At 70.3% G+C, this 55,588-nt stretch carries 53 protein-coding genes and 1 tRNA gene; 32 read left to right on the top strand and 22 right to left on the bottom strand.

Annotated elements, in window-relative coordinates; translation table 11 throughout:
• Positions 1-32: 32 nt before the first annotated feature.
• Both pcaB and ACTOQ2_RS05510 read right to left on the bottom strand, forming a co-directional pair.
• The gene (gene pcaB / locus ACTOQ2_RS05515) at positions 33-1,397 is read right to left on the bottom strand and encodes a 3-carboxy-cis,cis-muconate cycloisomerase (RefSeq protein ID WP_440098624.1); all 1,365 of its coding nucleotides are present in this window, start codon (positions 1,395-1,397) and stop codon (positions 33-35) included.
• 38 nt (positions 1,398-1,435) lie between these two features.
• Positions 1,436-2,617 carry a thiolase family protein gene (locus tag ACTOQ2_RS05510; protein WP_440098623.1) on the bottom strand — a complete coding sequence of 394 codons (1,182 nt, stop codon included), beginning with the start codon at positions 2,615-2,617 and terminating at the stop codon, positions 1,436-1,438.
• Positions 2,618-2,979: 362 nt separating this feature from the next.
• Between ACTOQ2_RS05510 and ACTOQ2_RS05505 the strand changes: the two genes are divergently transcribed.
• The 4 genes from ACTOQ2_RS05505 to ACTOQ2_RS05490 all read left to right on the top strand — a co-directional run bounded on the left by ACTOQ2_RS05505 (position 2,980) and on the right by ACTOQ2_RS05490 (position 8,901).
• Positions 2,980-4,440, top strand: a complete 1,461-nt coding sequence (locus ACTOQ2_RS05505; RefSeq protein ID WP_440098622.1) for a benzaldehyde dehydrogenase — start codon at positions 2,980-2,982, stop codon at positions 4,438-4,440.
• Between the two features lie 88 nt (positions 4,441-4,528).
• Positions 4,529-5,746 (top strand): CynX/NimT family MFS transporter, encoded by a 1,218-nt coding sequence (locus ACTOQ2_RS05500; RefSeq protein ID WP_440098620.1) that lies wholly within the window; start codon positions 4,529-4,531, stop codon positions 5,744-5,746.
• Positions 5,747-5,959: 213 nt separating this feature from the next.
• On the top strand, positions 5,960-7,696 hold the full coding sequence (gene alsS / locus ACTOQ2_RS05495) for an acetolactate synthase AlsS (protein ID WP_440098618.1): 1,737 nt from the start codon (positions 5,960-5,962) through the stop codon (positions 7,694-7,696).
• Between the two features lie 107 nt (positions 7,697-7,803).
• On the top strand, positions 7,804-8,901 hold the full coding sequence (locus ACTOQ2_RS05490; protein ID WP_440098617.1) for a glycerophosphodiester phosphodiesterase: 1,098 nt from the start codon (positions 7,804-7,806) through the stop codon (positions 8,899-8,901).
• Between the two features lie 83 nt (positions 8,902-8,984).
• On the opposite strand, the gene ACTOQ2_RS05485 is transcribed toward ACTOQ2_RS05490, so the two are convergent.
• The 7 genes from ACTOQ2_RS05485 to ACTOQ2_RS05455 all read right to left on the bottom strand — a co-directional run bounded on the left by ACTOQ2_RS05485 (position 8,985) and on the right by ACTOQ2_RS05455 (position 15,490).
• On the bottom strand, positions 8,985-10,679 hold the full coding sequence (locus ACTOQ2_RS05485) for an FAD-dependent monooxygenase (protein ID WP_440098616.1): 1,695 nt from the start codon (positions 10,677-10,679) through the stop codon (positions 8,985-8,987).
• Entirely contained in the window at positions 10,672-10,989 is a 318-nt protein-coding gene (locus ACTOQ2_RS05480) for a hypothetical protein (RefSeq protein WP_440072361.1), read from the bottom strand. The genes ACTOQ2_RS05485 and ACTOQ2_RS05480 overlap by 8 nt, the downstream gene beginning before the upstream one ends.
• 57 nt (positions 10,990-11,046) lie before the next feature.
• The gene (locus tag ACTOQ2_RS05475) at positions 11,047-11,796 is read right to left on the bottom strand and encodes an ABC transporter permease (RefSeq protein ID WP_440098615.1); all 750 of its coding nucleotides are present in this window, start codon (positions 11,794-11,796) and stop codon (positions 11,047-11,049) included.
• Positions 11,793-12,659 (bottom strand): ABC transporter ATP-binding protein, encoded by an 867-nt coding sequence (locus ACTOQ2_RS05470; RefSeq protein WP_440098614.1) that lies wholly within the window; start codon positions 12,657-12,659, stop codon positions 11,793-11,795. The genes ACTOQ2_RS05475 and ACTOQ2_RS05470 overlap by 4 nt, the downstream gene beginning before the upstream one ends.
• A gap of 1 nt (position 12,660) precedes the next feature.
• Positions 12,661-13,701 carry an ABC transporter substrate-binding protein gene (locus ACTOQ2_RS05465; RefSeq protein ID WP_440098612.1) on the bottom strand — a complete coding sequence of 347 codons (1,041 nt, stop codon included), beginning with the start codon at positions 13,699-13,701 and terminating at the stop codon, positions 12,661-12,663.
• A gap of 102 nt (positions 13,702-13,803) precedes the next feature.
• Positions 13,804-14,331 (bottom strand): cysteine dioxygenase, encoded by a 528-nt coding sequence (locus ACTOQ2_RS05460; protein WP_440081703.1) that lies wholly within the window; start codon positions 14,329-14,331, stop codon positions 13,804-13,806.
• A gap of 175 nt (positions 14,332-14,506) precedes the next feature.
• A complete protein-coding gene (locus tag ACTOQ2_RS05455; protein ID WP_440098611.1) occupies positions 14,507-15,490 on the bottom strand; it encodes an amidohydrolase in 984 nt (327 codons plus the stop codon).
• 213 nt (positions 15,491-15,703) lie between these two features.
• Between ACTOQ2_RS05455 and ACTOQ2_RS05450 the strand changes: the two genes are divergently transcribed.
• On the top strand, positions 15,704-16,693 hold the full coding sequence (locus ACTOQ2_RS05450; protein WP_440098610.1) for a LacI family DNA-binding transcriptional regulator: 990 nt from the start codon (positions 15,704-15,706) through the stop codon (positions 16,691-16,693).
• A gap of 1 nt (position 16,694) precedes the next feature.
• On the opposite strand, the gene ACTOQ2_RS05445 is transcribed toward ACTOQ2_RS05450, so the two are convergent.
• Together ACTOQ2_RS05445 and ACTOQ2_RS05440 are read right to left on the bottom strand one after the other, a co-directional pair.
• On the bottom strand, positions 16,695-18,197 hold the full coding sequence (locus ACTOQ2_RS05445; RefSeq protein ID WP_440098609.1) for an aromatic amino acid lyase: 1,503 nt from the start codon (positions 18,195-18,197) through the stop codon (positions 16,695-16,697).
• Positions 18,198-18,201: 4 nt separating this feature from the next.
• Entirely contained in the window at positions 18,202-18,582 is a 381-nt protein-coding gene (locus ACTOQ2_RS05440; protein ID WP_440072369.1) for a phage holin family protein, read from the bottom strand.
• Between the two features lie 635 nt (positions 18,583-19,217).
• Here ACTOQ2_RS05440 and ACTOQ2_RS05435 point away from each other — a divergent pair.
• From ACTOQ2_RS05435 to ACTOQ2_RS05420, 4 genes are all read left to right on the top strand, one after another.
• Positions 19,218-20,210, top strand: a complete 993-nt coding sequence (locus ACTOQ2_RS05435; RefSeq protein WP_440098681.1) for an NADP-dependent oxidoreductase — start codon at positions 19,218-19,220, stop codon at positions 20,208-20,210.
• 61 nt (positions 20,211-20,271) lie between these two features.
• The gene (locus ACTOQ2_RS05430) at positions 20,272-20,556 is read left to right on the top strand and encodes a hypothetical protein (RefSeq protein WP_440072370.1); all 285 of its coding nucleotides are present in this window, start codon (positions 20,272-20,274) and stop codon (positions 20,554-20,556) included.
• A gap of 86 nt (positions 20,557-20,642) precedes the next feature.
• Positions 20,643-21,038 carry an OsmC family protein gene (locus ACTOQ2_RS05425; RefSeq protein WP_362693323.1) on the top strand — a complete coding sequence of 132 codons (396 nt, stop codon included), beginning with the start codon at positions 20,643-20,645 and terminating at the stop codon, positions 21,036-21,038.
• Between the two features lie 515 nt (positions 21,039-21,553).
• Positions 21,554-21,627: transfer RNA gene (locus ACTOQ2_RS05420), tRNA-Lys, on the top strand.
• A gap of 130 nt (positions 21,628-21,757) precedes the next feature.
• Here the strand turns inward: ACTOQ2_RS05420 and ACTOQ2_RS05415 are convergent.
• The 3 genes from ACTOQ2_RS05415 to ACTOQ2_RS05405 all read right to left on the bottom strand — a co-directional run bounded on the left by ACTOQ2_RS05415 (position 21,758) and on the right by ACTOQ2_RS05405 (position 25,639).
• Positions 21,758-23,551 carry an SPFH domain-containing protein gene (locus ACTOQ2_RS05415; protein WP_440098608.1) on the bottom strand — a complete coding sequence of 598 codons (1,794 nt, stop codon included), beginning with the start codon at positions 23,549-23,551 and terminating at the stop codon, positions 21,758-21,760.
• Positions 23,551-24,978, bottom strand: coding sequence for a toll/interleukin-1 receptor domain-containing protein (locus ACTOQ2_RS05410; protein WP_440098607.1), 1,428 nt, complete (start codon positions 24,976-24,978; stop codon positions 23,551-23,553). Before ACTOQ2_RS05410 ends, ACTOQ2_RS05415 begins: the two co-directional genes overlap by 1 nt.
• A gap of 484 nt (positions 24,979-25,462) precedes the next feature.
• The gene (locus tag ACTOQ2_RS05405; protein ID WP_440098606.1) at positions 25,463-25,639 is read right to left on the bottom strand and encodes a hypothetical protein; all 177 of its coding nucleotides are present in this window, start codon (positions 25,637-25,639) and stop codon (positions 25,463-25,465) included.
• A 656-nt stretch (positions 25,640-26,295) separates the two neighbouring features.
• On the opposite strand from ACTOQ2_RS05405, the gene ACTOQ2_RS05400 reads away from it, so the two are divergent.
• Together ACTOQ2_RS05400 and ACTOQ2_RS05395 are read left to right on the top strand one after the other, a co-directional pair.
• On the top strand, positions 26,296-29,154 hold the full coding sequence (locus ACTOQ2_RS05400) for a PQQ-dependent sugar dehydrogenase (RefSeq protein ID WP_440098605.1): 2,859 nt from the start codon (positions 26,296-26,298) through the stop codon (positions 29,152-29,154).
• Positions 29,147-30,340, top strand: a complete 1,194-nt coding sequence (locus ACTOQ2_RS05395) for a ThuA domain-containing protein (RefSeq protein WP_440098604.1) — start codon at positions 29,147-29,149, stop codon at positions 30,338-30,340. Before ACTOQ2_RS05400 ends, ACTOQ2_RS05395 begins: the two co-directional genes overlap by 8 nt.
• A gap of 246 nt (positions 30,341-30,586) precedes the next feature.
• Here ACTOQ2_RS05395 and ACTOQ2_RS05390 read toward each other — a convergent pair whose 3' ends face one another.
• Positions 30,587-31,606: an ice-binding family protein gene (locus ACTOQ2_RS05390; RefSeq protein WP_440098603.1), complete on the bottom strand. Its 1,020-nt coding sequence runs from the start codon at positions 31,604-31,606 to the stop codon at positions 30,587-30,589.
• 549 nt (positions 31,607-32,155) lie between these two features.
• On the opposite strand from ACTOQ2_RS05390, the gene ACTOQ2_RS05385 reads away from it, so the two are divergent.
• Positions 32,156-35,290, top strand: coding sequence for a M14 family zinc carboxypeptidase (locus ACTOQ2_RS05385; RefSeq protein WP_440098602.1), 3,135 nt, complete (start codon positions 32,156-32,158; stop codon positions 35,288-35,290).
• A 249-nt stretch (positions 35,291-35,539) separates the two neighbouring features.
• Here ACTOQ2_RS05385 and ACTOQ2_RS05380 read toward each other — a convergent pair whose 3' ends face one another.
• Both ACTOQ2_RS05380 and ACTOQ2_RS05375 read right to left on the bottom strand, forming a co-directional pair.
• Positions 35,540-36,079: a GNAT family N-acetyltransferase gene (locus tag ACTOQ2_RS05380; protein WP_440098601.1), complete on the bottom strand. Its 540-nt coding sequence runs from the start codon at positions 36,077-36,079 to the stop codon at positions 35,540-35,542.
• On the bottom strand, positions 36,076-37,089 hold the full coding sequence (locus tag ACTOQ2_RS05375; RefSeq protein WP_440098600.1) for a hypothetical protein: 1,014 nt from the start codon (positions 37,087-37,089) through the stop codon (positions 36,076-36,078). Before ACTOQ2_RS05375 ends, ACTOQ2_RS05380 begins: the two co-directional genes overlap by 4 nt.
• Before the next feature lie 551 nt (positions 37,090-37,640).
• On the opposite strand from ACTOQ2_RS05375, the gene ACTOQ2_RS05370 reads away from it, so the two are divergent.
• The 10 genes from ACTOQ2_RS05370 (at position 37,641) to ACTOQ2_RS05325 (ending at position 44,247) form a co-directional block, all read left to right on the top strand.
• Entirely contained in the window at positions 37,641-37,985 is a 345-nt protein-coding gene (locus ACTOQ2_RS05370; RefSeq protein ID WP_440098599.1) for a hypothetical protein, read from the top strand.
• Between the two features lie 79 nt (positions 37,986-38,064).
• Positions 38,065-38,694, top strand: coding sequence for a hypothetical protein (locus ACTOQ2_RS05365; protein ID WP_440098597.1), 630 nt, complete (start codon positions 38,065-38,067; stop codon positions 38,692-38,694).
• A 46-nt stretch (positions 38,695-38,740) separates the two neighbouring features.
• Positions 38,741-39,940, top strand: a complete 1,200-nt coding sequence (locus ACTOQ2_RS05360) for a hypothetical protein (protein ID WP_440098596.1) — start codon at positions 38,741-38,743, stop codon at positions 39,938-39,940.
• Complete coding sequence (locus ACTOQ2_RS05355; RefSeq protein WP_440098595.1) at positions 39,933-40,208, top strand: acyl carrier protein; 276 nt, start codon at positions 39,933-39,935, stop codon at positions 40,206-40,208. The genes ACTOQ2_RS05360 and ACTOQ2_RS05355 overlap by 8 nt, the downstream gene beginning before the upstream one ends.
• Before the next feature lie 8 nt (positions 40,209-40,216).
• The gene (gene fabV, locus ACTOQ2_RS05350) at positions 40,217-41,425 is read left to right on the top strand and encodes an enoyl-[acyl-carrier-protein] reductase FabV (RefSeq protein WP_440098594.1); all 1,209 of its coding nucleotides are present in this window, start codon (positions 40,217-40,219) and stop codon (positions 41,423-41,425) included.
• An 18-nt stretch (positions 41,426-41,443) separates the two neighbouring features.
• Positions 41,444-41,980 carry a hypothetical protein gene (locus ACTOQ2_RS05345; RefSeq protein WP_440098593.1) on the top strand — a complete coding sequence of 179 codons (537 nt, stop codon included), beginning with the start codon at positions 41,444-41,446 and terminating at the stop codon, positions 41,978-41,980.
• 111 nt (positions 41,981-42,091) lie between these two features.
• The gene (locus ACTOQ2_RS05340) at positions 42,092-42,544 is read left to right on the top strand and encodes an NUDIX hydrolase (RefSeq protein WP_440098592.1); all 453 of its coding nucleotides are present in this window, start codon (positions 42,092-42,094) and stop codon (positions 42,542-42,544) included.
• A gap of 268 nt (positions 42,545-42,812) precedes the next feature.
• Positions 42,813-43,151: an ArsR/SmtB family transcription factor gene (locus ACTOQ2_RS05335; RefSeq protein WP_362508192.1), complete on the top strand. Its 339-nt coding sequence runs from the start codon at positions 42,813-42,815 to the stop codon at positions 43,149-43,151.
• Positions 43,148-43,624, top strand: coding sequence for an SRPBCC domain-containing protein (locus tag ACTOQ2_RS05330; protein ID WP_440098590.1), 477 nt, complete (start codon positions 43,148-43,150; stop codon positions 43,622-43,624). The genes ACTOQ2_RS05335 and ACTOQ2_RS05330 overlap by 4 nt, the downstream gene beginning before the upstream one ends.
• Positions 43,621-44,247, top strand: coding sequence for a dihydrofolate reductase family protein (locus ACTOQ2_RS05325; protein ID WP_440098589.1), 627 nt, complete (start codon positions 43,621-43,623; stop codon positions 44,245-44,247). Before ACTOQ2_RS05330 ends, ACTOQ2_RS05325 begins: the two co-directional genes overlap by 4 nt.
• Positions 44,248-44,310: 63 nt before the next feature.
• On the opposite strand, the gene ACTOQ2_RS05320 is transcribed toward ACTOQ2_RS05325, so the two are convergent.
• Positions 44,311-45,549 (bottom strand): MFS transporter, encoded by a 1,239-nt coding sequence (locus ACTOQ2_RS05320; RefSeq protein ID WP_440098588.1) that lies wholly within the window; start codon positions 45,547-45,549, stop codon positions 44,311-44,313.
• A gap of 94 nt (positions 45,550-45,643) precedes the next feature.
• Here ACTOQ2_RS05320 and ACTOQ2_RS05315 point away from each other — a divergent pair, with 94 nt between their 5' ends.
• The 7 genes from ACTOQ2_RS05315 (at position 45,644) to ACTOQ2_RS05285 (ending at position 50,929) form a co-directional block, all read left to right on the top strand.
• Positions 45,644-46,198 (top strand): CGNR zinc finger domain-containing protein, encoded by a 555-nt coding sequence (locus ACTOQ2_RS05315; protein WP_440098587.1) that lies wholly within the window; start codon positions 45,644-45,646, stop codon positions 46,196-46,198.
• A gap of 128 nt (positions 46,199-46,326) precedes the next feature.
• The gene (locus ACTOQ2_RS05310) at positions 46,327-47,238 is read left to right on the top strand and encodes an NADP-dependent oxidoreductase (protein WP_440098586.1); all 912 of its coding nucleotides are present in this window, start codon (positions 46,327-46,329) and stop codon (positions 47,236-47,238) included.
• A 120-nt stretch (positions 47,239-47,358) separates the two neighbouring features.
• The gene (locus ACTOQ2_RS05305; RefSeq protein ID WP_440098585.1) at positions 47,359-48,222 is read left to right on the top strand and encodes a lytic polysaccharide monooxygenase auxiliary activity family 9 protein; all 864 of its coding nucleotides are present in this window, start codon (positions 47,359-47,361) and stop codon (positions 48,220-48,222) included.
• Positions 48,223-48,311: 89 nt separating this feature from the next.
• Positions 48,312-49,085 carry a DUF305 domain-containing protein gene (locus ACTOQ2_RS05300; protein ID WP_440098583.1) on the top strand — a complete coding sequence of 258 codons (774 nt, stop codon included), beginning with the start codon at positions 48,312-48,314 and terminating at the stop codon, positions 49,083-49,085.
• 89 nt (positions 49,086-49,174) lie between these two features.
• Positions 49,175-50,011 carry a MetQ/NlpA family ABC transporter substrate-binding protein gene (locus tag ACTOQ2_RS05295; RefSeq protein WP_440098582.1) on the top strand — a complete coding sequence of 279 codons (837 nt, stop codon included), beginning with the start codon at positions 49,175-49,177 and terminating at the stop codon, positions 50,009-50,011.
• 268 nt (positions 50,012-50,279) lie between these two features.
• Positions 50,280-50,549: a DUF6458 family protein gene (locus tag ACTOQ2_RS05290; RefSeq protein WP_362697502.1), complete on the top strand. Its 270-nt coding sequence runs from the start codon at positions 50,280-50,282 to the stop codon at positions 50,547-50,549.
• Between the two features lie 128 nt (positions 50,550-50,677).
• Positions 50,678-50,929, top strand: coding sequence for a DUF4235 domain-containing protein (locus ACTOQ2_RS05285; RefSeq protein WP_440073964.1), 252 nt, complete (start codon positions 50,678-50,680; stop codon positions 50,927-50,929).
• 126 nt (positions 50,930-51,055) lie between these two features.
• Here ACTOQ2_RS05285 and ACTOQ2_RS05280 read toward each other — a convergent pair whose 3' ends face one another.
• Positions 51,056-52,276, bottom strand: coding sequence for a glycosyltransferase (locus ACTOQ2_RS05280; RefSeq protein WP_440098580.1), 1,221 nt, complete (start codon positions 52,274-52,276; stop codon positions 51,056-51,058).
• 145 nt (positions 52,277-52,421) lie between these two features.
• Here ACTOQ2_RS05280 and ACTOQ2_RS05275 point away from each other — a divergent pair, with 145 nt between their 5' ends.
• Both ACTOQ2_RS05275 and ACTOQ2_RS05270 read left to right on the top strand, forming a co-directional pair.
• Positions 52,422-52,667 carry a BON domain-containing protein gene (locus ACTOQ2_RS05275; protein WP_440098578.1) on the top strand — a complete coding sequence of 82 codons (246 nt, stop codon included), beginning with the start codon at positions 52,422-52,424 and terminating at the stop codon, positions 52,665-52,667.
• The gene (locus ACTOQ2_RS05270; RefSeq protein ID WP_362841263.1) at positions 52,664-53,377 is read left to right on the top strand and encodes a metallophosphoesterase family protein; all 714 of its coding nucleotides are present in this window, start codon (positions 52,664-52,666) and stop codon (positions 53,375-53,377) included. The genes ACTOQ2_RS05275 and ACTOQ2_RS05270 overlap by 4 nt, the downstream gene beginning before the upstream one ends.
• Positions 53,378-53,647: 270 nt before the next feature.
• On the opposite strand, the gene ACTOQ2_RS05265 is transcribed toward ACTOQ2_RS05270, so the two are convergent.
• Complete coding sequence (locus ACTOQ2_RS05265; protein ID WP_362697514.1) at positions 53,648-53,797, bottom strand: GPGG-motif small membrane protein; 150 nt, start codon at positions 53,795-53,797, stop codon at positions 53,648-53,650.
• Positions 53,798-53,822: 25 nt separating this feature from the next.
• Positions 53,823-54,338, bottom strand: a complete 516-nt coding sequence (locus tag ACTOQ2_RS05260) for a DUF6328 family protein (RefSeq protein ID WP_440098576.1) — start codon at positions 54,336-54,338, stop codon at positions 53,823-53,825.
• A gap of 61 nt (positions 54,339-54,399) precedes the next feature.
• On the opposite strand from ACTOQ2_RS05260, the gene ACTOQ2_RS05255 reads away from it, so the two are divergent.
• Positions 54,400-54,999: a nucleotidyltransferase family protein gene (locus ACTOQ2_RS05255; protein ID WP_344742816.1), complete on the top strand. Its 600-nt coding sequence runs from the start codon at positions 54,400-54,402 to the stop codon at positions 54,997-54,999.
• A gap of 136 nt (positions 55,000-55,135) precedes the next feature.
• Here ACTOQ2_RS05255 and ACTOQ2_RS05250 read toward each other — a convergent pair whose 3' ends face one another.
• Positions 55,136-55,507 (bottom strand): PRC-barrel domain containing protein, encoded by a 372-nt coding sequence (locus ACTOQ2_RS05250; RefSeq protein ID WP_440098575.1) that lies wholly within the window; start codon positions 55,505-55,507, stop codon positions 55,136-55,138.
• Positions 55,508-55,588 lie beyond the last annotated feature (81 nt).

Below are 55,588 nucleotides of genomic sequence, written 5' to 3'. Positions count from 1 at the left end.
TGGCGTTCGTCTCTCCTCGGTGTCCCGTCCGCTCATCCGCCGGCTCCCGTGAGGTTCTCGTGGGCGGCGAGCGCCCGGTCGACGAAGGCGGCGGCGGAGCCGAGGGCGCCCGCCGGGTCGAAGGCCGCGTCGATCTCCCCGGCGGTCAGGGAGACGCCGGGATCGGCGAGCAGGACCTCCCGCAGCTCCGCACCCTCCTCGGTGGCGCGGGCGCAGGCGGCGTCCACCAGCCGCCGGGCCTGCGGGGTGCCCCCGAGCCGTACGACGACCTGCTCGGCCATCAGCAGCCCGCGGGTCGCCCCGAGGTTGGCGCGCATCCGGGCGGGGTCGACGGTCAGGCCCTCCAGCACCTCGCGGAGCCAGGAGGCGGCGCTGCCGGTGAGCCGGAGCAGCTCGCCCAGCGTCTCCCACTCGGCCTGCCAGGGGCCCGCGGCGCGCTCGTGCTCCTGGACCATGCCGTCCAGGATCGAGGCGACCAGCCCGGGGACACGCTGGACGCAGGCGAGCACGGACATCGAGCCCACCGGGTTGCGCTTGTGCGGCATCGCGCTTGAGGTGCCCCGGCCGGGCCCGGTGGGCTCGGCGACCTCCGCCACCTCGGTCTGGGCCAGCAGCTTCACGTCGTTCGCCACCTTGCCGAGCGTCCCCGCCGCGGTGCCGAGCGCGCAGGCCAGCCGGGCCACCGGGGTCCGGTCGGTGTGCCAGGGGACGAGCGGCTCGGCCAGTCCCAGCCCGGCCGCCAGGAGCGGCGGCACCTCGTGGCCCCGCTCGCCGAGGACCGACAGGGTGCCCGCCGCCCCGCCGTACTGGACCGGCAGCGGCACCTCCGCCAGCCAGGACCGCGAGCGGTCCAGCGCGCTCAGCCAGCCCGCCGCCTTCAGCCCGAACGTGACGGGCACGGCGTGCTGCAGGACGGTGCGCCCGGCCATGACGGTGCCGCGATGGCCGGACGCCAGCCGCGCGCAGGCGTCCGCGCAGGCGGACAGGTCGGCCAGGATCGGTGTCAGCGCGCGGCGGGCGACCAGCATGGCGGCGGTGTCGTTGATGTCCTGGCTGGTGGCGCCGTAGTGGACGAACCGCCGCAGGCCGGGCTCGACCCGCTCCCGCAGGGCGGCGACCAGGGGGATGACGGGGTTGCCGGTCCGCGCGGCCCTGCCGCCCAGCTCGGCGACGTCGTAGAGCTCGGGGCGGCAGGCCCGCGCCAGCGCGGCGGGCACCTCGGCGGGGACCAGGCCGATCCCGGCCTGCGCGCCGGCCAGCGCGGCCTCGACGTCCAGCATGGCGGCCAGCCACGCGACGTCCGACACCTCCGCCGAGGCCTCGCCCCTGGCGAACATCCCGGAGAACAGGCCGGAGACCGGGCCGCCGTTCGCGGGAGCGGGAGCGGGAGAGGTCATGTCCACCTCCGGGTGGTTCGGACGCCGGTCATGGCCGCTCAGGAACCGATTCCCTCGAGGACGACGGCGAGTCCCTGGCCGACGCCGACGCAGATGGCGGCCAGGCCGTACCCGCCGCCCCGGCGGTGCAACTCGTGGGCGAGGGTGCCGAGGATACGCGCCCCCGAGGAGCCGAGGGGGTGGCCGAGCGCGATGGCGCCGCCGTTGACGTTGACGATCTCGGGATCGAGGTCGGGCCACTCGGCGAGGCACGCCAGCGACTGGGCGGCGAACGCCTCGTTGAGCTCGACCACGCTCAGGTCGGACCAGCCGACGCCCGCCCGCTTGAGGGCCGTACGGGCCGCGTCGACCGGCCCGATGCCGAACAGGTGCGGCTCGACGCCGATCACCGCGCGGGAGACGATCCTGGCCAGCGGGGCCCGTCCGGACCGGGCGGCCCCCGCCTCGTCGCCGACGAGCAGCGCGGCCGCGCCGTCGTTGAGCGGGGAGGCGTTTCCCGCGGTGACGGTGCCGCCGGCGCGGAAGATCGGCTTCAGACCGGCCAGGGACTCCTCGGTCGAGTCGGCCCTGACGGACTCGTCGTGGCCGAGGGCGTCGAGCGGGACCACCTCGCGGTCGAAGACGCCGCGCTCCCAGGCCGCCGCCGCGCGCCGGTGGCTGCGCAGCGCGAACCGGTCCTGGGCCTCGCGGCCGATGTCGTAGCGGTCGGCGAGGATCTCGGCGCCCTCACCCAGGGCGACCGTCCACTCGGCGGGCATCCGGGGATTGACCATGCGCCAGCCGAGGGCGGTGTCGTGCAGGGTCCGCTCTCCCCGGTCGAAGCCCCGCGCGGGCTTGGGCATCACCCACGGCGCCCGGCTCATCGACTCGGAACCTCCGGCGACTACCAGGGAGGCGTCGCCCACGGCCACCGCGCGGGAGGCGGCGATCGCCGCCTCCAGGCCGGAGCCGCACAGCCGGTTGAGGGTCGTGCCGGGCACCGTCACCGGCAGCCCGGCCAGGAGCACGGCCATCCGCGCGACGTCCCGGTTGTCCTCGCCCGCCCCGTTGGCCGCGCCGAAGAACACGTCCTCGATGGCAGCGGGGTCGAGCGCGGGGGCGCGGTCGGCCAGCGCGCGGACGACGTGCGCGGCCAGGTCGTCGGGGCGGACGCCCGACAGGGCCCCGCCGTACCGGCCGATGGGCGTGCGGACCGCGTCGAGGATGTAGACGTCGTTCACGTTCGGAGGCTCCTGTCGGCCGGGGGCTCGGCGAGCGGGGCCACCGTGGCCATCGTTCCTCCCCGCGCGTCCTGGATACCCGGATCGGTGGACGTTCGTCATGCGTACGAATGTTCTCTAAATGAACATACTGAGGTGTCGTTCGGGCGGTCAACTTCGCCGCCCGACATTCCTTGACACGCCGGATGCCGGGGCGTAGCTTCCGCGATACGCATCGTGCGTTCAGGGAATCATTGTTCGCATAACGCACGCCCATTCCCAACCTCTTCCCTCCGGAAGGTTCCGTGCGTCGTTCCCCAGCCCTCCTGGCCGGCCATGACCAGCCGTGACTCACCATGACTCAACATGACAAAGGAGACGCCATGTCGCTGATGGATGCCAAGACGTGGACCGGGCAGGTTTTCGGGGACGGCTGGATCACCTCGCGCGCGGGTGACGCGGCCGTGGTCGAGCCCGCCACCGGCGCGGAGCTCGGCCGGGTCGGCGTGGCCGGGCCCGAGGACGTGGCGGCGGCGGCCGTGCGCGCCGTACGGGCACAGCGGGAGTGGGCGGCGACCTCGTTCGAGGAGCGGGCGGCCGTGCTGCGGCGGGCCGGGAGGCTGTTCGAGGAGCACGCGGAGGAGATCCAGGACTGGCTGGTCCGCGAGGCCGGGTCGATCCGCCCCAAGGCGGGCGTGGAGACGCACGTCGCCGCCCAGGAGTGCCACGAGGCCGCCGCGCTGGCGTCCCAGCCGCTGGGGGAGATCCTGCCCACCGTCAAGCAGCGGCTCAGCCTGGCCCGCCGCGTACCCGCCGGGGTGGTCGGGGTGATCGCCCCGTTCAACTTCCCGCTGGTCCTCGCCATCCGCTCGGTCGCCCCCGCGCTCGCCCTGGGGAACGCGGTGATCCTCAAGCCCGACCCGCGTACCGCCGTCTCCGGGGGCGTCGCCATCGCCCGCGTCTTCGAGGAGGCGGGCCTGCCGCCCGGGCTGCTCCACGTGCTGCCGGGAGGGGTGGCGGCCGGTCAGGCGCTGGTCGGCGATCCGCTGGTACGGGTGATCTCCTTCACCGGCTCGACCTCGGCGGGGCGCGCGGTCGGCGAGGCGTGCGGACGGCTGCTCAAGCGGGCGCACCTGGAGCTCGGCGGCAACAGCGCGCTGATCGTCCTGGACGACGCGGACCTGGACCTCGCCGTCTCGGCGGGCGCCTGGGGCTCCTTCCTGCACCAGGGGCAGATCTGCATGACCACCGGACGCCACCTGGTGCACTCCTCGATCGCGGAGGAGTACGTGGCGCGGCTCGCGGAGAAGGCCGACCACCTGCCGGTCGGCGACCCGGCGGGCGGGCAGGTCGCGCTCGGCCCGCTGATCGACGCCGGCCAGCGGGACAAGGTCCACGGCCTGGTCTCCGCGAGCGTCGACGCCGGGGCGCGGCTGGCCGCGGGCGGCACCTACGAGGGGCTCTTCTACCGGCCCACGGTCCTGGCCGACCTGCCCGCGCACGCTCCCGCGTACGTCCAGGAGGTGTTCGGGCCGGTCGCGCCCGTCGTGCCGTTCTCCACGATCGAGGAGGCCGCCGCGCTGGCGTCCGACAGCGAGTACGGCCTGTCGCTGGGCGTCCTGACGCGCGACGCGATGCGCGGCCTGGCACTGGCCGACCTCGTTCCCACCGGGATCGTGCACGTCAACGACCAGACGGTGGACGACGAGGCGGTGGCCCCGTTCGGTGGGGTCGGCGCGTCGGGTACCGGCTCGCGCTTCGGCGGGGGACGGGCCAACATCGAGGCCTTCACCGAGACCCGCTGGGTGACGATGCAAGGAAATATCGCGACGTATCCCTTCTGACTCCCTGCCGGCGGGCTGCATAACCTCCCCCGATGATGCGCTGTGAGGCCTATGGGAGAGTTGGGCAATGCTCGAGCGGGGAGTCGGTGTGTCACGGGTGTCGTGGATGTCGCGGGTGTTGCTCGTCGCGGGGTTCGTGCTCGCGGCGCTCAACCTGCGGCCCGCGCTGGCGGGCATCTCCCCGGTACTGGACGAGATCATGGACGACCTCGGGCTGAGCGCCGCCGGGGGCGGGGCGATCACCACGGTCATGGTGGTCTGCCTGGGTGTCCTCGGCCCGCTCGCCCCCCTGCTCGCCCGCCGCTTCGGCCTGGACCGCACGCTCATGGCCGGGCTGCTGATCCTGGCGGCCGGGGTGGCGCTGCGCAGCACGGGAAGCGTCCCCGCGCTCTACGCGGGCGCGGCCGTCGCCGGTACGGCCATCGCCGTGATGAACGTCGCGATGCCGGGCGTGGTCAAGCAGCACTTCCCCACGCGGGTCGGGCCGTTCACCGCGATCTACGTCTCCGGCCTGGTGCTGGGCGCCGCGGTGGCGTCCGGTTCGGTGGTCCCGATCGAGCGGGCCACCGGGCTCGGCTGGCGCGAGGTGACGGCGATGACCGCGATCCCGGCACTGGCGGCGGCGGCGCTCTGGCTGCCCCAGGCGCTGCGCCGCCCCGCCCGCCCGGAGGTCGCGCCCAGGCCGTTCGCCCTGCTGCTCCGCAGCCGGGTGACCTGGTACGTCACCGTCTACATGGGCCTGCAGTCGCTGACCTTCTACATCATGCTGGCCTGGATACCGACGATCTTCAAGGACGCGGGACTCCCCGCGGACCAGGCCGGATACATGCTCAGCCTCACCAACCTGGCCCAGGTGGCGGCCACGCTGACCGTCCCGGTGCTCGCGGGCCTGGCCCGGTCGCAGGTGCCGTACGTCACCGCCGCGACCCTTCTCACGATCGCCGGATACCTCGGCGTGCTGATCGCCCCCGCCGCCCTGCCGTGGCTCTGGATGATCGTCCTCGGGGTGGGGCAGGGCGCCTCGATCGCGCTGGCCCTGCTCATCATCACGCTCCGCGCGCCCGACCCGGTCTCGGTCACCGCCCTGTCGGCCGTCGCCCAGTCCGTCGGCTACACGCTGGCCGCGCTCGGACCGCTCCTGATCGGCGCGCTCCACCAGCTCTCGGGTGGCTGGACGCTGCCGCTGCTGGCCGGGATCGGCGCGTGCGGCCTGCAGCTGGCGGCCGGGTTCCTGGCCGGGCGCCCGGTCGCGCCGTCCGGCGCGGGAGAGTCTCGCCCGGCCGAGGGCTCGCCCTCCCTGGCCTGACCTGTGTGCCGTAAAAGCCCTGGTCAGCGGGGTTAAGCGGCCTCTTGTGGCTTTCCGGGCGGGCGCGTAGCGTGGGACGGGGCCGCCACCGGACGACGAAGGGCGGAGCCGCGATCGGCGGCACGCCGTACGGCATCGCGTTCACCCGGATCCGGGGTGGCCGTCATTGCATTCTCTTTGTCTCTTTGCGACTCTCTTCGCGACGACGACCCCGTGTCACCGGGGCTCCCCGCGATGTGGACGGGGGCGGACATGGTCGCGACGGCGCGACGGCTCGTGAGGCGGGTTCCCGCCACCGGCGCTGATCTGCTGGTCGACTGCCTGGAGAGGTCGGGGGTCGAGTACGTCTTCGGGATCCCGGGCGCCAAGATCGACGCGGTGTTCGACGCCCTGGTCGGCGCAGGGCCACGACTGGTGGTGTGCCGGCACGAGCAGAACGCCGCCTTCATGGCGGCGGCGGCCGGCCGGCTCACCGGACGGCCCGGCGTGGTGCTGGTGACCTCCGGGCCCGGCACCTCCAACCTGGCCACCGGCCTGGCGACGGCGACCACGGAGGGCGACCCGGTCGTCGCGTTCGCCGGGGCGGTGCCCCGCGCCGACCGGCTGAAGCGGACGCACCGGTCGATGGACTCGGTCGGCCTGCTCCGGGCGGTCTGCAAGTCCACCTGGGAGGTGGACGACGTGGCGGCCCTGCCAAAAGTCGTGTCGAACGCCTACCGGGCGGCCTCCACCTCGCCCCGCGGAGCCGTGGCCGTCATCCTCCCGCAGGACCTTCTCGGTGACGCCACCACGGAGTCACCCGCCGGGGCTCCGGACGTGCCGCGGCTCGGGCCCGCCCCTCCGGAGGCGGTCGACCGGGCCGCGGACGCCGTCAGGCGGGCCCGGACGCCGGTCGCGCTGCTCGGGGCCCGGACCGGCGACCAGGTCACGGCCGAGGCGGTGCGCGGCCTGATGGCGCGCACCGGGCTGCCGGTGGTGGAGACCTTCCAGGCCGCCGGGGTGGTGCCGCGAGGGGAGCTGGAGGAACGCTTCCTCGGCAGGGTCGGCCTGTTCCGCAACCAGCCGGGGGACGAGGCGCTGGGCCAGGCGGACCTCGTCCTCGCCGTCGGGTACGACCACGTCGAGTACGACCCCGGGCTGTGGAACCCGGGCCCCGGGGCGGGACCGGAGATCGTCCACCTGGACGACTGCCCGGCGGAGATCGACAATCGCTACCGGCCGTCGGTCGAGCTGCGCGGCGACGTGGCGGCCACCGTGACGGCGCTGGCCGACCGGCTGGACGGGCTGGCCCTCGCACGCGGCGCCGCGGCCCGTGTCGCGAGGTTGCGCGCCAGGCTCGCCGACCTGGACACCGCGCCCGCCGAGTCCCGTCCGGGCCGGATCCATCCCCTGCGGATCGTCCGCGCCCTGCGTGAGGCGGTCGACGACGACACCACCGTGGTCTGCGACGTCGGTTCCCACTACATCTGGATGGCCCGTCACTTCCGGACCTACCGGCCACGCGGCCTGCTGTTCTCCAACGGCCGGCAGACGCTCGGCGTGGCACTGCCCTGGGCCGTCGCCACGGCGCTGGTGCGGCCGGGCCACAAGGTGGTGTCCGTCTCCGGCGACGGGGGCTTCCTCTTCTCCGCCATGGAACTGGAGACCGCCGTGCGCGTCGGCGCCGATCTCACGCATCTGGTGTGGCGCGACGGCACCTACGACATGGTCGCCTTCCAGGAGCGGCTGAAGTACGGGCGGACGTCGGGGGTCGACTTCGGCCCGATCGACACGGTGCGTTTCGCCGAGAGCTTCGGCGCGACCGGGATGCGGGCGACCTGCGCGGACGAGCTCCCCGCGGTGCTCCGCCGGGCCCTCGACACGCCGGGTCCCGTCGTCGTCGACGTGCCGGTCGACTACGGTGACAACGAGAGCCTCGGGGCGGTTCTGCGCCTGGAATCGTTCGAGTGACATCCGTCCGCCCTTCGGGGCGGCGCGGATCATCGGCCGCCCGCACGTCCCGTTCCCTTCGCGAGTCGTTGTTCCAATGGTCATCCAAGCGGCTTACGTTCCTGAACATGATCCGTAGGCTTCTGGCCGCGGCGCTGACGGTCCTCGCGACCGGTACCGTCGCCGTTGTGCTGCAACAACCCGAACCCGCCACCGCCGAGCCGCGCGGCCGCGAACCCCTCGTCATCGCCCACCGGGGCGCCAGCGCGCACCGGCCCGAGCACACCCTGCTCTCGTACGAGACCGCGATCGCGCTCGGTGCCGACTACATCGAGCCCGACCTGGTCTCGACGAAGGACCACGTGCTGGTGGCCAGGCACGAGAACGAGATCGGCGGCACCACGGACGTCGAGAACCACCCCGAGTTCGCGGCGCGTCGGACGACCAAGACCATCGACGGCACCCCGATCACCGGCTGGTTCACCGAGGACTTCACGCTCGCGGAGCTGAAGACGCTCAGGGCCGAGGAGCGCGTTCCCGACCTGCGTCCGGACAACACCGCCTTCAACGGCCTCGCGGAGATCCCGACCTTCGACGAGGTCGTCGCGCTCGCCAAGCGCAGCGGGGTCGGCGTCTACCCCGAGACCAAGCACCCGACCTACTTCGACTCCATCGGCCTCTCCCTGGAGGAGCCGCTGCTCGACGTGCTCGGCCGGCACGGCTGGCGCGGGAGCCGCGACCCGGTCTTCATCCAGTCCTTCGAGACCGCCAACCTGCGCGAGCTGAGCAAGCGGACCAAGCTGCCGCTGATCCAGCTCGTCACCGCCACCGGCGCCCCGTACGACTGGGTCGCCGCCGGAGACCCGCGCACCTACGACACCATGGTCACCCCCGCCGGGCTCCGTGACGTGGCGAGCTACGCGGACGGCGTCGGCGTCGACACCAGGCGGATCGTGCCCGCCGGCCCCGACGGACGCCTCCTGCCGCCCACCCCGCTCATCCGGGACGCCCACCGGGCCGGTCTGAAGGTCCACACCTGGACCGTCAGGAACGAGAACTCGCAGCTCCCGGTGGACTTCCGGTTCGGCAACCCGGCGAGCCCGGCCTACCCGCGCGCCACCGGCAACGTGATGGGCTGGCTGGAGAGGCTCTACTCCCTCGGCGTCGACGGCGTCTTCGCCGACGACCCGGGCATGGCCAACGCCGTCAGGGAGCGCGTCTTCTAGCATCCCCCGGCCCCGATCACCCGGGTACGGCGATCCGCACGGGGTCTCGCGGCGGCGGGACCCCGTGCGGGCCGGGAACGCGGCTAACGGACGGGGAAGGGGGCCGGCGGCTGCCTGTCCGTGACGGCCGTGTAGAGGTCCTCGGCCAGGCCCTCGCCTCCCCGGGGGGCGAACGGCCCGATCGCGGTGATGTGCCCGTCGGGCCGCACCAGCACCAGCGTGTCGTCGGGGACGCCGAACCGCAGGCGGACCCGCTCGCCGGGGTCGAGCAGGAGCCGGTCACGCAGCTCCGAGCCCGGTGGCACGTCCCACCTGCTGACCACGTACTGCCGCAGCGCGGGCGAGTCGGGGGGCGGAACCAGGGGAGCCCGCCGGGCGTCGGTGAAGTACAGCGCCACGAAGGAGTCCGCGCACAGGTCGTGCAGGTGGACCTCCCCGGCGGGGCCGAACAGCGGCAGGTCCGGGGCGCGGTCCCCGCGCCGCACCGGCGCGGGGGTGTCACCGGTCTTGACCATGCCCCAGTCGCCGGTGCCGTCCACGTCGAGCCGTACGCCCAGCAGCGTGCGCGTCTGGGCGGTTCCCCAGCCGCCCTCCGTCATGGCCGTGACGCCCGCACCGCGATGGGCCATGACGGCGCGGGCCGCCTCGGCCATCTTGCCCGAGCCCAGGGAGGCCACCGGGAGCTGCTCGCTCTCGTACCCGTCGAGCAGCCGGTCGTCCGCCCACCCCCGCAGCACCCACGCCAGGCGCCACACCAGGTTGGAGGTGTCCAGCGCCCCGGTGTTGAGGCCGAGGGCCCACATCGGCGTGATCAGGTGGGCGGCGTCCCCGAGCAGGAAGACCCGGTGGTCACGCCAGCGGCTCGCGATCCGGTGATGGACGCGGTAGACGTTGCAGCCCACCAGCCGCGAGGGGCCCACCTCCCCGAGGAAGCGCAGCGCCCTGTCCCGCAGCTCCGCCTCGTCCGGTTCCGGCGTGCCCGGCTTGAGCGCGTAGACGAAGCGCCAGCAGTGCGGCAGGCGCACCACGACCACCCACTCCTCCGGGTCGGAGAAGTAACCCAGGTAGGGATAGTCGCGCGGGGTGTCGACGTCGAGGTCGACCTCCAGGTCGACGAGCACGTACCGCTCCTCCAGCGTCCGGCCCTCGACGGTCACCCCGAGCGTCCCCCGGACGGACGACCGCCCGCCGTCGCAGCCCAGCAGGAACGACCCGCGGATCACCCGCGGCCCCGAGGTCGTCTCCGCGGTCACCTCCACCCCGTCCGGATCCTGCCGGAAACCGGTCACGCGGTGTCCCATGCGCAGGGCGCCCGGCGCCCTGCGCTCCAGCTCGTCGCGGAGCACCGGCTCCAGGTGGTGCTGCGGGATGTTGGCGAGGAAGGGGAACCGGGTGTCCCCGGCCAGCGCGTCCGTACGCACCCGGAACCTGGGCAGGCCCGTGGCACGTTCGAACTCGCCGATCTCGTCGACGCGCAGCGCGGCGCGGAGCACCGGGGGCAGCGCCCCGTACCGGTGCAGGATCTCCAGGCTGCGGGTGAGCAGCGAGCCGGCCTTGGTGTCCGGGGACAGTCGTTCGTCCTCCTCGAGCACCACGACCGGGAGGCCGTGGTGGGCGAGCCCGAGCGCGGTGATGAGCCCCACGGGACCCGCGCCGGCCACGACGATCGGAGCGGGCCGCTCACCGCCGGCCGACGAGGCCCGCTCACCGGAGGCGGGTGCGGGGCGTTCACCGGAGGCCGGGACAGGCCGCTCACCTGCGGTCGGGTGGTCAGCCATTCTTCAACTCCACCAGGCGCGAGACGTATCTCGTCTCTCCCACGTTCGTCAGCTTGTGCACCGCGCCCGGATCCCTGAAGATCACCGAACCGCGCGGTTCCGGCGCGTCGATCAGCTGCCCGTCGGCGGTCTCGATGACGTTGAGGGCCTCCTCGACCGCGATGACGAGGTACGGGTGGTCGTGCCGGTGCAGGGGCTGGGTCTGGCCCGGTTCCAGCTCGATCTGCCATACCCTGACCAGCTCGTTCTCGAAGACGACGTGCTGGCCCACCGGGCCCAGCCCGGTCTCGCCCGCTTCTGGATCACTCATCGGATACCTCCGTGTCGACTCGGATGATGTGGCGGGTGCCTGCCGGGAGAGCCGGGTTCAGGCGGTGGTCTCGCGCGCCCACGGCAACAGGAGGTGTTCGATCGCGACCAGGACGTAGAACAGCGCGATGCTCATCGCGCCGAGCAGGACCATCGCGGCGAACGCGAGCGCGGTGTCCGCGCTCGCGCCGGACTGGACGATGACGTAGCCGAGCCCCGCCTGGGCGCCGACGAACTCGCCGATCACCGCGCCGATGACGGCCAGCGAGATCGCGACCTTCAGCCCGACGAAGATCTGCGGCAGGGCGTGCGGGAAGCGCACCTGGAGGAACAGGCGCCACCAGCTCGCCCGGAGCGACCTGCTCAGCTCGACGAACTCCGCCGGGGTGGACCGCAGGCCGGTGGCCGTGGAGATCACGATGGGGAAGAAGCAGACGAGGAAGACCATCACCACCTTGGGGAGCTGGCCGAATCCCATCCACACGACCAGGATCGGCGCGACGGCCACCTTGGGCACCGCGTTCACGGCGATCAGCAGCGGGTAGACGCTCTCCTCGACGATCCGGAACGTGGCGATCAGGACCGCGATCAGCACGCCCGCCACCACGGCGAGCGCGTACCCCTGCAGCGTCTCCACCAGCGTCACCCAGGTCTGGTCGAGCAGGTAGCCGCCGTGCTCACCGAAGACGGCGAGCACGTCGGGAGGCGCGGGCAGGACGTACGGCGCGATGTCGAAGACGACCGTGGCCAGCCACCAGGCCGCCACGGTCAGTACCGCGCCGGCCGCGGGAAGCACCCAGACCCTCATCCGGCGGTTCTCCCCGTCGGTTCCCCGGACGAGCCAGGAGCCGGCTCGCCGGCCTGTTCACCGGCCTGTTCGTCGAACCGTTCGCTGTCTTGTTCGCCGGTTTGCTCGCCGAGCGGCTCGGCGAGCAGCGAGCGCAGCTCCGCGCCGTACCCGGCCAGCCGCTCCGCGTGGGCGTCGCGGCCCAGGGAGCGCGGCCGGGGCACGTCGATTTCCACGATCTCCCGGACCCTGCCGGGCCGCGGGCTGAGCACCACGACCCGGTCCGCGAGCAGTACCGCCTCTTCGATGGAGTGGGTGACGAGGACGACCGTCGCGGCGCTCTCCGCCCGGATCCGCTGGAGCTCGGCGGAGAGCTCCTCGCGGGTGAGCGCGTCCAGCGCGGAGAACGGCTCGTCCATGAGCATCACCTTCGGCTCGCAGATCAGCGACCGGCACAGGGCCACCCGCTGCTGCATGCCACCCGACAGCTCGTGCGGGAGCCGCTTCTCGAACCCCTCCAGCCCGGCCACGCGCAGCAGCTCGCGCGCGCGGCCGAGATGGGCGGCCTTCGACCTGCCGAGGAACTCCACGGGCAGCAGCACGTTGCCGAGGACCGTCCGCCACGGGAGCAGGGCGGGCCGCTGGAACATGAGGCTGACATCGGGACGGGGCCCGGTCACCGGCTCTCCCGCGACCCGCACCTCCCCGCCGGTCGCCGGGATGAGACCGGCGACCAGCCGCAGGAGCGTCGACTTCCCGCAGCCCGAGCGCCCGATCACCGCCACGAACTCGTGCTCGCGCACCCGCAGGCCGATTCCCTCCAGCGCGGTCACCGGTCCGGCCCTGCCCGGGAACACGCAGGACAGATCCGATATTTCGATCATGTCAGGATCCGGGGGCCAGGCCGAAGGTGACGATGTCGGAGGGCTTGAAACCGGGCTGGATCACCTTCGCGTCTTCGAGGATGGTGATGACGGCGGCCAGACGGCTCTCGTCCAGCGCGCCCACGGGCACCCCGGCCTCCGACGGCCGTACGAAGGCGGCCATCTCCTTCAGTTCCGCGGCCGCGGTGACCGGGTTCTGGGTCGGGTGATACTTGTTCAGGATTTTTCCGGACTCGTCGGGGTTGTCGACGGCGTACTCCAGCCCCTTGAGCAGGGCGTCCCGGAACTTCGTCACCATCTCGGGCTTCTCGGCCGCCATCTTCGCGGTGGTCGTGAGGATGTTGCCGTACATCTCCTTGACGTGGTCGCTGTACGGCAGGACCACGGCCTTGCGTCCCTGGGCCGCCTGCTCGATGGTCGGCCTGCCCACCACGAACTGGCCGATGGCGTCGACCTTGCCCGAGGACAGCAGCTGCGGGAGCGACGGCGGCGGCGCGGGGACGAAGGTGACCTTGGCCGGGTCGATCCCGGCGGCCTTGGCGTACGCGGGGAAGACGAGCTTCACGGCCGAGCCGGGCGGGTCGGCGATCTTCTTGCCCTCCAGGTCCTTGGGGGCGGCGATGCCCGAGCCCTCGAGGGCGATGACGGCGGTGAGCGACCGCTGCTGGATCGCCGCCACGCCGGTGACCGGCAGCTTCTGCCCCGCCAGGGTGACGATGGAGCCGGTCAGGTCGGTGATCCCGAAGTCGGCCTGGCCGCTCGCGATCAGTTTGAGGGAGTCGGCCGTGCCGCTGCCGGGTCTGATGGTGACGTCGAACCCGGCGTCCCTGAAATATCCCTTCTCCAGGGCGACATAGGCGTAGGCGTCGCGCCCGAAGACGTTGAACGAGGTCAGATAGTTGATTTTCGTGGCCGCCGCAGGCGCGGACGGCGCGCCGGAGCCCGTCGCGGAGGTGCTGCCGGTGTCGGCGTTCGCACACGCGCTCGCAACCAGGAGGCATAAGGCTGCCAGCGAGCCGCGGACGATCGTCGGGATGTTCACAGGTCCCCTTCCGTTACCGGATTTGATCAAAGCGTTTTTGATCAAATCCGGCAACAGTCCGGGATTACCTTCTTGTCAACTTTTCATCAGAAACCGCGTCCCTCAGGCGACCTCGACCATCCGCTCGGCGTCGTCCATGGGGCGCAGCTCGTCGGCGTAGCTCACCGAGACGCGGCGCATCACGCCGCTGTCGCTGATGGAGTACTGGCCCAGGCGCCACAGCGGCGGCGAGTAGGCGTGGATCGAGACGCTGCCGTGCACCGCGCCGGTCAGCCGGTGGATGTGGTCGGGGCCGAAGGAGAAGGACTCGCCCTCCGAGATCACGGTCTCCAGGTGCTCGCCGCCGATGCGGGGGTTGCACTCCAGGAGCGTCCCGGCCACGACGCGGACCGCCCCGGAGGAGGTGTCGTGGTCGTGCCAGCCGGTGTCGTCCTCGGGACGCCAGCACAGCAGCCAGACGTCCACGTGGGAGTCGCGGTAGAGGGAGGCGAAGTGGCGCCCTCCCTCCTCGGGGAACTCCACCTGGTCCTGCCAGGTGGACGGGTCGGCGGCCAGATCGTTGACCAGGTCGAGGAGCTCGCGCCGGTCGAGGGCGCGGGCGGGCAGGGCCTCGTAGCTCATATAGCTCATGAGGTCTCACCGCCGAACGGCCCGAAGCCCGCGATGGCCACTCGCCAGGCGTGACCGACATGACGGGCGTGACGGGCGTGACCGGTGCGGTCGGCGGGCCCGGCGGCTCGTGCGGGCCGCTCGCTCACGGCTCTCTTCGCCGGGAGCACACAGCTCTCGCGGCCCTGGTACTGGTTCACTTGCGCGACTCCTTTCCGTTCAGCAGGCGGTTCGGGTTGGTGACCGCGATGGCGTGCCAGGCGGCGTCGCCGAGCACGGGGTCGGGTGCGGTGGCGTAGGGCCGGTCGGAACCGCTGACCACGATGTCGACGCCGAGCTCGCGGACGACGGCGTCGATGGCGCGCGGGCCGTAGGAGGAGGTCTCCAGGAACAGGTCGGGGTCGACCTGTCCCCGGCCCTCGCCGCCCCGGTTGGCCAGGCGCTCGGAGTGGAGCGGGGCCAGCCCGGCGAGCAGCGAGAAGCAGACCCGCAGGCGGGGGTGGCGGGCCCGGCCGAAGGCGGCGAAGGCGTACCACGCGGCGTGCATCTGCTGCACGTACGGCACGACTGCGGGCCACCAGCCGGGCCCCTCGGGCTCGGCGGCGGGGCCGGGGTGCACGAAGAGCGGCAGGTCGCGCTCGGTGAGCACGTCGAGCAGCGGGGCGACCCCGGCCAGGCCGGCGGCGTCGCGCACGGCGGTCGCGGGCAGCTGGAGCCCGGCGAATCCCAGCCGCACGTCCCGCGCGCCGCCTTTGTTCTTCGCGCGGTCTTCGTCCTTCGCGCCGCCTTCGCCCTTCGCGTCGTTCCGTACGCCGTCCCGCGCGTCGAGGGTCTTGGCGAGCCTGGCGGGATCGATCTCGCTGAGGCAGGTCGCCGCCCAGGCGCCGAAGGGCGCGGGCAGCGCGAGGGCGTCCTCGTGATAGGCGTCGATGATCGGCCAGGCGTCGTCGGGGGGCAGCGACTCGATGCCGAGCGGGCTGGAGAGTGACACGAGAGCCAGGTCGAGCCCCGAGTTCAGCGCGAGGCGATCGGTGAGGTCGTGGTCGGCGGGGTCGACCTCGTAGGCGGGTTCGCCGTCCAGATGGAGGGTCCAGCCGTCGAGCCGGGGCGCGGTCGTGCGACGTCTGAGCGCGTCCACGAACGCGGGCGTCCACAGATGCTGGTGAACGTCGACGGTCACGACGGGTCCCCTCCTTTCGCGCCTTCGAGTTATTTCCTACCTAGAATAGGGGTAAACGCCTTCACCTCGCCACATCCAACAGTGACACGGTTCAGTGAACCGTTTCAGTGAACCGCTTCACCTGGCTTGGTGTCAATACCTCCCGATGTCCCGCGACGCCGCCGATCGCGCGGGGAACGCGCCTTCGAAGGCCCCGGGGAATAGGCTGGTCCGATGTCCCGGCCCCGGAAACGAGCGACCATACGTGAGGTGGCGAAGGCCACCGGTCTTTCGCCCGCCGCCGTCTCGTACGCCCTGCGCGGCATGCAGGTGTCGGAGGAGACCATCGAGCGGGTGCGGCAGGCCGCGGCCGAGCTCGGCTACGAGGCCGACCCCATCGCCCGCGCCCTGGCCAGCGGCCGGACCGGGATGATCGGCCTGCTCTGCGGCTCCCTGGAGGACCTCTGGCAGCAGGCGCTGGCCGTCGGCATCGGCCGGGCCCTCAAGGACAACGACCGCTACGCCCTGATCCTGGACGCCGCGGGAGATCCGGCCAGGGAGAACACGCTCGCCAGGCAGCTCCGTGACCAGCGGGTGGACGCGCTGATCGTGCAACCGGTCGACCCTGCGGCGCCGCTCTGGGCCGACCTGTGCGAGGGACTGCCGGTGGTGTCGATCGGCGACGCCCTCGCCGGGGCGCGCACGGCGGGTGAGGTCGTCTTCGACAACCGTGCCGGGGTGACCCTCGCCCTGGAGCATCTGCGCCGGCGGGGCCACCGGCGCCTGGCCGTCCTCACCTCGACGCGGGCCAGCACCCCCGACCGGCCCGCCGACGTGCACGTCCTGGCCGAGGCGGGGCGGCTGGGCCTGGACATCGAGATGGTCACCGCCTCGCAGTCGCTGGGACCCGCCACCCGGGTTGCGGGCGAGATGCTCGACGCCGGCCACCGGGCGTTCTTCTGCTTCGCCGACTCGATCGCCTACGGCGTCTACGCGGCCTCGGCCGAGCGGAAGCTGGGCATCCCGTTCGAGGTGTCCGTGATGGGTTACGACGACCATCCCATGTCGGGCCTGCTCACCCCCGGCCTGACCACGGTCGACTGGGACATCGACGGCATCGTCCGGGCCGCGGTCCGCATCGTGGTGGCGGCCGCCGACGGCAACACGCGCCGCCGCCGCATCGTCCAGGCGCCCCAGCTCCGCGAGCGCGGCTCGGTCGGCTGACTCACAGGTCTCGGGGAACGAGGCCGGGCAGGAGCCCGCGTGCCGCGTCGAGGTCGGCGTCCAGGGGACGGTCCTCCACCGCGGGATCGAGCGGCAGGTCGCAGGGCAGGCCGCGCCGCCGCAGGGCCCGTACCGAGGCCACCAGCTCGCACGCCAGGACGATCTCCAGCGGTTCGGCGGCGGCGAGCGCGGAGCGGGCCGCCTGCGGGGTGAAGCTCGCGTGGTCCTCGGTGCCCAGGGAGAGCACGGCGCCGCCCAGGGTGACCGGCGCGGCGAGGTGGCGCAGCTCGGCCAGCGCGGAGTGTGCGACGTATTCGAGGATCATGACCCCGGACAGCCCGGGACGTTCTGCCAGGAAGGGGAGCAGGCCCGTGTGGGCCGGATCGTTCAGGGTGGCGAGCCTGGCGGCGCTCAGCGTCGCGGTCTGCACGAGCGCGGCCCGCAGGGCGTCGAGGGCGAGCGCGACCCGCGCCGAGTGGAAGTTGCCGTTGTGCCAGGCCTGGCCGTCGGCGATCAGCGGGTTCTCCGGAGCCGCGTTCATCTCCTCGACGATCGTCCGCTCCGCCCGGCCGAGAGCGTCGAGGACGGCCCCGTGGACCTGCGGGAAGGCGCGGTAGCCGTACGGGTCCTGGACGCGACGCGGGCTGGTGGAGCCGACCAGTGCCCGCAGCTCGGTCGCGACCTCGGTCTGCTCGGGGCCGCGTTGCACGACGGGGGAGAGCGGTTCGAGCGAGGCCTCGATCGCCCGGAAGGAGTGGGCCGCGACCGCCGTGGCGGCGGACAGCAGGACGCCCAGGCGGTGACAGGCCAGCGCGGCGTCCGCCAGGGTCGCCGCGCCCGAGCTGATGAACGGCAGCGCGTCACAGGAGGCGAGCGCGAACCTGGGTACCGGATCTCCCGCCCGCGTCCTCGGCGGGCCGCCCCCCGCGTTCCCCGATCCGCTCCCGGCTCCATTCCCGGCTCCGCTCCCGGACGGGGGATTCCCGGTCCGTACGCCGGTGTCTCCGGTGTTTCCGCCCCGCGCCCCGGTCCGTACGTCCTCGGAGGGCGAGGTCCAGGGAAGCTCGCCCAGGAGGCAGAGCGCGGTCGTGGCCAGGGCGGTCAGGTCGCCGGTACCGATGGCGCCGTAGGTGCGGATCGGCGGGGTGAGGCCGCGGTTGACGGCCGCGGCGAGCACCGGCAGGAGCGCGGGATCGACCCCCGAGCCGCCGGCGAGCAACTGGTTGAGGCGGACCACGAGGGTGGCGCGGGCGCGGAACGCCTCGATCGCCGGTCCGGCGCCGCCCGCGTGGCTGCGGAGCAGGTCCAGGCCGGTGTTCTCGGCCGCCACGTCCTTGTTGGCGCCCACGCCGGTGGTCCGGCCGTACACGGGCCCGTTGAGCAGGCCGGCCATCCGCCATGCCGCCTCCGCGCGGCCGGTGGAGCCCAGCGCGATCCCGGAGCCGTGGGCCGCCCGGTCGACCTGCTCGCAGGTCAGGTGGGCGCCGTCAAGGACGACGGTCATCGGCTCAGTCGCCGACGATCGCGTCGAGGATCAGGTCGAGCAGCCAGCTGACCAGGCCGACGACGATCGCGCCCCAGAACGCGGCCCAGAAGCCGTCGACGTGGAAGGGCAGCGAGAGCTCGCCGGCGATCCAGCTGGTCAGCAACAGCAGCCCGGCGTTGACCACCAGGGCGAACAGGCCGAGCGTGAGGATGTAGAAGGCGCAGCCGAGCGTCGCGATGATCGGCTTCAGGACCGCGTTGACGATCCCGAAGACGAGAGCGACGGCGATGAGCGTGCCGATCTCCTTGACCGGGGTCTGTGCGGACACCGTGATGCCGTCCACGAACCGGGTCGCCGCCCACAGAGCGGCTGCTACGACCAATATTTTGATGATTACTTTCACGTTTCAGGATCCTCGCATGAATAGCCGGACGGACGGTAGGTTCGCGCCCCTGATGTGGATATATACGCATAACAGGTGTTTTCCGGTCGGCCGCGTGTCCACCGGTCCGGTCACCTCGGGCGACGAGGACGCGGCGGCCGCCACGATCGCCGGGGCGGTGACCCGGCCCGGCTGCCGCGGAAAGTTTCGCATCCGTGACCGTATGCGGTCATGAAAGTGGCGAGATCATGTCAGGTGTGCCGCTCCCCGCCGTGGAGAAACGCCGCCGGATGGGAAAGTCCCAGGTGAGGAGCACGAATCGCCGAGGGGACCTCATCATGTCCAACGCCCGATCATTCACCGGCCGACCGGAGAAGCCGTCCGCCGGAGCCAGGACGGCGCCCGGAACCGGAACCGAGGCCCATTCCGTCCCCAAGCCCGGCCCGCCCCCCAAGCCCGGCCCCCCGCCAAAGCCCGGTCCGCCCAAGCCCGGTCCCCCTCCCAGGCCCGCCCCCGGCCCCGACCCGGGAACAGGACCCGACCCGGGAGCAAGGCCCGACCCGGGAACAGGACCCGACCCGGGAGCAAAGCCCGACCCGGGAACGGGGACCACCGGTCGTACGCCGCGCGGGGAGGGACGTACGGTCTCCAGGGAGATCCGGCTTGCGTCGCGGCCCTCGGGGTGGCCGGCTCCGGAGAACTTCGAAACGGCGGAGGTCGAACTGCCCGCCCCCGCCGAAGGGGAGATCCTCGTTCGTAACCTCTTCATGAGCGTCGACCCGTACATGCGGGGGCGCATGAACGAGGGCAAGTCCTACGTCCCGCCCTTCCAGGTTGGCGAGCCCCTCGACGGCGGCGCGCTCGGCGAGGTCGTCGTGTCACGCGCGCCCGGCCTCGCGCCCGGAGACACCGTCACCCACAGATACGGCTGGCGCGAGTACGCCGTCCTCGACGCGAAGGAGGCCCGCAAGGTCGAGGAGATCCCCGGAGTACCGCTCTCCGCCTACCTGGGCGCGCTGGGCATGACCGGCCTCACCGCGTACGTGGGCCTGCTCGACATCGCCCGCTTCGAGGACGGTGAGGCGGTGTTCGTGTCCGGCGCGGCGGGCGCGGTGGGCAGCATGGCCGGGCAGATCGCCCGGCTGAAGGGCGCCTCGCGCGTGGTGGGCAGCGCCGGGTCACGGGAGAAGGTGACCCACCTGATCCGCGACCTCGGCTTCGACGCCGCCTTCAACTACCGCGACGGCGAGATCCGCGAGCAACTCGCCAGGGCCGCTCCCGGAGGGATCGACGTCTACTTCGACAACGTCGGCGGCGAGCACCTGGAGGCGGCCATCGACGAGCTGAGGACGTACGGCAGGGCCGCGATGTGCGGGTCGATCTCCTCCTACAACGCCACCGAGCCGGTCCCGGGCCCGAGAAACATGGGCCTGACCGTGGGAAAGCGGCTCACCCTGCGCGGATTCATCGTGTCCGACCACCAGGCGCGCCTGCCCGACATGATCACCGAGGTGGGCACCTGGCTCCGCGAGGGCAAGATCACCTTCACCGAGACCGTGGTCGACGGCCTGGAGAACGCCCCGCGGGCGTTCATCGACATGCTCCGCGGGGCCAACACCGGAAAGATGCTGGTCCGGCTGGTGCCTTGACGGTGCATACCGCCAATTGCGCATGATGGCCATATTCTCGGGGCAGAAGGGGCGTGAGGGGGTGGGTCTGTTGGAAACGGACGAGCTTGAGTCGCTGTCGGCCCAGGAACTGCATGATCGCGCGGTCCACTACGCCGTGCACCACGGAGATCTCGGCTTCCTGTGGGAGCTGCTCACGTTGATTCCCGCGGCGGAGGCGTCCGCGGGGAACGAGGACCAGACGACCAACGACCTCAGCCGGGTCTCTGCCCTGCTCAGCGACGCGATGGCCTCGGGCCACGGGGAACTGGGCGAGGCGCTGCGGCCGTTCTACATCGATTACCTGTCCAAACATCCGGAGGCCTGAGGCGGGCCTCGTTCCGGCCCTCACCCGGGCGTTCCTCCCTTCGCGGGCCTCTGTAGGGTGATCCGCAGATCCAGGGGAGGAACGCCATGGCACAGGTGAGAGTGGAGCGGACCGACGACGGGTTCGTGGCGCGCAACGATCGCGGAGCCGAGGTCGCCATGGGCGGCGGCGACGAGCAGGGGGTGTTCACCCCGGTCGAGCTGCTGCTCGCGGCGCTCGGCGGCTGCAACATCGTCACCGTGGAGCCGCTGACGGCCCAGCGCGGCCATCGGATGACCCGCCTGGCGATGACCGTCCAGGCGGAGAAGGTCGAGTCGTCCAGGCTGGGGACGATCACGATCACCTACGACGTGGAGCTGCCCGAGGGGGACGAGAAGGCCGCCGAGGTCCTCCGCGCCGTGGCCCACCGCGTCGAGGAGAAGTACTGCACGGTGAGCCGGGCTCTACGGGACAACATGGAGATCAACCTCGAACTCCCCTGACGGTCCCGCTCCCTCACCGGGGGCTCCCGGCGGGCGCCCGGAACCGATGCGCCCGCGAGCCCGGACCAACGCGCCCGCCCCCTCGGCGGCGTGTTCTCTCATGTCCGCAGGGGCTGACGGCGCTTCGGTGATACCGGGTCAAGGTTGGGTGTAGGCGCAAAATCAACCTTTGGATGACGCGCCCGTTACATTTGGCTAGGTAGTGTTGGTGCAGGTCGAGGGGTCTGCGAAGCCCGGGGGGAGCGTTGCAGAGACTTTTCACCGGATAAGAACGCGAGGGGGATCGCGTTCCTGAGCGGAGCCGCCGAAGTCTTGGGGGAGACGACGGCAAAGCCCGCGAAGAGGCCGGGGCCGGACAGTTGGGGGACTGTCCGGCCCCGAGTCTGTGGAGGACCGGACGGCGTCCGGCCGGTCCGGTTTCTCCAGAAATTTCTCCATAAAACGGACCAGAGCCGGCCGGGATCAACCGGGGTGCGAGCGCGCTGAAGCTGCTGCTAGAGTTACCTCCGTTGCAAGCGCCGCTAGCTCAGTTGGTTAGAGCAGCTGACTCTTAATCAGCGGGTCCGGGGTTCGAGTCCCTGGCGGCGCACAACAATCCAGACCAGCGCGTTCCCGATCACATCGAGGGACGCGCTGGTCTGTTTTTCACCCCGGTCCGTACCGGGCCGGTCGGCCGATGACCGGTGTCGAGCGCGCCCCGAGCACCGGTTCCGGCCCGGTCAGTCGATGTGGTGGTCGGATCTCGCCCTCCTGGCCTCCGCGCCGTCCTCGGAGACCAGTTCCTGGGGCGGCTCCGCGGTCACCTCGTAATCGCTGCGCAGTGTCCGCAGGCGGCCGATGAGATTCTGCACCGTGTGGATCGGCAGGGCCTCCACGTAGCTGCCGACGTCTCCGCCGATGTAGTCGGGGACCGGCATCTTGGCGATCTCGCGGATCATGCGGATCATGGCGACGTTCTCCCTGCCGAGGATGGCGATCTCGGCTTCGAGTTCGAGCACCACGCGCCTGCGCTCGGCGTTGATCCGGACCCCGTCCATCTCGTCCTCGGCCTGCACGATCATGCGTTCCGTGCCGAGCCTCTCCACACGCAGGTCCAGGGCGGCCTGCCGCTGGAGTTCCTCGTTGAGCACCGGGTCGTCGGCCTCGAACGACTCCAGGTTGGTGGCTATCGCGATGACACCCCTGGCCTCCAGGGCCCTGCGGACCTGAGAGGCGAGTTCAACGCGGGCCTTGGCCCATTTCTGCATGAACTCCCCGACATTGCTCGCCGCCGCCATCCCGCTGAAGTAGGAGACGACGGCGGAGCCCAGCACCTTCTCGACGAAACGCTGAACCGGGAGCGGGTCGTGCACCAGGCCGCCCAGCCCGGAGTGGTCGGTGCCGCCGGAAGCGCTGACCAGCCGAGGCGCCGCCTCCTCCGGGATCTTCAACGTCTGGCTCAGTTTCACCCGCACCCTGTGCCCCTGGATGGTGACCGTGATCTGTTCCAGCTCGGCGTCGTAGTTTCTGGCCTCGGAGTCGCTCTTGGCCTTCCACTCCAGGATCAGCTCCCTCGTCGGGATCAGCACCACCCGCACGAACCACGGGTTGAGCGCGCAGCGCATGCCCTCGCCAAGGGTTTCCTCCTGCACGCCGAAGGTTCCTCCCCGCTCGAGGAACACCCACGGACGCCGGAAGCCGTGGTGGCCCGTCACGCGCTGCCCCACCGCGTCCTCTCCCCGCCGGGCGGGCGCGGCGCCTTCGAGGGTCACGACCACGCCCGTGTAACCGACGGGGATGGCGATCTCGTGGAGGTGCGCGGGGGTCAGGCCGTCCCGGGAACTCTCGTGGTTGTCCACGGTGATCACCTGGAACAGCGCGGGGTTGATGTCGTAGTAGGTGCCGCCGGGCAGGATGGCGAGCTGCCTGCCCTGCTCCCCGTGCCCGTCCAGGAACGCCTGGCCGTCCTGGAAGTTGTCGCAGTCGACGTGCCGCCCGAACGACTGGTCCGGCGGGCGGACCCGGCCCGCGTTCGCGATCACCAACCCCACCGTGCCCGGCGGTACGTAGGTGCACGGCGCCAGGGTGACCGTGAACAGGTTGGTGTTGATGTAGTAGGACTGACCCCCGGTCAGCACGTCCACCTGAGGGCCCTGCTCGCCGTCGCCGCACAGGAACGCCTGACCGTCCTGGAAGTCGTCGCAGTCGACCCGGCGGCCCAGCCGCCGCTCCCGCGGTCGTTTCGCGCCCGCATGCGCCTCGACCAGGCCGATCATCCCGGTGGGAACGTGCGTCCAGGGCACGGACTCCACCGTGTAGACCCACGGCAGTAGCCAGCTCGGCGAGTCGGGAGGCAGCGTGCGGGCCTGCGGGCCGCGCATGTCGTACGGCGTGATCTTGGGGTGTTTCCGGTCCCGACGCCCGATTCTGCGGCGCACGAGGCCGACGTGGTCGGGTTCCACCACCACGCGGCCCGCCCACCAGATGTAAGCGCCGATGCCCGGTAACACCAGGAGAACGAGAAGTATCGCCATCACCGCGTGCCCTCCCAGGCGCGAGACCTCAGGTGGACCGCCAGCACGGTCTCGGCCCACTGGTCGTACCAGTCCACGTATCGTTCGTTCTGCGGGTTGCGCAGGGTCGGGAAGAAGCCGATCCGCCCGCCGCCCCGCTCCACGAAGCCGCGGTAGTTGCCCGGTGCGGCGCCGTCCTCGGGGTCGCACCAGCCGCACTCGGTCGCCAGCCCCAGGAACTCCGAGTAGGTCCCGCGGCGCACCCGCGCCAGGCTCGACTGCACCGCGAACCCCTGCCGCCCGTGGCAGCGTTCCGACCACACCGCGTCGACCCCCGCCAGCAGTTCCGACGACAGCCCGCCGCCGTCCTTCTCACGCATCCAGCCCTCGGCCGAGCGGCCCGCCGCCTCCAGCAGGAGGTCGGTGGTGAGCAGGTCCGCGTACCCGAGCTCACCCTCGGCGAGGTAGGCGTCGAGTCGGTGGAGCGAGACCGCGCCGGGGACCCGCACGGCCCGCGCGGCCCGCGCGGTGGGCCGGGCCGGCGGGGTGGGAAACACCTCCACCGGGTTCAGGGGGCTGCCCGCCGCGTCGGCCTCGTGCAACCTGGCCAGCATGGCCAGCTCTTCCCCGCCGAGGAGCCGGCCGTCGCGGGCGTCGACGTACCACGTGGCGGCCAGGTGGTAGTTGCGGCCGCCCAGCAGCAGGATCGGGAAGAACGTCCGCCCGTACGCCCGGGCCTCCAGGATCATGCGGGTGATGTCGTCGGACTCCTGGGACTGCGGGGACATGAGCACGATCACCGCGATGGCGTGCCTCAGCTGCCGCCGGATCACCCAGAACTCCTCGTCGCCCGGCCGGAGATCGCTCAGTGACCAGACCGGGAGCCCCGCCGCGTGGAGCTGGGCCGCGAGCCGCCGCCCGTACTCCGCGTCGGCCGCCACGTAGCAGACCACGATCCGGTGCCGGTCGGGTTCGGTGATGGGCCGTGGACGCGACGGGAGCCCCGCCCACAGGTTCTCCCACGGCACGGGGCCGCCGACCTCCGGTTCCAGTCCCAGGACGGCGGCGGCGAGCTCGGCGACCTTTTCCTCGTAGCGGCGCCCGCTCACGTCGCGAAAGTCCCGCCAGACCCGGTTCTCGGTGGACGGCGCGAGGGGCAGCTCGCCGATCAGGACCGGGATGAAGCGCAGGCCGCGCGTGGCCGACGCCCGCGCCAGCGCCGCGTACTCCTCGAGCGCCCTGGGCGAGGCGGCGGACGCGGGGCTGACGATCGCGATCCCGTTGCGCGACTCGCGAATGGCCGCGTCGACCTTGTGCACGACCACGTCTCCGGGAAGGAGGCTCCACTCGTCAAAGAAGATCTTCACCCCGTGGCGGGCGAGCCGTTCGGCCAGCTTTCCGGCCCATTCGGCGTCCTCGCGGGCGTAGGAGATGAAAACGTCGATCAATTGACGACCCTCCTCTGCGAGGAAATCTGCGACCACGGACCGCCTTGCGAATATTACTGGTGAAAGGTAGCGGTCGGATACTGTTTTCTGGGAGGTAAGCCATCAATCCGGGTAGTGGGTCTTTGCCGTCTTTCCCGTTATCGTGATAATTTTCGCTTTCGTCGCATTTGACCATATAAGCGGCTTATTTCGGCCCGGGAAGGACGATCCTCTGGGCCGCTGGATCCTTGCCCTCTGCCAGGCGAGGGGCATGATCTGGGTGCCGCCCGCGTCCGGGACATCCCGCGCGCCGGAACAGACCGGAACCATCACCCTGGCCGATGAATTGTTCGGTCGAAATGGGCTGACGCCACGCTCTTGGTGATTCTCGTGAAATTCGCCGAGTGAGATCACCTCGCATGCTCGATGCCGGGGAAGAGTCGCCGGCCTACGGAAGATCCGGCGGCAGATCTGGTCGAATGAGTCCAAAAGGGCGCGTATCGGATCAGTCGGACCAGCCGGCCGGGTTCGAAAACGACTCGCGGGAGATGCCCGACCCGGTCTTCGGAAAGGGTCCGTGGCGCTCGCGGTGCAGGTGGGCGAAGAAGTAACACATCTCCTCGCACTCGGCGTCCAACTGGCGATGGTCGGATCGGCCGGCCACCTGTACCGACCGGGTCACGCCGCGAACCGTCGAGGAGCCCGGTCACGGGCACGACCGGGCTCCTGTTCCAGATCAGCGGATGGTCCGGGTCATCGGATCCTCACCGGGCTGGTCCGGTCGGCGCGTCGTCCCCGGCCCGGAGCGCACCGCTTCGCCGGGCCCTTCCCCGTCGTGATCCGAAGTCGTGATCCGAAGTCATGGCCCGGGTTTTGCCCCGGGGTCCTGCTCCGGGCTCGTGGTCCGGAGCGGAGCGAACAGGCGTGTCGACCACCGGCGATTTGGCGATCATGAAGGGAGCGCTCCCTGGCAAAGGGTGATTGCGTTCACGTTTCCTGTCAACGGCAGGCCCCACCCGGCCCGCCGGCGGGCGGCACGAAACCGGGAAAGCGCTTCCTCGAAGAGCTCCCGATTCGACCAGGTCAGTGGCGCCTGGCACGGTACAAAAGGCCCTCAGGGAACGTTCCCTGAAATGCGCCGGTGTGCGCCCGTGGTGTGCGGGCTGTTTCCGTCAGGTTAAACAGCCCCTTGACAACGATTGTCGAGCAAGAGCAATCTCGGGTTGGGAGAGCGCTCCCTCAGCTTTTTCCTCGGTGTCCCCGCCAGGGATACCGAACCCCCCGTCCCGAGACCTTGACCACCGGTTTCACCCCCCACAGAGACCTGGAGTCTCGCCCATGGCCTCGCTCCGCCGATGGTTACCACCCCTGACCGCTCTCCTCACCCTCACCGCCCTCCTGCACCCGCTCCCGGCCACCGCGACGGCAACCAACGCGGCTTTGGCGAGCGCGGCCGCCCCGCCCGTCGACCCCACCAAGTTCCAGCAGGTCACGCTGGCCAAGGGGGTCGCCGAGGTGGGAGAGCCCATGACGATGGCGGTGCTGCCCGACCGCTCCGTCCTGCACACCGCCCGCGACGGCACGGTCCGGATCACCGACGCCGCCGGGAACACCAAGGTGTCGGGCAAGCTCTCCGTCTACTTCAACGACGAGGAGGGCATGCAGGGCATCGGCGTCGACCCCGGCTTCGCCACGAACCGGTTCGTCTACCTCTACTACGCGCCGCCGCTGTCGACGCCGCCGAACGGCTCCCCGCCGGACGGCACCCCGGCGGAGTTCGCGCGTTTCGACGGCGTCAACCGGCTCTCGCGCTTCAGGCTGAACACCGACGGCACCCTCGACCTCGCGAGCGAGAAGAGCGTCCTGGAGGTGAGGGCGAGCCGCGGCGCCTGCTGCCACGTCGGCGGCGACATCGACTTCGACGCCGCGGGCAACCTCTACCTGACCACCGGTGACGACAGCGAGCCCGGGTTCAACGACGGTTACGCCCCCCTGGACGACAGGCCGAACCGCAACCCCGCGCTCGACGCGCAGCGCGGCGCGGCCAACACCAACGACCTGCGCGGCAAGGTGCTCCGCATCAAGGTCAACGCCGACGGGTCGTACTCGATCCCGGCCGGGAACATGTTCGCCCCGGGAACCGCGAACACCCGCCCGGAGATCTACGCGATGGGCTTCCGCAACCCGTTCCGGATGAGCGTCGACAAGGCGACCGGCGTCGTCTACCTCGGCGACTACGGCCCCGACGCCGGCACCGCCGGTCCCCGCGGGCCCGGCGGCCAGGTCGAGTTCAACCGGATCACTGGGCCCGGCTTCTTCGGCTGGCCGTACTGCACCGGCGACAACACCCCGGCCGAGACCTACGCCCGCTACAACTACGACACCTCGACGATCGGCGCGAAGTACGACTGCGCGGGCGGTCCGGAGAACACCTCGCTCAAGAACACCGGCCTGGTCAAGCTGCCCGCGGCCAAGCCCGCCTGGATCACCTACGACGGCTGCACCCTGGTTCCGGAGTTCGGCTGCGGCGCCGAGTCGCCGATGGGCGGCGTCGTCTACCGCTACTCCGCCGCGCTGAACTCGCCGGTCAAGTTCCCGCAGTCGCTCGACGGGCACTTCCTCGCCGGTGAGCTCCAGCGTCAGTGGATCAAGGACATCGAGGTCAACGCGAACGGCACCAGGGGCACCATCCAGCCCTTCCCCTGGTCGGGCAAGCTGGTGATGGACATGGCGTTCGGCCCCGACGGCGCCCTTTACGTGCTCGACTACGGCACCGGCTGGTTCAACGGCAACCAGGACTCGGCGCTGTACCGCATCGAGCACATCGGCGCCGGCGGGCGGGCGCCCATCGCCAAGGCGACCGCCGACAAGGTCTCCGGGAAGGCGCCGCTGACCGTGGCGTTCTCCTCGGCGGGCAGCTCCGACCCGGATGGCGACGCGCTCACCTACTCCTGGGCGTTCGGCGACGGCGGCACCTCCAACGCGGCCAATCCCACCCACACCTACACCACCGACGGCAGGCGGATCGTCACGCTGACCGTGCGGGACGGCACCGGCAACACCGCGACGGCCAACGTCGAGATCAACGTCGGCAACACCGCGCCCGTCGTGAGGATCGACCTGCCGCTCAACGGGCAGGTGTTCGGCTTCGGCGACGCCGTGCCGTACCGGATCACGGTGACCGACGCGGAGGACACGACGATCGACTGCGCGAAGGTGAAGATGACCTACATCCTTGGTCACGACACGCACGGGCACCCGATGGCCACCGCCAACGGCTGCTCGGGCACGATCCAGACGCCCGGCAACGGCGAGCACGACGGGGCCGCCAACCTGTTCGGGGTATGGGACGCCGAGTACACCGACGCGGGCGGGCTCACCACCCACACCCAGCACGTCACCCAGCCGAGGAACCGGCAGGCCGAGCACTACACCACCTCCCAGGGGGTGGTCCAGTACGACAAGCCGGCCGCGCACGGGGCGAAGACCGTGGGCAGCATCGAGAACGGCGACTGGATCTCCTTCGACCCCTACGTCCTGAGCGGCGCCACCAGGCTCACCGCCCGGGTCTCCTCCGCCGGGGTCGGCGGGACGATCCAGGTCAGGGCGGGGTCGGCGACCGGGACCCTGCTGGGCACCGCCACCGTGGCACCGACCGGCGGGTGGGAGACGTTCGTCGACGTCTCCACCACCCTGACGAACGCCCCGGCGGGAACCACCAGGCTCTTCCTGGTCTTCGCCGGGGGGACGGGCCCGCTGTTCGACGTGGACGACTTCACCCTGACCACCGGGACGGGCCCGCCCACCGGCACGCTGCTGTCGGCGGGGCGTCCTGTCACCGCGTCCTCGACGGAGAACGCCGCCTCGGCGGGGTCCAACGCGGTGGACGGCAACCTCGGCACCCGCTGGTCGTCGGCGTTCTCCGATCCGCAGTGGATCTCGGTGGACCTGGGTACGGCCAGGCAGGTGAACCGGGTGAGGCTGCAGTGGGAGGCCGCCTACGGCACGGCGTACCGGATCGAGACCTCGGCCAACGGCACGACCTGGTCGCAGGTGCACGCGACGACCGCCGGTGACGGCGGCGTGGACGACGTGAGCTTCGCCGCGACGAGCGCCCGCTACGTGCGGGTGTACGGCACGCAGCGGGCTACCCAGTACGGCTACTCCCTGTGGGAAATGGAGGTCTACGGTGCGTAATGTCATCGCGGTCGTCACCGCGTTCTTCGTCGTCATGATTGGTCTGGTGGCTCCGGCCATGGCCGCGGATCCGGCGTACAAGGTCCTGGTCTTCTCCAAGACGGCCGGGTTCCGGCACGACGCCATCCCCGCGGGCATCACCGCGCTGCGCGGACTGGCGACCGAGAACGGCTTCACCGTCGACGCCACCGAGGACGCCGGCGCCTTCACCACGGCGAACCTGGCCCAGTACCGGGCGGTCGTCTTCCTGCTGACCACCGGCGACGTGCTCAACGCCACGCAGCAGACGGCGTTCGAGTCCTACATCGCCGGCGGCGGCGGATACGTGGGCGTCCACGCCGCGGCCGACACCGAGTACGACTGGCCCTGGTACGGCAACCTCGTCGGCGCCTACTTCGCCTCCCACCCCGCCATCCAGCAGGTGACCGTACGGGTGGAGGACCGCACGCACCCCTCGACGGCCCACCTCCCGGCGAACTGGGTGCGCACCGACGAGCTGTACAACTACCGCACCAACCCCCGCTCCACCGCCCACGTGCTCGCCACGCTGGACGAGTCGACCTACTCCGGCGGGTCGATGGGGGCCGACCACCCGATCTCCTGGTGCAAGGCCTACCAGGGCGGCAGGTCCTGGTACACCGGCCTCGGCCACACCATCGCGTCCTACACCGAGCCGAACTTCCGGGCGCACCTGTACGGCGGGCTCCGCTACGCGGCCGGGGTCGTCTCGGGCGACTGCGGGACCACCCCGAACCCGACGCCCACCCCGACGCCCACTCCCACGCCGAGCCCGGGTGTCGTGCTGCTGTCGTCCGGGCGTCCGGTCACCACCTCCTCCACGGAGAACGGGGCGTTCGTCGGGAGCAACGCGGTGGACGGCAACGGCGGCACCCGCTGGTCGTCGGCGTTCTCGGACCCGCAGTGGATCTCGGTGGACCTGGGTACGGTCAGGCAGGTCAGTCGGGTGAGGCTGCAGTGGGAGGCCGCCTACGGCAGGGCGTACCGGATCGAGACCTCGGCCAACGGCACGACCTGGACGCAGGCGCACGCCACGACCACCGGTGACGGCGGCGTGGACGACGTGAGCTTCACCGCGACCAGTGCTCGATACGTGCGGGTGTACGGCACCCAGCGCGCGACCCCGTACGGCTATTCCTTGTGGGAGCTGGAGGTCTACGGCAGATAGGCCGCCGGGGCCGCGAGGTCTCCTGCTCTTTCCTGGACGAGAATCCCAGGCCGGTTCACCGGCCTGGGATTCTCGGCGTTTCCGGGCGGTCTATTAACAATGTGAAAAATGTTGAAAGAAAGGATTGTTCGGTGACGAACAGCGGTGACGCCGGGCGCCTGCAAATCCGCCGCCGGCACGGTGAGGAAGGCCGCCGACGGCACGCGTTCCCCGTCCGTCTGATCAGGTTTCCGACCCCGCCCGGTCCTAGCTGACCGAGTGGGTGATGACGGCACTGTAGGTCCCGGCGATCACCTGAGGGGGCAGCGTCACGGTGATCGTCGGGTTCCAGGTGGCGGAGTTGTTCCCGGTGCCGTCGGAGGCCGAGAAGGCGGTGCGGGTGGAGCCGAGGTCTCCGGTGGTCCCGGGGGTGAACGTCGCGTCGCCGGTCGTGGCCGTGGCAGGGCCCGGCGAGTAGGTGATGGACTCCTTCGGGATGGTCTCGGGCGCGGTGGCGCCACCGGTGGTGAAGTCCGTCGCGTTGACCGTCGCGATCCAGGAGGCGTCGAGGGAGTCACGGGCGTCGTCCACGGTGACGTCACCGAGCTGAGCCGACACGGTGGGGCTTCCGGCCACCACGGATCCCAGGTTCGCGGTGCCCGGCACGCTGATGGAGAGAGCGCCGGCGGGTTTGGTGATGGTGTTGGTGTCCAGGGTGACGGCGCCGTCGCGGGCCAGGACGCGGCCGTTCACGCTCACCCCGGTCGTCACGGTGATCGAGGTCAGCGCCAGAACGTTGCCGGCCAAACTGGAACCGGTCCCCAACGTGGCCGAACTGCCGACCTGCCAGAAGACGTTACGCGCCTGAGCACCACCGGTCAGCACCACCGTGCTCGCCGAGGCGGTGATGAGCGTCGACGCCGCCTGGAAGACGAACACCGCGCCGGAATCACCCTGAGCGTCCAGGGTCAGCGTGCCGGTGATACCGAACGTGCCCGCGGCGGAGGTGTACACACCCGGCGTCACCGTCGTCCCACCCAGCTCCGTCCCCACCGTGGCCGCGGGAGTACGCGAGGCCGCATCATCGTAGGCGGCCACCAGATCCACCTTGGCCTGCGCCGCGACCGCGTCGGCCGCATGGATCGCACCGTTCACCGTCCCCGGCGGAAACCCCGTCACCGCCGTCCCCGGACTCAACCCCAGATCACCGGTGACGACCGTGGCACCGGTATTGGTGACCGTACTACCCGCCAGAACCGCGAAGGCCCCCGCCGTACCCAGACCCACCGGCGCCACCTCCGCGCCCGCGGCACCAGGCACCGCGACCACACACCCGAACCCCACCAAGACGGCAAGAACCCCCACCAGCAGGGAGGTCCCGGATCGACCGGCCCGTGCCGGAAGGGCCGCTCCCGCCTTCGGCACTCCTGCCGGAAGGGAGGCTCCCGTCTCAGGCACCCCGGCCGGCCTCGAAACCCCGATGCGCTGCGGCACGGCCGACGGAAGACTTCTCATACGTCCCTCATCCCTGGACTGGTTTCAGACGGGAGGAGACCTCGGTGGCCGTGGATTCCGGTGGTGGGTCCGCGGCCGGACGACAAGCCCGTTATAGCACTCGACCAGGCCGGTACGTCGGTGACGTGCTGTACGGACGACAGACCGTGCGGGCGATCTGTCATCAGGCCTTGCACGTCTCTCGTGATTCCGGAAGACCCGGGCTCGCTCTGACCACATGAGGTCACGGCGAAAAGCTGGCGAGGATTGACGTTGACTCAGGTCCGACTATCACCCAGATTTCGGGCATTCCTGTTTTTCGGGGGATGTACGGAGGTTGCAATGAAACGTGCGAGATTAGCCATTCTCGCAATCGCGGTCCTGCTGCTTGGCCTGGTCGTGAGCACGCCCGCGGCGGCGGTACCCGATCCACCCGCCGGCGACGACGGAGTACACGTCTACGTCGGCGAGCTCACCGCGCAGCAGCTGGACGCGCTGCTGAAGTCGGGCGTCGACCGCGAGGAACTGCGCATCACCAAGTCCGCGAACGGCAAGAAGGTCAGCGTCGAGGCGATCCTCGGCGCGGCCCAGGCGGAGCAGCTCCACAAGGCGGGCCTCGGCCTGAAGGTCCAGCGGTCCGCGGTGGCGAGCAGGCAGGCGGCCAAGGGGGACGGCGTCTTCAAGCCGTACAGCGGCGCCGGAGGCATCCGCGAGCAGATCGTCAACGCGGCGAACGCCAAGCCGAACATCGCCAAGGTCGTCGACTTCGGCACCACCGTCAAGGGGCAGCCGCTCACCGCGATCAAGGTGACCAAGAACGCGCGGCAGCTCAAGGACGGGGCGCGCAAGGCCGTGCTCTACATGTCCGCCCAGCACGCCCGCGAGTGGATCACCCCGGAGATGAACCGCAGGCTCCTGCTCCACTATCTGAACGGCTACGGCACCAACCCCGAGATCACCAAGCTGGTCGACACCGTCGAGCTCTGGTTCATCCCGGTCTCCAACCCCGACGGCTACGACCACAGCTTCACCGAAGGCAACCGCCTCTGGCGCAAGAACCTCCGCGACAACAACGGCGACGGTCAGATCACCAGCGCCGACGGCGTCGACCTGAACCGTAACTTCGCCTACAAGTGGGGCTACGACAACGAGGGCTCCTCCGAGAACCCGGCCAGCCAGACCTACCGGGGCCCGAGCGCGCAGTCGGAGCCCGAGACCAGGGCGGTCGACAACCTCGCCAAGCGGGTCGACTTCACCTACATCCTCAACTACCACTCGGCCGCCCAGCTGCTGCTGTACGGCATCGGCTGGCAGCAGGCCACCCCCTCTCCCGACGACCTCATCTTCGAGGCGCTGCTCGGTGACGACGCGACGCCCGCCGTACCCGGCTACGACCCCGACATCGGCGCCGAGCTCTACACGACCAACGGCGAGACCGACGGTCACATGACCAACAAGCACGACGCACTGACGATCACACCGGAGATGACCACCTGCGAGGTGGCGGTCGAGAGCGTGCCGGACGACGAGTGGACGCTCGCCGACTGCGCGGGCGGCCTGGGCTTCACCTTCCCCGACAGCGAGGCCCTGATCCAGGCGGAGTTCGCCAAGAACGTCCCGCTCGCGGTCGACCTCGCCAAGTCCGTGAAGACCCCCGACTCCCCGGTCTCCCCGGTGAACCGCACGGTCCCCGACTTCCGGCCCGACAGCTTCACCGTCTCGTACGGCGACCCGCAGCCGGTGGCCGTGACCATGCGGCGCTCCCTGCTGACCAAGCAGCTGCGCTTCCGGATCAACGGCGGCCCCGTGCGCCTGCGCGGCCTCAGCGAGTGGAACGGCGGCGAGCGCTACGGCGACGAGAACGACCTGTACTTCGCCGAGTACCGCTCCAAGGTGGAGGGCGCCAAACCGGGCGACAAGGTCGAGGTCTGGTTCACCGGCTACAAACCCGGCACCGGGACCGTGGAGAGCCAGCACTTCACGTACAAGCTGGAAAAAAAGTCCAAGGCCAAGGTGCTCGTCGTGGCGAACGAGGACTACACCGGCTTCAACCCGGACTACCCGGCGTCGGTGACCGCGCCGAAGTACGCGGCGCAGTACAAGCAGGCGCTGCAGACCGCCGGATACTCCTCGGAGACGTGGGACGTCGACGCCCAGGGCGTGCCGCACCACCTCGGGGTGCTCGGCCACTTCAAGGCGGTGGCCTGGTACCTCGGTGACGACCGGCTCGCGATGGACGCCCAGGACGTGGAGACCGAGACCCCGTTCGGCCCGCTTCCCGACATGGACGTCAAGAGGCAGCAGCAGGACCTGACCGTCTCGGTCCGCGACTACCTCAACGAGGGAGGCAAGCTGCTCCACACCGGGGAGACCGCCGCGTACTTCGGCTTCTTCGGCAGCAGCCTCGGCGGCATCTACTACGGCCTGGACGGCGCGCCGGACTCCGACTGCGTCATCACCAGCCAGGACGGCTTCTTCGAGGAGTGCCTCATCCTCGCCGACGACTTCGCCCAGTACTACCTCGGTGTCTACGGCCGCAACCCGCGCGTCGGGCCGACCGGCTTCACCGGCACCGGTCCCGGGCTGAACGGCACGAGCGGCACCTTCGGCGGCCAGGCGGTCGCCGACAACCCGCTGGACGAGGCGGGCACCCTGCAGGTGACCAGCGACACGCTGCCACCCGCGCAGTTCCCGCAGTTCAAGAGCTCGGCCGCGGCCGACTACATCGGGGCGACCGGTCCGTTCGACCCGGTCGAGGGCGGCTGGTACGTGGCGGGCCCGCACACCGACGACGCGTACAAGAGGCTGACGCGCACGATCGACCTGGCGGCGGTCTCCGCCGCGCAGCAGCCCAAGCTCCAGTTCCAGCTCTCGTACAACACCGAGCAGGGCTATGACAACGTCATCGTCGAGGCGCACACGGTCGGCCAGGACAACTGGACGACCCTGCCCGACCTCAACGGCGGCACCGCCACCGACGTCCCGACCGAGTGCGAGGCCGGCTTCCTGCTGGACGAGCACCCGTGGCTGCTGCGCTACCTGACCCCGGGCAACCCCTGCACGCCGACCGGGACAAGCGGTTCCTGGAACGCCTTCACCGGTGACTCCGGCGGCTGGCAGCAGGTGGCCTTCGACCTGTCCGCGTACGCGGGCCAGCAGGTCGAGGTGTCGATCAGCTACGTGACCGACCCCGGCAGCGGCGGCGTCGGCGCGTTCGTGGACGACACCAGGGTCACCACCACCGGTGGCCAGCTCGACGCCGAGGGCTTCGAGTCCGGTCTCGGCGCCTGGGCGATCCCCGGACCGCCTCCGGGCAGCCCGGCGAACGCCGGCGACTTCGCCAGGGCCCAGGCCGACAAGACGGCGGCCGTCTCGACGAAGGACACCGTGTTCCTCGGCTTCGGCCTGGAGCAGGTGGCCTCCCCGGCCGAGCGCGCCGCGACCATCAAGAAGATCATGAAGCACCTGATCGGGTAACCGGGTTGTCCCACCGGTAACCCGACCGCGAGGCCGGGCGTCACACACGTGGCGCCCGGCCTTCGCGCGTACGGGGCTCTCTGTTCGGGTGCGTCCGCCATGCTCGCCCCGCGCGTGTGCGTTTTGCGCTTTGGCGCGCGAGGGGCTTTCACCGAGGCCATGAATGTGTCGCCTACCCGCTGAGGGTCCGGCTCCTTGAGAGACCTACCACCGGGGCCCTCCGCACAGCAGGTGTGCGCCGGCGATGACCTACTCCTTGGACAGGTCGAGTACCAGGGCGTCGCTGGCTCTGGCATCGGGTGCGGACCGTACGACGCCCACCAGCCGCCACCCCCAGCGTTGGTACATGGCGTGGGCGGGAGCGTCCGGATTGGCCAGCAACGTTGCGTACGGCGCGTTCTGTTGAGCCAGCAGCGTCTCCAGGAGTTGCCGACCGATACCTCGTCGCCGGTAGTCGTTGCGGACGTCCAACTCGATCACCGCGAACTTCGGCGAGTCCGTCAGCTCGGCGGGAGCGGGAGCGGCATCCCCTCCCCACCACCGATCCGCCCCGAACGCGAGGCCGAAGGAGAATCCCACGAGCTCTGACCCGTCTCGGGCCGACACCAGAGCGAAGCTGTCACTCTTCACCTGCCTGCCCGTACGTTCGAGGAACCGCTCACGGCTGTAGAGCGGTCCGGATAGATAAGGAGGCTCAGCGTAATTCTCCAGGTACAGCTGGACGTACTCATCGCTGAGCGCTTCGGCGGCATTCTCGCCGGTCAGGTATTGGTATTCGATATCGGTCACGTGTCCTCTTTCGCTGCCGTCAGGGCGATATGTTCTCGGTACTCTGTAATGGCGCGTTGCGCGTTGTGCCCCACTGGCGCGGCATCAGCTACACCGTGAGCGACATGCAGCACGAACCGCGTCATATTCTCAGGCCCGAGCCCTTCCAAGATCGAGGCAGCGTTTTGGAGTCCGTCGTCAACGTCTCCTGCACGGACCGCTGAAGCTGCCTGGTGCAGGCGAATCTGAGCTCTCTGTCGCGCGCGCCCGGGCGGATAGGAATTGAGCGCCTCCCTCTGGGCGGAGGCCGCGGCCGGATTGCCTGTCATGGTCTGCACGAGAGACCGGGTATGCAGCAGCCGAGACTCCGACCAGCCCTCGGTACTCATCCTGTTGCGTGTCACGGTATCGGGAAGCGCGGCGAAAACGTCAGCCTGCCGCTCCATGCTGTCGCGCGCACCGAAGTGATCACCCATGAGGGCCAAGGCGTAGGCGCGGGCACCGAGAGCTTCGGCTGCGGCGCATCCCGGCTGCTCGGCGGTGAGAGCGAGAGCGGTATCCGCACGCGACAGCACCAAGGACAGAGGCCGACCTTCGTACAGGGCTTGGACGGCTTCCCACGCGTTCGCAGCGGCGATGAGCTCATTGTCATCAGTCCGGGCTGCGGCCCGACGAGCTGCGGCCCACCAGTCTCTCGACTGACGGGTGTTTCCAGCCAGCCCGAGTGTGTGGGCTAGGAGGAATGTCAGCCGGGCGTTCACCCGCGCCCACCCGGCCGCGTCGCGGCTGGACGCGGTCGGCAGTGTCCGCTGCAGGTTCAGGAGGTCCATCGACAGGTCACGGATCACCTCGGCCAGAGACCGCGAGATGACCGCGTGAGCGTGCTCCCACACGATTTCTTCCCACTCGTCTAGGTCCGGCCCGCCGAGCTGCGTGTCCACGATGGTGCGTAGCTGTTCCAGTTCTGGCAGTAGGGCGGAGACACCTGCTGTTGCGGCACCGAGTAGGAGCCGCCTTCGTACTTCGTCCATAACGACAGGATCAGGCAGCTCCGGGGTTCCCGCTAGCGGCACCGGCCCGGTTTTGGCCGCATGGACGAGCGCGTGTAGAGAGGTCAGGGCGCCGTCAGCGCGATAGAGCCTGTCGAGGCTTTCGACAGCTTCGATCGGCGCGAGGCGCTCGCCGCGCTCCCAGCGGCCAAGAACCGACTAATCGGTATTTATTTGCGCCGCAACGCCTTTGAGGGATCCTTCGCGAAACTCTCGCCAATGCCTAAGGGATGCGCCGAAAAGGGCAGTTGGTGACTTTGAGGGATCAACCGTGTCAGGTCGACGAGGCATGGCAACCTCCCGCTGTATTGGCCAATCTGGCTGCTCCTATTAGCCAAAACAGATCTCTAGATGGGCGTTGAGATTTTCTTCACTATGGCACGTAAGGCAGTACCGAACACGCCCCTCACGCCTAACCGATGCCATATTTGCTTTTTGTCTTTTCGGCGCCCGGAGGGGCGTAAATGGTGTCTGTTCTTGGCGCAGCGCCTCAGCAGACGGACCCGCCGCCCCGATACGGAAGGAACAGGTGGATGACCAGGCAGTACCGCAAGACGATCCCGCCCCCCGGCAGGGCGGACGGAGACCTGGACATGGTCCTGGCCAGCGACGCCCTCAACCGCCTGCGTGAAGTTCTGCACGGACACCGCATCTACCCGTCCATCAGTTACTTCGACGGGATCAAGCTGCACGTGGCAAATGAGATAGCGGTGCGCGTCCGAAGTGACGACGATGGTGGCCTGTTTTACTGCTGCAAGGACGAGCGTCGAGGTGCTTCCCGTAAGGAGTTCGAAGTGCCCGCCGACAACATGGACGACGTCGCCTCCCAGATCGCCGCCGCCCTCTACGGGGCGCCGAACGTGCAGCTGACGCCATGAGACCGCCACGGCGAACTGCAAAGGAACGTCCAGGTCGCCACGCGGACCTGGTTCTCGCCACTCGACCAAGCGACGCGTCATGACAACCGCCGCGCCGACACAGCTGCGTGTCCCCTACGTCATCGCCCACGCGGACGAGGTCGCATCGCAACCTCTGTGGTTCGTGCGTCGCCCGCTGGGCGGGATGCGGCTCGCCTACAAAGATCCGCGCCGGGGCGATGTGGTCCGTGGCGTGTTGCGCGTCCGCGTGCTGACCACCCGCCGAGGGGCACCGCAATGGCGGAAGCTCAACACGCTGCGTCAGTGGCGTTGCATGGAAAGGACGCGGTGCCAAGTGTGCGGGAAGGCCGCGACCGACCCGACCACGGGCCGCATCCCCTGGATCATGACCGATACCGCGTTCCGTGAAATCCCCGGCGACTCCACCGGCGGCCTCAGCAGTGCGCCCCCGACCTGCTGGGCCTGTATCCCGGAGGCGCTGGCCACCTGCCCCCAGCTTCGCATCTCCTCGACCGTCTGCACTGTCGCCCGCGCCGAGCCCGTCGCCGTACTGGCGGACATGTTCACGCCCGGTCCGGGCCGGAGGGCCATCCCCACGGGGGAGCACAACGTCGAGATCAGCCTGAAAGACGAGACGGTGCTGCCCTACGCGCTGGCCACGCAATTGGTCGTCCAAGTTCACGACCTCCAGCCGGCGGTTCAGGACTGAGAGGCATGATCATCGAATCTACCCGCACGAGAAGTGAGGGCTATAAATGATCAAGGAAGGTGCGTACACCTACATCGACGGTCGCGACCCGGTCGTTCCCTACACCGGGAAGTACGCGGTGAAGGTGCCCGACGTGTTCGACCGGATCCGCGACCGCTGGGCCCAGGCGGGCCTGTCCGAGGCGCCGTACCGGCCGTTGAGGATCGAGTTCGAGTTGACGACCAAATGCAACGACTCCTGCCCGAGCTGTGGCATGGGAGCCCTTTCCCTGCAGGCGGGCCGGTCTCTGAGCGACCGGCAGTTGGAGCACCTGGTCGGAGAGTTCGCCGACGTCGGCCTGCCGTGTGTGGCCATCACCGGCGGGGAACCGTTCGTCGCGATGCGCGCGCTGCTGCGCTTCATGTCGCAGGCGCGCGGTGCGGGCGTGGAGGTCAACAAGCTCACCACGAACGGCGCCTGGGGGTCGGCCAAACGCTGTGGCCGCACCTTCGAACAGCTCGTGAAGGCTGGGCTGCTGGACAACGAGCTGTTCGTGCCGCTGCTGATGGTGTCGATCGGGGAGCAGACCACGCGGCTGGAGGACGTAGCCCGGATCATCCACCACACGGTCACCGAGTTCACCGAACGGGACTTGAACATCGCGATCAGCAGCCTTGCCGACCCCTCCGACCGCGAGCACAAGATCTACCCCCTCATGCGGCTGTACGAGGCAACGTACGGCGACTTCCCGCACGACCGCGTCCACTCCACGATGCGCGTCTACCTCGACAACGAGCGCCTGGAGGATCAGGCACCCATCCACCGGCCCGGCCAGACGCCCGTAGCCAGGTGGATGGACACTTGCTACGACTGCTTCGCACCCACGGTCGGCTCCTACGTGCTGCCCACCGCGCTGTTGAAAGCCTCCGGTGACCTGTACGCCTGCGCGGCGTTCAACGTGCCAGAAAAGCTCGGCTTCGGCAACCTGTTCCGTGAGCGGCTGCGCGACATCATCGCCCGCACCAACCGTTCGGCCTACGTCGCCCAGGTTCGTGCCGGCGGCGGCCTAAAGGCGCTGCACGACGTGATTCCCCGTGCTGAGACCGAGAAGATGACGTGCGGCAGCTTCTGCGGCTCCTGCTCGCTACTGATCGACGAGTTCGAGCAGCGCACCGGCGAACGCGGCACCGAAGGTCCGGCGTTGCCGTTCGTGCCCGCTGACGCCCTGTGGTCACGCACCGGCGTGGTTGGTGGCCGCCGTGGATGACGAGCTCTCGCCGCAAGCGGGGGTGATGACCGCCATCGCTCATGCCGCCCAGCGCACACCACGCGACTGCGCCGATCCGAGTCTGGACCTGTGGAATGACCTGGGCATCGATAGCCTCTCGCTGCTGGAACTGATTCGAGACCTCGAAAAGCGGTTTCAGGTGACCATCCCAGATGAGGACACCGGTCAGGCTCACACGGTCGGCGACCTCATCAGAATCATTCAGCGTCTCGCGGGCTCCGACCCGCCCGCGGGCCCGACCAGATAAGGCAAATGATGACGGCACGACTCATCGAACCTCGCGGGCGCGGGTTCCTGCTGTTCGACTCCCACCCCGGCGGATGCGAGAAGATCGTCGGTGACATGTGGGATCGCGTCGCCCCCGCGCTCCCCGACACGAAGGCCGAGCGCCGTCCGGTCGCCCTGATCATCGGCTCCAGTGCCGGTTACGGGATGGCGGCCACGATCGCGGGAATCCGTCGCTACGGCCTCGACGGCGTCGGTCTGTGCTTCGAGCGCCCGCCCACCGAGCGGCGTACGGCCACCGCGGGCTGGTACCGCACCATCGCGACCGCCGAACTCGCGGCCAAGGCCGGTCGCGACTGGTCGTTCGTCAACGGCGACGCCTTCGCCGACGACACCAAGGCCCAGGTGCTCGACCTGCTCGCCGAACGGTTCGGCGGCATCGACTACCTGATCTACAGCGTCGCCGCGCCTCGGCGCGTCGACCCCGTCACCGGGCAGACGCACCAGTCGGTGATCCAGCCGCTCGGGGAGGGGTACAGCACCAAGACCCTCGACGTCGGCGGAGACGAACCGGCCCTGAAGGAGATCTGGGTCGAACCGGGTAGCGACACCGAGCGGGCCGACACCATCAAGGTCATGGGCGGCGAGGACTGGGCTCTGTGGGTAGACGCCCTGACCGACCGTGGCTTGCTGCGTCCGGGGTTCACCACCGTGGCCCTGTCCTACATCGGCTCGCACCTGACCGGGCCGATCTACCGGGAAGGAACGATCGGCGCCGCCAAGGCCCACCTGGAGGAGACCGCGCTCACGCTGAACGGCGACCTGGCCGGGGTCGGCGGGCGGGCCATGACGTCGGTCAACGGCGCCGCCGTCACGCAGGCCTCCACCGCGATCCCCGGCATCGCCCTGTACGTCAGCCTCCTGCGCGGCGTTCTCGGTGAGGACATGCAGTCTCCGCTTCAGCAATCCGTCGAGCTGTGGGATCGGCTCACCGGCACCCAGGGGCTCGACCTCGACGACCAGGGGCGCATCCGCCTGGATCGGTGGGAACTGCACCCGCTCATCCAGGAACAGGTGACCGAGCGGTGGGAGGCCGTCGCCTTCGACACCATCGGCGACCTGGCCGACATCGGCTGGTTCGCCGGCGAAGTACGCCGCTTGTACGGCTTCGACATGCCCGGCGTGAATTACGGGGCGCCGAGCGAGCCTGACCTGCCCTGGCCCACCCCCACCGAATAGCGACCGACCGGAGGAGATGTGACGACCGCAGGTGACCGCATCCGGCAGTACGAGGAGTACATTCACCGGCCGCGGACCCCGTACAGAGCACGTAAAGCCCGCTATGACGCGGCAGCCGACCAGCTGTTTTCCGCGGGTATCTCCAATCGCGACATCCTCGTAGATGTTGGCGCGGGCGGGACCGAGCTGGATGTGTGCCTGCGGGTCGACTACGGTTGGCGCGGCCGGTACGTGCCCGTCGACGGATGGCTCGACGGGGTGGATCTGGAGACGTGGCAGCCGCCGCGAGTCTTCGACTGGTTCGCCTGCCTGGAGGTCCTGGAGCACTTGCGCGACCCCGGTCGCCTGGTCAAGGCGCTCCAGGGCAACGCCACCCGCGGTGTCGTCATCACCACCCCGAACCCCGAGGTCTGGGACGTCCTGTCCATGGACCCCACCCACCTCACCTCCATCAGCCAGGACATGCTGAGGGAGTGGGGTTTCCGAACCACTCTGCACACCTTCTACGGCAAGTACCAAGACGGCATCACCGGCCTATGGACCGGAGTCGGGTAGGTCGATGCCGGGGCCGCTGGAGTGGATTTCACACGACTGAGCGAGAGGAAGCCGCTCCCGGCGTTAGCGTGACCAGCCGGAAGGCCGGCCACGCCTCAGGGGAGGAACACCATGACGACGCGGTATCGGACGGTTGTGGACGCCATGCTGATTCTGGTCCGCGATGGCAAGGTGCTCCTGGCCCAGCGTCAGAACACCGGCTATGCCGACGGCCAGTGGAACCTCCCGTCCGGACATCTGGAGGAGGGCGAGACGATCGCCGAGGCCGTCGCCCGGGAGGCGCTGGAGGAGATCGGTCTCGATCTGGGCGTCGAGGATCTGCGGTTCGTGCACCTGTGCCACTTCCGCAGCCCCGAGGGGCAGGCTCGGATGGGTGTCTTCTTCGAGGCCACGTCCTGGGAGGGGGAGCCGGTCAACGCGGAGCCGCACAAGTGCGCGCGGATCGAGTGGTTCCCCCTTGACCGGCTTCCGCCCGACACCTACCCGTACACGGCGGCCGGGGTCGAGCGATACCGGCAGGGGTTGCCGTACGCGGCCGTGTGGCCTACGAGCCACCTGGACTGACCAGCTCGGCGCCGAAACGGTCCGGCCGGGAAACAAGGGTGGCACGTGGGTGATCCCTGGGTGGCCCAATGGGTGCCGGTGACTTCACCAGGGCCCAGGTCGACAAGGCGGCGGCCGTCTCGACGAAGGACACCGTGTTCCTCGGCGTTCCTCGGTCTCGGCTTGGAGCGGGTGGCGGGCCCCGCCGAGCGGGCCACGGCCGGGCACCCGGACGCCCTGAACACTTAGCTCTTGCGCTAAGTGTTCAGGGTGGGCAATACTTAGCCGCATGGCACAGTATTCGGCCGAGCTCGACGGTGTGTTCGTCGCCCTCGCCGACCCGACGCGGCGCGGCGTCATCCGGCGCCTCGGCCGCGGTCCGACGAGCGTGGGCGATCTCGCTCGCGAGTTCCCGATGACCCTTCCCTCCTTCATGAAGCACGTGCGGACGCTGGAGGCGAACGGCCTGATTCGCACGGTCAAGCTCGGCCGGGTGCGCACCTGCGTGCTCAACCGCGACCGTCTCGCCCTCGTCGACGGCTGGCTCGAAGAGCAGCGCCAGGTCTGGGAAGAGCGCACCGACCGGCTCGAACGCCTCGTCACCGATCCCAAGGAGAAGCAACCGTGAACCCCGATCTCGACCTGACCCTGCAACGGGTCATCCGCGCGCCCCGCGCCGCCGTGTGGAGCGCGTGGACCGACCCGTCCCTCTTCGGGAAGTGGTGGGTCCCGGCGCCGACCGTGTGCCGCGTCGACCGCCTCGACGTCCGGCCAGGCGGCGCGCTCGTGACGCTGATGAGCGACGACGGGGTGGACTTCGTCCCGCACATGGACGCGAGCTTCCTCGTCGTCGACGAGCTCGAGCGGATCGTGTACACGAACGCGATCGACAGCGCCTGGCGCCCCGCCGATCCCGCACCGGTGCCCATGACGGCCGAGATCACGCTGAGCGATCATCCGGACGGCACGGACTACCGGATCATCGTCCGGCACGGCGATCCCGCCGCCCGCGCCCGCCACGAGGAACTCGGCTTCCTCGACGGCGTGGGCTCGGTCACCAAGCAACTCGCCGTGCTCGCGGAGAGCCGGGCCGCGCTGTGAAGATCGCTCTCACGGAGTTCGTCACCCTCGACGGGGTCAGCCAGGGGCCCGGCTCGCCGGCCGAGGACACCAGCGACGGTTTCACCCGGGGCGGCTGGCTCGTGCCCCACCTGGACGAGTTGTTCGTCCGGCGTACCTCCGAGTGGCTGGACCTCGCCGACGGTCTGCTGTTCGGGCGGCGAACCTACGAGGCGTTCGCCCGGGACTGGCCGCAGATCACCGACCCGGACGACCCGTACACCGAGCGGATGAACTCACTGCCGAAGTACGTGGTGACCAGCACCCTCACCGAAGGGAACTGGCATCCGACGACCGTGCTCCGCGGCGACCCGATCCAGGCCGTCGGGGAGCTCAAGGCGCGGCCAGGACGGGAGCTTCAGGTCCACGGGAGCGCGCGACTCGGCAACGCCCTGCTGGCGGCGGGCCTCGTCGACACGCTCCGGCTCGTCGTCGCCCCGGCCGTGACCGGTTCCGGGCGGCGGCTGCTCGACCACCCGAGCGGCCCCGTCGGCCTCCGGCTCGTCCACCACGAGGCGACGGCGAACGGCCTGCTGCTGCTCCAGTACGAGACCGCCGGCGCCGCCCCGGTAGCGGAGTACGAGGGCGTCACGGCCTTCGTCTAGTGCGGTGACCGGGAGCGGACTCGCGCAGCGCTGTCTCGGCACCGAGCGACACCTCGCGGCTGCTCAAGCGCGGTGGTCCGCGGCCGGCCGGACGTCCGCCGACAGGTCGGCACGCAGGGCGAACGGCACGAAGACGGCCAGGGTGACGAACGCGAGTCCGGTGGCGGCGGCGAAGACCGTCCGCACGTCCCACACCTCGGCCCCGATACCGGCCAGCGCGGCGCCGGCCGGGATGACGCCCCAGCTGAGCACCCGCGACGCGGCGTAGACGCGGCCCAGCAGCTCGGGCGGCGTCAGGTTCTGCCTGAGGGTGGCCACGAGGATCCGCCAGACGCTCGATCCCGCGCCGGCGATCACCATGCCCACGGACACCAGCCACGCGTTCGCGTCCAGGGCGACGGGCGCCACCAGCAGGACGGTCCCGACGGCATCGGCGACGAGCAGCGTGGCCACCCCGAACCGGCGGCGCAGCGGCTCGACCACCATCGACGCGAGCAGCCCGCCGACGGCCATCGCCGTCATCAGCAGGCCGTACTGGGCCGCGGTGAGGCCGAGCGGGCCGGGGCTGACGGCATGCACGACCATCAGCGCCGTCGGGACCGCCCAGACCACGTTCATCGCGGCGGTGAAGAGAGTGAGCGTCCGCACGACCGGCTGCCGCCACAGGAAGCGGAATCCGGCGACCACGTCGCCGCTCCCGGCGGGCCGCGTTCCCGTCGACGTAGGGCGGAGCGTCATCATGGCGAGCCCGGCGACCGCCAGGACGTAGAGAGCCGCGCCGGTGCCGGTGGCCAGGGCCAGGGTGAGGCCGGCCAGCAGGCCCGCGAGCGGTGGTCCCGCCAGCTGGTTGGTGACGTTGATGGTCGCCTCGAGCCGCGCGTTGGCCCTGCTGCGGCCGGCGGGCTCGATGAGCATGGGGACGGTCGAGGTCAGCGCCGTGTCGGCGAGTGTCTCGGCCGCGCCGAGCAGCACCGCGGCGACCAGGATCATCGGCAGCGAGAGCGCGCCGGCGAGGTGGCCGGCGGTGAGACCGGCCAGCACCGACGCCCGGACGAGGTTGACGCCGGCCAGCAGCAGCCGGCGGTCGACGCGGTCCACGATCCAGCCGGCGTGCAGCCCGAAGATCGGCCAGGCCAGCGTCAGCGCCGTCGTCACGGCCGCGACCCCGCCGGGCGAGGCGCCGGCCGCGATGGCGAGCAGCGGGAGCGCGAACAGGATCATGCCGTCGCCCAGGTTGGCGGTGCCGGTGCCGAACCACAGCCCGTTGAACGACCGGCCCAGCGAAACGGGGAGGACGCGCATGCCATTCTCACCTTTCAAAGCTGTTTGAGTGGTCATAGCGTGGTGGAGTCCGCCTTACCTGTCAACTGCTTTTGATCAGTGAGACAATGGATGGATGATCGACGTCGAACTGGTCGGCAACGCCCTGTGCCTGGACTTCGCCAACACGGTCAACAGTCGCCCGGTCGCCCGGCGCGACTGGCTGGCCACCCCCGGGGAAACGGTGACCTGGGCGCGCGCGGCGGGCCGTCCGATCGAGCGGCGGGCGGGCCTCGCCGCCGCCCTGCCCGGCGCCCGCGAGCTGCGTGAGACGGTGTTCCGGGTGTTCCGGTCGGTGGCCGACGGCGGCGACCCGCCGCGCGCCGATCTCGACGCACTCACGGCGGCGTACGCCGACGGCCTCGCCCATGCCCAGTTCGAACACGAAGACGGCCGCTTCCACTTCGCGTGGCCCGCCCCGCGAACCGCCGGGACGCTGCTTCGGGAGGTCGCCGCCTCCGCCGTCGACCTGCTCGCCCACGGGCCGCTGGAGCGGATCCACGCGTGCCCGTCGTGCTGCTGGCTGTTCCTCGACACCAGCAAGAACGGCCGCCGCCGGTGGTGCAGCATGATCACCTGTGGCAGCCGCGACAAGGCACGGCGCTACTACGCGGCCCGCACCTCGTCCTGAGGCCCTCCTCCCCGCGGCGCCTCGGGACCGCCGGACTCCCCTTCCGGGGCACTGAACGCGTGAGTTGACCTCAACCCTGCTTGAGGTCGCAGGCTGGGCGGCGACGTACACGAGCGAAGGGGAACCCTGTGAAGGCAGCTGCTTTTTTCGAGTTCGGCGGTCCCGAGGTGTTGCGGGCGACGGAGCTTCCGACGCCCGAGGCGGGCGAGGGACAGGTGCGGGTGCGGATCAGGGCCGCGGGCGTGCAGCCGTTCGACCTGGCCATCAGGTCGGGGTGGACCCCGGAGGGGGTCGGCGGTGAGCTGCCCCGCGTGCCGGGCAACGAGTTCGCCGGGGTGGTCGACCAGGTGGGCGCGGGGGTGAGCGAGGTCTCGGCCGGTGCCGAGGTCCTGGGCTTCAACCTGCTGAACGCCTACGCCGAGTACGTGGTCGTGCCCGCGGAGAACGTCACGCCCAAGCCCGCGAACATGCCCTGGGACGTGGCGGGCGGTTTCACCGCCGGGACCCAGACCGCCCACATCGCGCTGCGGCAGCTCGGGGTGGGGGAGGGGGACACGGTCCTGGTCCACGCCGCCGCGGGCGCGGTCGGCACCGCGGCGGTCCAGCTCGCCCGGCTCTGGGGGGCGACCACGGTGATCGGCACGGCCCGCGAGGAGAACCACGACTACCTGCGCGAGCTCGGGGCGATCCCCGTCACGTACGGCGAGGGCCTGCTGGAGCGGGTGCGCGCCCTCGCCCCCGGCGGGGTGGACATGGTCCTGGACGGCGCGGGCGGCGAGGCGCTGGAGGTCTCCCTGCAACTGGTGAAGGGCGAGCGCGTCGTCACGCTCGTCGAGCACGGCAGGGCCGCGGAGCTGGGGGTGCAGGTGACCAGGGGGGTGCGGCTGGCGTCCCGCCTGGCCGAGCTCGCCGCCCTGTACGCCGAGGGCCGGCTCGTCTTCCCGGTACGCCGGACCTATCCGCTGGAGTGGGCCGCGGACGCCCACCGCGAGGTCGCCACCGGCCACGGACGGGGCAAGGTCGTGCTGGTCATGGACTGATATGGCCGTATCGCTGGTCTTATGACCAGAACCCTTAGTAAGGTTTCTTGTTAATAACGTGCTATCCGTCGGCTCGTTGGACAGTCCCGCCTCCCATTTCTCGCTCCAGGAGGAGTCCACGTGCATCTGCGACACAAGCTGGCCACCGGTACCGCCGCCGCGATCGGCGTAGGGTCCCTGTTCGCCCTGCTGCCGTCCACCGCGGCGGTGGCCCACGGGTCCATGTCGAACCCGCCCAGCCGGGCCTACGTCTGCAAGAACGAAGGTCCGGAGACCCCCAGGTCGGAAGCGTGCAAGGCGGCCGTCGCGGCCGGGGGCACCCAGGCGTTCTACGACTGGCACGAGGTGTCCCGGCTCGAAGCGGGCGGCAACCACCGCCAGATCATCCCCGACGGCCAGCTGTGCGGCGCCGGGCGGGACAAGTACCGCGGGCTCAACCTCGCCAGGGCCGACTGGCCCGCCACCTCGGTCTCCCCGGGGCCGCTCACAGTCACCTACCACGCGACCGCGCCGCACGCGAACAGCAACTTCGAGTTCTACATCACCAAGCAGAGCTGGAGCCCCACCCAGCCGCTGCGCTGGTCGGATCTGGAGCACATCAGGACCTTCAACAACCAGAACCCCACCCAGTTCACCAACTGGACGATCAACCTCCCGCAGCGGAGCGGCCGCCAGCTCATCTTCTCGATCTGGCAGCGCATCGTGGGCAGCACGGAGGCCTTCTACACCTGTTCCGACGTGAACTTCGGCGGCACCAACCCCAACCCCACACCGACCCCGACGGTGACCCCGACGGTGACCCCGACCCCGACCCCGACGCCCACCCCGACGAGCCAGCCGGGCGGCACCTGGAAGGCGGGCACCGCCTACGCGGTGGGCGCCACGGTGACCTACGGCGGCGTGACCTACCAGTGCCTGCAGGCGCACACCGCGCTCGCCGGCTGGGAGCCGCCGAACGTCCCGGCCCTGTGGCGACGCCTCTGACCCGGTGAGATCCGGCCGGGGTGGCCGCCGCCACCCCGGCCGGGATCGTCGCTCTCCCGAGAGTCCTCCCGAGAACCGAGGAGTTCGTCATGAAGCGTGCGGTTCCGGTGGTCCCGGCGGTCGTCCTGGGAGTTCTCCTGCTCTCCGGCTGCGGTGCCGACAGCATCCAGGAACTCCGCGGAGGTCCCGCCGGTCACGGGGCGCACGGTGCCGCCCCCGTCCAGCCGCCGTCCCCCGTTCCCGCCCAGGGCACGTACGGCGCCTCCGGCCAGGGGTCCGGCCAGGGTCCCGGCCGGGCTTCGGGCCAAGGCGCCGATCATGGTTCCGACCACTCGGCGCACGGCGCGGGCGCGGGGCTGCCCAGCCCCTCGCCCGCCCCGCCGGCGGGGACCGCCGCAGGAGTCGCCTTCAACGCCCCCGACGTGATGTTCCTGCAGATGATGGTGCCCCACAACACCCAGGGGGTACGGCTGGTGCGGCTGGTGCGCGAGCGGCCGGTCCGCCCCGAGGTCAAGGAGCTCGCCGAGGCGATCGGCGTGACCCAGGAACGCGAGTCCGCCTCGATGTCCGGGCTGCTGGATGCCTGGGGGCGGCCCGCGACCGCGAAGGACGACGAGCACGCCGCCCACGGCGGGATGCCGGGGGTGAGCGAGGAGGAGATGGCGGCGCTGATCGCCGCTCCACCGGCCGAGTTCGAGCGGAGGTTCCTCGACATGCTGATCGCCCAGCAGGACGACGCCGCCCAGATGGCCAAGGTGGAGGTCGCGACCGGGCTGCACTCCCAGGTCACCGAGATGGCCAGGCGCGTCGACGTCTCGCGTACGGCGCAGATCGCGCAGATGCTGGCCCTGCGCGGCCAGTAGGGGCCCGCAAGGACAGTAAAGAATTTGTCCTCCCATCCCTTTTGTGAGGTATATTCCCTACTTGATATAAGGGGAATCAGGGGAGAGTCATGCGTAAGATCTTTGGGGTCGTGGCCGGATTGGTCCTGGCCGGGACCCTGGCCGCGTGCGGGGGGACGTCCACCGACACGGCCCAGCCCGCCGGCGGCACGCCGAAGGCCGACGCCCCGCTCAGGGTCGGGGTCAACCCCGTGCCCCACGGCGAGGTGCTCAAGTACGTCAAGGACAACCTCGCCGCCAAGGCCGGGCTGAACCTGGAGATCGTCGAGTTCACCGACTACGTCCAGCCCAACACCCAGCTGGACGAGGGCAACCTGGACGCGAACTACTTCCAGCACATCCCGTACCTGGAGGAGTTCTCCAAGGGCAAGGACATCAAGCTCAGCTGGGTCGCCCCGGTGCACATCGAGCCGCTCGGCCTGTACTCCAAGAAGATCAAGAATGTCTCCGAGCTCGCTCAGGGCGCCCAGGTGGCACTGCCCAACGACGCGAGCAACCTCGGCCGCTCGCTCAAGCTCCTGGCCGACAACGGCGTGATCACCCTCAAGGAGGGCGTGGGCGTCAAGGCCACCGAGCGCGACGTCGCGGGCAACCCCAGGGAACTGGAGTTCAAGCCCCTCGAGGCGGCCCAGCTGCCCCGCTCCCTGGAGGACGTGGACGCCGCGATCGTGAACGGCAACTACGCCCTGGAGGCCGGGCTGCAGCCCGCGACCGACTCGCTGATCCTGGAGAAGGGCGAGGGCAACCCGTACGCCAACGGCCTGGTCACCGTCCCGGCCAAGGTGGACGACCCCCGCGTGAAGAAGCTCGCCGAGCTCCTCACCGGCCCCGAGGTCAAGAAGTTCATCGAGGACAGGTACAAGGGCGCGGTCCTGCCCGCCGAGTGACCCGCCCGGTGACCCGCCGGTGCTCCGTTCGGCGCCGTTCCCGGTGCCGTGTCCGGTGATCCGCCCCAGGGGCGGTCACCACCTCCCGCGCCACGCCTCGGCCGCGCCTCCCCGCCCGTCTCGCGGGGGGCGCGGCCGACGCTTTTCCAGGTCCGGCAGGCCTGTGACGACGAACGGGAGGCCGCGGTCCGCATCTACCTCCGTCCGGTGACGTTTGAGATTCGCACGGGGGATAGATGGGGTGGGTTGGCTCGAAGGAGGAGATTCCATGACCATCGCAGGCGGCATCGTTCTCATCATGCTCGGCGCCATTCTCACGTGGGCGGTCGAATTCGACATCGCCGGATTCGACATCAACATCGTCGGTGTCATTCTGATGATCGGCGGCCTCGCGTGGCTCCTGTTCGCCGTGTACCGGCTCAGCCTCGCCCGCCGGGCGGTGGTGCCGGACTCGACGACCACCACGGTGATCGACGATCCGGTCACCCAGCGCCGCACCTACCAGGAGCGCCACTACAACGACCCCCCGGCGGTGTGATCCCGCGGACCTCTCCCGCAGGGGAAACGCGACGTCAGCGGGTACCGCCGGCCGCTCCGGGTCCGTTAGGAAACGGTCCCCGCGGGTAGGCGTGCCGTTTCAAGGAACGCGAACGGAGGGCACAGGACGTGAGCAGAGTCGTATCCCGCGGTGCGAGCGCCGTGAGCGGAATGCTCGGTGGCGCGATCGCCGGGGCCATCTTCAAGCAGGTCTGGAAGCTCGCGTCGGGTAAGGACGACGCCCCTCAGGCGACGTCGGACGAGTACGGCTGGGGCGAGATCCTCGTGGCGTCGGCCATCCAGGGCGCCATCTTCGGTGTGGTCAAGGCCGCGATCGACCGTTCCGCGTCCCGGAGCATCCACAGAGCCACCGGCAAGTGACCCCGTGAGGTAGCCGCCGTCACCACCGGCGACCGGCCTCACGCCGGAAGGCCCCCGATCCCGTCCGCGGGACCGGGGGCCTCCGTACGTCCGAAACCGTCAGACGGCTCCCATATCCCGGAGCCGTCAGGCGGCTCCGGGACACGGGCGGGCGTCGGCCGCCCGCCGCGCCGGGACGCGGGAGGAGAGCACCTCCGCGTACACGGCGGACGTCTGGGCGGCGATCCGGTTCCAGTCGTAGCGTGAGCGTGCCCGGGCGGCGGCCGCCGCCCCGTAGGACGCCAGCAGGGACGGTGCGGCGAGCAACCGGCGCAGCGCCCCGCCCAGCGTGTGCGGCTCTCGCGGCGGGACCAGCAGGCCGGTGACCTCGGGGACGACGGTGTCCAGATGCCCGCCCACCGCGGACGCCACCACCGGTACGCCGCAGGCCATGGCCTCCAGCGGCACGATGCCGAACGGTTCGTACCAGGGCATGCTGACCACGACGTCCGCCGAGCGCATCAGGGTGGGGACGCTCTCCCTGTCCACCCTGCCGAGGAACCTGACGCGGTCCGCCACGCCGCACCGGGCGGCCACGCGCGAGAGCCTGTCCGCCTCCGGGTCGTCCAGGTCGCCGCCAGCGACGACCAGGGTGGCGCCGGGAATGCGGGCGAGGGCGTGAATCGTGGTGTCCACGCCCTTGCGGCGGACGGGACGGCCGATGGCGAGCAGGACGGGCCCCGGGCCGAGGTCCCTCCTCGGGCCGGTGGGGGTGAAGGAGCGCACGTCGACGCCGCAGGGCACGACCCGCGCCCGGCTGCGCGGAATCCGCATCCTGCGCAGTTCCGCCACCTCGTCGGCGCAGGTCGCGACGATCGCGTCCACCTGGGAGGCGACCATCGCCTCGATCTTGAGGCGCTCGCGCGGGCTGGAGTCGTCCGTGCCCTGGTGGCGGCGCTTGACCGTACCGAGGGCGTGGAAGGTGTGCACGATGGGGACGGCGGCATCCCTCGCGGCGGCCAGGGCGGCCAGGCCGCTCATCCAGAAGTGGCTGTGGACCATGTCGGGTGGCGCGGCGCTCCAACGCCTGGCGAGCCACCGGCCGAAGTCGGGGATCCAGGGGAGCAGGTCGTCCTTGGACAGGGGCATGGCGGGTCCGGCGGGGACGTGGACCACGGTGACCCCGGGGGCCAGGGAGGTCTCCTCAGGCTGTGAGGGGCACTCCCTGCGGGTGTAGACGGTCACCTCGTGCCCGCGCGCGGCGAGCGCGAGGGACAGGGCGGCGACGTGGACGTTCTGGCCCCCGGCGTCGGCTCCGCCGACGGCCGCGAGGGGACTGGCATGCTCTGACACCATTGCGATCTTCATGGACACGGCTCCACCGGGTGTGCGGGGCAGGCGTGCCTGCGTCCTGGGCATACCGGCCTCCTCTGCCCTGACCGGGGACTTTAAACGTGTTTGACCTTGGGATTCACGGGAAGGCGAGCAGTTTTGGATGGGAAGGAGTTCGACGATGGAGGCTCCCCAGTACGTCGCGGCGCGCGTGCAACGCGCGCTCGCCGAGGACGAGAGAACCACGGAACTCGGCATCCGGGTGGACATCCGGGGTGATCAGCTCTACCTGCGCGGCCAGGTCGCCAGCATCGACCGCAGCGAGCTGATCGCCGAGGTCGCCGGCGAGGCGGCCCCCGGGCTGGCCGTCCACAACGAGATGGACATCGTGGACGTGCGGGACCCGGTGGGGGAGGAGAGGCTGTGAGAGACGTGCGGATCGCGGCGGTCGGGGACGTACACCTCGACGAGAGCCGCAAGGGGAGCTATCGCGAGCACCTCCACGACATCGGTGAGAAGGCCGATGTCCTGTTGCTCGCCGGAGACCTGACCCGGCACGGCACGATGGAGGAGGGGCGGGTGGTGGCGGACGAGTTCCGCGACCTGCCGATCCCGGTGGTGGCCGTGCTCGGCAACCACGATCATCACTCCGACCAGCCCGCCGAGATCGCCGCCCTGCTGCGCGACACCGGGATCGAGGTCCTGCACGACGACGCGACGGTGCTCGACATCGACGGGGTGCGGCTCGGGGTGGTCGGCGGCAAGGGCTTCGGCGGGGGGTACGCGGGCAAGTGCGCCAGCGACTTCGGCGAGCCGGAGATCAAGGCGTTCGTCGGGCACACCAAGCGGATCGCCGACCGCTGGCGGGTGGCGCTGAAGGAGCTGCAGGCCGACCGCAGGGTCGTGCTGTCCCACTACTCGCCGGTCAAGGACACCCTCGCCGGGGAGCCGCTGGAGATCTACCCCTTCCTCGGCAGCTACCTGCTGGCCGAGGCGGTCGACGCCGAGGGCGCCGATCTGATCATCCACGGGCACGCCCACGCCGGCACGGAGAAGGGCGTCACGCCGGGCGGTATCCGGGTGCGCAACGTGGCGCTGCCGGTGCTGGGCCGGGCGTACGGCGTGTATCTCCTCTGACGCGTTCCGACGCGTTACATGAAGAAGCGGGCCGGGGGATACCCGGCCCGCGAGGCTTCTGTGGGAGTTCGGGGCGCTTACATGCTTCTTACGAACGTTCTTCGCGAGCGTGGTGCCCGCGTCGAGACGTGTGCCGGCCTCAGGCCCGCACCGGACGGCGTACGGACATCAGGCCGTACGGAACCGCGTGCGGGTCGTGCGGCCCGCACCTGGACGGTGTGCGAGCACTGGGCTCGCACCGGTCTGTGTGCGGCGAGCGTGAGGCTCGCGTCACACATTGAAGATGCTCACACCCCCGGGACCGACGAGGAAGCCGAGGACGATGAGGACGATTCCCCAGAGGAAATCGCGACGGGCCAGGATGACGTAGATCCCGGAGATGACGAGAACAACTGCGATGATCCAAAGCAAGGTAGCCATAACCCGCCTCTGCCCTCACAATTCGCTACTTAACATCTTCATCATCCTCGGTTCTGTACAGATCAACTATCGGCTGGATGAACCACAGCCAGGCGCTCAGCAGGGCCACGACCCCGGCGAACACCGCCGCCGGCCAGGCGTTGAGGACCGTTTCCGCGACGAGCGCCACCGAACTCGTCATCGCGACCGCGAGCCCGGCGGCCCCCGCGATCCCGAGCGCGTTGGCGCGGTGCAGCATCTTCTCCTTCAGCCCGGTCCTGAACAGCAGGCGGTGCTGGGCGGCGGGGGTGATGAAGCAGACGGACGCGATGGCCGCGCTCAGCAGGGCGATGAAGAACAGCCAGTGCCCCAGGGTGTCCACTTTGTTGAAACCCGCCGCGAACGGCAGGCTGAACAGAAAGGCGAACAGCACCTGCACGCCGGTGACCGCGACGCGCAGGCCCTGTAACAACTCGCCGAGTTCGCGGTCGACACGTTCCTTGCGGGTCTCTCCGGGTTCGGGATGTTCCCTTTGCACATGTTCAGGTTGAATCATGCGCATCGTTTACCCAAGGAAAGGTTTGGCATGCCTACCTGGGGAGTTACGGGGTACGGCGATGGCTATGGGAAGCCACAGTCACGAGGTCACCGACGCGATCCTGGAAACGCTGAAGCGAGCGAGCAGCGGGTTGAAGGACGCGGACGTCAGGTTCGCTCTCGCCGGAGGCTGTGCGGCCTACGCGCGCGGAGCCGCCCCCTCGCTCCACGACGTCGACTTCGTCCTCCCCCAGGAGGACGTGCCGCTCGCGCTCGAGGCGCTGGGCAAGCTGGGATTCGAGACGTCCAGGCAGCCGCCGGAGGACTGGCTGGTCAAGGCCTTCGACGAGGGCAGGCTGGTGGATCTGATCTTCTCGATCTGCGACCATCCGGTCACCCCCGAACTGTTGAAGCGGGCGGAGCCGATGAAGGCCTCGGCGGTGATCCTGCCCGTCCTGGAGGCCACCGACCTGGTCATCTCCTGGCTGCTGCCGCTCTCCGAGCACAGCTGCGACTACGGCTCCCTGCTGCCCCAGGTCCGCGCCCTGCGCGAGCAGGTCGACTGGGACCGCGTCGCCGCCGTCGTCCAGGACTCCCCCTATGCCTCCACCTTTCTCATCCTTCTCCAGCGCCTTGACGTCATCCCCGGCCCCATCGACTCCTCAGGTGACCCGACCTGGCCGTGAGACCCGACCGTCCCGCGAACGCGGAGGGGCCCCGCCGTCCGGCGGGGCCCCTCTCGTCGTCTCGTCCGGTGTACCGGGTCAGGAATCCCGGGTCCGAAGGTTCCGGATCACAAGACCCGTGCCCGGAAGGTCCGGGTCAGAAGGTTCCAGGGCCCCCGCCGAAGGGGAAGCGGCCGTAGTACTCGCCGACACGGTCGCGGTACGCGGGCTCCTTGAAGTTCGCCTCGTCGAACTCGGGGGCGTCCTTGATCTCCTGCTTGGTGCGCGCGACGTAGACCTTCTTCTCCTGCGGGTCGATCTGCGTCACCGTGCTCGCCGGCAGGAGGACCTTCTTGCCGAAGATCCACGGCCCCGTGTCGACGACGAGGTAGCTCTCGCCGACCTCGTACGTCGCCTCGTCGATGGAGCCGATCTTCCCATCGGTGGCTTCGACGTGGTACCCGGCGACGTCGAGCGTCCTGTCCTGGTCGTACACGTCGGATCGATAGTTCCAGAGCTCAGGTTGCATGGTTGAACATCTCCCTTGACTTGATACTCCGGGCTCCGGTCACGTACCCGAGCGAGGAGCCCTAAACGGCATTTCCCCAAG

The organism is Streptosporangium sp. H16 (assembly GCF_051918855.1).
Lineage (GTDB): Bacteria > Actinomycetota > Actinomycetes > Streptosporangiales > Streptosporangiaceae > Streptosporangium.
This window is presented reverse-complemented; position numbering and strand designations above follow the sequence as displayed.

Excerpts from the sequence above, each read along its gene's own strand:
- ACTOQ2_RS05275 (WP_440098578.1), top strand. The coding sequence starts at position 52,422 with ATGGAGGCTCCCCAGTACGTCGCGGCGCGCGTGCAACGCGCGCTCGCC.
- ACTOQ2_RS05415 (WP_440098608.1), bottom strand. The coding sequence starts at position 23,551 with ATGGCGATACTTCTCGTTCTCCTGGTGTTACCGGGCATCGGCGCTTAC.
- ACTOQ2_RS05300 (WP_440098583.1), top strand. The coding sequence starts at position 48,312 with ATGAAGCGTGCGGTTCCGGTGGTCCCGGCGGTCGTCCTGGGAGTTCTC.
- ACTOQ2_RS05480 (WP_440072361.1), bottom strand. The coding sequence starts at position 10,989 with ATGAGTGATCCAGAAGCGGGCGAGACCGGGCTGGGCCCGGTGGGCCAG.
- ACTOQ2_RS05360 (WP_440098596.1), top strand. The coding sequence starts at position 38,741 with ATGATCAAGGAAGGTGCGTACACCTACATCGACGGTCGCGACCCGGTC.
- ACTOQ2_RS05335 (WP_362508192.1), top strand. The coding sequence starts at position 42,813 with ATGGCACAGTATTCGGCCGAGCTCGACGGTGTGTTCGTCGCCCTCGCC.
- ACTOQ2_RS05470 (WP_440098614.1), bottom strand. The coding sequence starts at position 12,659 with ATGATCGAAATATCGGATCTGTCCTGCGTGTTCCCGGGCAGGGCCGGA.
- ACTOQ2_RS05425 (WP_362693323.1), top strand. The coding sequence starts at position 20,643 with ATGGCACAGGTGAGAGTGGAGCGGACCGACGACGGGTTCGTGGCGCGC.
- fabV (WP_440098594.1), top strand. The coding sequence starts at position 40,217 with ATGACGGCACGACTCATCGAACCTCGCGGGCGCGGGTTCCTGCTGTTC.
- ACTOQ2_RS05505 (WP_440098622.1), top strand. The coding sequence starts at position 2,980 with ATGTCGCTGATGGATGCCAAGACGTGGACCGGGCAGGTTTTCGGGGAC.
- ACTOQ2_RS05295 (WP_440098582.1), top strand. The coding sequence starts at position 49,175 with ATGCGTAAGATCTTTGGGGTCGTGGCCGGATTGGTCCTGGCCGGGACC.
- ACTOQ2_RS05250 (WP_440098575.1), bottom strand. The coding sequence starts at position 55,507 with ATGCAACCTGAGCTCTGGAACTATCGATCCGACGTGTACGACCAGGAC.
- ACTOQ2_RS05385 (WP_440098602.1), top strand. The coding sequence starts at position 32,156 with ATGAAACGTGCGAGATTAGCCATTCTCGCAATCGCGGTCCTGCTGCTT.
- ACTOQ2_RS05450 (WP_440098610.1), top strand. The coding sequence starts at position 15,704 with ATGTCCCGGCCCCGGAAACGAGCGACCATACGTGAGGTGGCGAAGGCC.
- ACTOQ2_RS05280 (WP_440098580.1), bottom strand. The coding sequence starts at position 52,276 with ATGAAGATCGCAATGGTGTCAGAGCATGCCAGTCCCCTCGCGGCCGTC.
- ACTOQ2_RS05340 (WP_440098592.1), top strand. The coding sequence starts at position 42,092 with ATGACGACGCGGTATCGGACGGTTGTGGACGCCATGCTGATTCTGGTC.
- ACTOQ2_RS05315 (WP_440098587.1), top strand. The coding sequence starts at position 45,644 with ATGATCGACGTCGAACTGGTCGGCAACGCCCTGTGCCTGGACTTCGCC.
- ACTOQ2_RS05490 (WP_440098617.1), top strand. The coding sequence starts at position 7,804 with ATGATCCGTAGGCTTCTGGCCGCGGCGCTGACGGTCCTCGCGACCGGT.
- ACTOQ2_RS05320 (WP_440098588.1), bottom strand. The coding sequence starts at position 45,549 with ATGCGCGTCCTCCCCGTTTCGCTGGGCCGGTCGTTCAACGGGCTGTGG.
- ACTOQ2_RS05375 (WP_440098600.1), bottom strand. The coding sequence starts at position 37,089 with ATGGACGAAGTACGAAGGCGGCTCCTACTCGGTGCCGCAACAGCAGGT.
- ACTOQ2_RS05485 (WP_440098616.1), bottom strand. The coding sequence starts at position 10,679 with ATGGCTGACCACCCGACCGCAGGTGAGCGGCCTGTCCCGGCCTCCGGT.
- pcaB (WP_440098624.1), bottom strand. The coding sequence starts at position 1,397 with ATGACCTCTCCCGCTCCCGCTCCCGCGAACGGCGGCCCGGTCTCCGGC.
- ACTOQ2_RS05370 (WP_440098599.1), top strand. The coding sequence starts at position 37,641 with ATGACCAGGCAGTACCGCAAGACGATCCCGCCCCCCGGCAGGGCGGAC.
- ACTOQ2_RS05260 (WP_440098576.1), bottom strand. The coding sequence starts at position 54,338 with ATGCGCATGATTCAACCTGAACATGTGCAAAGGGAACATCCCGAACCC.
- ACTOQ2_RS05365 (WP_440098597.1), top strand. The coding sequence starts at position 38,065 with ATGACAACCGCCGCGCCGACACAGCTGCGTGTCCCCTACGTCATCGCC.
- ACTOQ2_RS05445 (WP_440098609.1), bottom strand. The coding sequence starts at position 18,197 with ATGACCGTCGTCCTTGACGGCGCCCACCTGACCTGCGAGCAGGTCGAC.
- ACTOQ2_RS05460 (WP_440081703.1), bottom strand. The coding sequence starts at position 14,331 with ATGAGCTATATGAGCTACGAGGCCCTGCCCGCCCGCGCCCTCGACCGG.
- ACTOQ2_RS05255 (WP_344742816.1), top strand. The coding sequence starts at position 54,400 with ATGGGAAGCCACAGTCACGAGGTCACCGACGCGATCCTGGAAACGCTG.
- ACTOQ2_RS05290 (WP_362697502.1), top strand. The coding sequence starts at position 50,280 with ATGACCATCGCAGGCGGCATCGTTCTCATCATGCTCGGCGCCATTCTC.
- ACTOQ2_RS05265 (WP_362697514.1), bottom strand. The coding sequence starts at position 53,797 with ATGGCTACCTTGCTTTGGATCATCGCAGTTGTTCTCGTCATCTCCGGG.
- ACTOQ2_RS05400 (WP_440098605.1), top strand. The coding sequence starts at position 26,296 with ATGGCCTCGCTCCGCCGATGGTTACCACCCCTGACCGCTCTCCTCACC.
- ACTOQ2_RS05475 (WP_440098615.1), bottom strand. The coding sequence starts at position 11,796 with ATGAGGGTCTGGGTGCTTCCCGCGGCCGGCGCGGTACTGACCGTGGCG.